General features: G+C 55.6%; 58 protein-coding genes (1 of these 58 only partly in view). 22 read left to right on the top strand and 36 right to left on the bottom strand.

Annotated features, from left to right (window positions below; translation table 11 throughout):
* Positions 1–325 precede the first annotated feature (325 nt).
* From ACOSDM_RS18600 to ACOSDM_RS18550, 11 genes are all read right to left on the bottom strand, one after another.
* On the bottom strand, positions 326–2,086 hold the full coding sequence (locus ACOSDM_RS18600; RefSeq protein ID WP_420726067.1) for a monovalent cation:proton antiporter-2 (CPA2) family protein: 1,761 nt from the start codon (positions 2,084–2,086) through the stop codon (positions 326–328).
* A gap of 109 nt (positions 2,087–2,195) precedes the next feature.
* Positions 2,196–3,287 (bottom strand): S-methyl-5-thioribose-1-phosphate isomerase, encoded by a 1,092-nt coding sequence (gene mtnA, locus ACOSDM_RS18595; RefSeq protein ID WP_420726066.1) that lies wholly within the window; start codon positions 3,285–3,287, stop codon positions 2,196–2,198.
* A gap of 13 nt (positions 3,288–3,300) precedes the next feature.
* Positions 3,301–3,732 (bottom strand): PIN domain-containing protein, encoded by a 432-nt coding sequence (locus ACOSDM_RS18590; protein WP_420726065.1) that lies wholly within the window; start codon positions 3,730–3,732, stop codon positions 3,301–3,303.
* Positions 3,729–4,028 (bottom strand): FitA-like ribbon-helix-helix domain-containing protein, encoded by a 300-nt coding sequence (locus ACOSDM_RS18585; RefSeq protein ID WP_420726064.1) that lies wholly within the window; start codon positions 4,026–4,028, stop codon positions 3,729–3,731. The genes ACOSDM_RS18590 and ACOSDM_RS18585 overlap by 4 nt, the downstream gene beginning before the upstream one ends.
* Positions 4,029–4,083: 55 nt before the next feature.
* On the bottom strand, positions 4,084–4,749 hold the full coding sequence (locus tag ACOSDM_RS18580; protein WP_420726063.1) for a class II aldolase/adducin family protein: 666 nt from the start codon (positions 4,747–4,749) through the stop codon (positions 4,084–4,086).
* Positions 4,746–6,335: a citramalate synthase gene (cimA, locus tag ACOSDM_RS18575; RefSeq protein ID WP_420726062.1), complete on the bottom strand. Its 1,590-nt coding sequence runs from the start codon at positions 6,333–6,335 to the stop codon at positions 4,746–4,748. Before cimA ends, ACOSDM_RS18580 begins: the two co-directional genes overlap by 4 nt.
* A gap of 755 nt (positions 6,336–7,090) precedes the next feature.
* The gene (locus ACOSDM_RS18570; protein ID WP_420726061.1) at positions 7,091–7,396 is read right to left on the bottom strand and encodes a GIY-YIG nuclease family protein; all 306 of its coding nucleotides are present in this window, start codon (positions 7,394–7,396) and stop codon (positions 7,091–7,093) included.
* Between the two features lie 303 nt (positions 7,397–7,699).
* Positions 7,700–9,145, bottom strand: coding sequence for a cysteine--tRNA ligase (cysS, locus tag ACOSDM_RS18565; RefSeq protein WP_420726060.1), 1,446 nt, complete (start codon positions 9,143–9,145; stop codon positions 7,700–7,702).
* A gap of 254 nt (positions 9,146–9,399) precedes the next feature.
* Positions 9,400–9,864 (bottom strand): GAF domain-containing protein, encoded by a 465-nt coding sequence (locus tag ACOSDM_RS18560; RefSeq protein WP_420726059.1) that lies wholly within the window; start codon positions 9,862–9,864, stop codon positions 9,400–9,402.
* A 3-nt stretch (positions 9,865–9,867) separates the two neighbouring features.
* The gene (locus tag ACOSDM_RS18555) at positions 9,868–10,800 is read right to left on the bottom strand and encodes a dihydrodipicolinate synthase family protein (protein WP_420726058.1); all 933 of its coding nucleotides are present in this window, start codon (positions 10,798–10,800) and stop codon (positions 9,868–9,870) included.
* Between the two features lie 178 nt (positions 10,801–10,978).
* Complete coding sequence (locus ACOSDM_RS18550) at positions 10,979–11,467, bottom strand: Lrp/AsnC family transcriptional regulator (protein WP_420726057.1); 489 nt, start codon at positions 11,465–11,467, stop codon at positions 10,979–10,981.
* Between the two features lie 148 nt (positions 11,468–11,615).
* Here ACOSDM_RS18550 and ald point away from each other — a divergent pair, with 148 nt between their 5' ends.
* Together ald and ACOSDM_RS18540 are read left to right on the top strand one after the other, a co-directional pair.
* Positions 11,616–12,743: an alanine dehydrogenase gene (gene ald, locus ACOSDM_RS18545; protein WP_420726056.1), complete on the top strand. Its 1,128-nt coding sequence runs from the start codon at positions 11,616–11,618 to the stop codon at positions 12,741–12,743.
* A gap of 72 nt (positions 12,744–12,815) precedes the next feature.
* Entirely contained in the window at positions 12,816–13,442 is a 627-nt protein-coding gene (locus ACOSDM_RS18540; protein ID WP_420726055.1) for a LysE family translocator, read from the top strand.
* 22 nt (positions 13,443–13,464) lie between these two features.
* Here ACOSDM_RS18540 and ACOSDM_RS18535 read toward each other — a convergent pair whose 3' ends face one another.
* Genes ACOSDM_RS18535 through ACOSDM_RS18525 form a run of 3 tightly spaced genes read right to left on the bottom strand, consistent with a single transcriptional unit; the run spans position 13,465 to position 16,562 of the window.
* Complete coding sequence (locus ACOSDM_RS18535; protein WP_420726054.1) at positions 13,465–13,821, bottom strand: PilZ domain-containing protein; 357 nt, start codon at positions 13,819–13,821, stop codon at positions 13,465–13,467.
* Between the two features lie 60 nt (positions 13,822–13,881).
* Positions 13,882–15,159, bottom strand: coding sequence for an NAD(P)/FAD-dependent oxidoreductase (locus ACOSDM_RS18530; RefSeq protein WP_420726053.1), 1,278 nt, complete (start codon positions 15,157–15,159; stop codon positions 13,882–13,884).
* A 17-nt stretch (positions 15,160–15,176) separates the two neighbouring features.
* Positions 15,177–16,562 (bottom strand): glutamine synthetase family protein, encoded by a 1,386-nt coding sequence (locus ACOSDM_RS18525; RefSeq protein WP_420726052.1) that lies wholly within the window; start codon positions 16,560–16,562, stop codon positions 15,177–15,179.
* Positions 16,563–16,777: 215 nt separating this feature from the next.
* Between ACOSDM_RS18525 and ACOSDM_RS18520 the strand changes: the two genes are divergently transcribed.
* The gene (locus tag ACOSDM_RS18520) at positions 16,778–18,139 is read left to right on the top strand and encodes a glutamine synthetase family protein (protein ID WP_420726051.1); all 1,362 of its coding nucleotides are present in this window, start codon (positions 16,778–16,780) and stop codon (positions 18,137–18,139) included.
* A 67-nt stretch (positions 18,140–18,206) separates the two neighbouring features.
* Here the strand turns inward: ACOSDM_RS18520 and ACOSDM_RS18515 are convergent, their stop codons facing one another.
* Positions 18,207–18,476: a hypothetical protein gene (locus ACOSDM_RS18515; protein WP_420726050.1), complete on the bottom strand. Its 270-nt coding sequence runs from the start codon at positions 18,474–18,476 to the stop codon at positions 18,207–18,209.
* A 208-nt stretch (positions 18,477–18,684) separates the two neighbouring features.
* On the opposite strand from ACOSDM_RS18515, the gene rpmE reads away from it, so the two are divergent.
* The 4 genes from rpmE to ACOSDM_RS18495 all read left to right on the top strand — a co-directional run bounded on the left by rpmE (position 18,685) and on the right by ACOSDM_RS18495 (position 22,088).
* Positions 18,685–18,909 carry a 50S ribosomal protein L31 gene (gene rpmE, locus ACOSDM_RS18510; RefSeq protein WP_420726049.1) on the top strand — a complete coding sequence of 75 codons (225 nt, stop codon included), beginning with the start codon at positions 18,685–18,687 and terminating at the stop codon, positions 18,907–18,909.
* Positions 18,910–19,149: 240 nt separating this feature from the next.
* Complete coding sequence (locus ACOSDM_RS18505; RefSeq protein WP_420726048.1) at positions 19,150–19,614, top strand: Hsp20 family protein; 465 nt, start codon at positions 19,150–19,152, stop codon at positions 19,612–19,614.
* Between the two features lie 176 nt (positions 19,615–19,790).
* Positions 19,791–20,408, top strand: a complete 618-nt coding sequence (locus tag ACOSDM_RS18500) for a glutathione S-transferase family protein (protein ID WP_420726047.1) — start codon at positions 19,791–19,793, stop codon at positions 20,406–20,408.
* Positions 20,409–20,780: 372 nt separating this feature from the next.
* Positions 20,781–22,088 carry an MFS transporter gene (locus ACOSDM_RS18495; protein WP_420726046.1) on the top strand — a complete coding sequence of 436 codons (1,308 nt, stop codon included), beginning with the start codon at positions 20,781–20,783 and terminating at the stop codon, positions 22,086–22,088.
* 83 nt (positions 22,089–22,171) lie between these two features.
* Here the strand turns inward: ACOSDM_RS18495 and rpsD are convergent, their stop codons facing one another.
* From rpsD to ACOSDM_RS18415, 16 genes are all read right to left on the bottom strand, one after another.
* Entirely contained in the window at positions 22,172–22,786 is a 615-nt protein-coding gene (rpsD, locus tag ACOSDM_RS18490; protein WP_420726045.1) for a 30S ribosomal protein S4, read from the bottom strand.
* A gap of 216 nt (positions 22,787–23,002) precedes the next feature.
* Entirely contained in the window at positions 23,003–24,340 is a 1,338-nt protein-coding gene (glmM, locus tag ACOSDM_RS18485) for a phosphoglucosamine mutase (RefSeq protein ID WP_420726044.1), read from the bottom strand.
* Positions 24,341–24,416: 76 nt separating this feature from the next.
* Complete coding sequence (locus ACOSDM_RS18480; RefSeq protein WP_420726043.1) at positions 24,417–25,616, bottom strand: DUF3095 domain-containing protein; 1,200 nt, start codon at positions 25,614–25,616, stop codon at positions 24,417–24,419.
* Positions 25,617–25,667: 51 nt separating this feature from the next.
* Entirely contained in the window at positions 25,668–27,590 is a 1,923-nt protein-coding gene (gene ftsH, locus ACOSDM_RS18475) for an ATP-dependent zinc metalloprotease FtsH (protein ID WP_420726042.1), read from the bottom strand.
* Positions 27,591–27,800: 210 nt separating this feature from the next.
* Positions 27,801–29,159: a tRNA lysidine(34) synthetase TilS gene (tilS, locus tag ACOSDM_RS18470; protein WP_420726041.1), complete on the bottom strand. Its 1,359-nt coding sequence runs from the start codon at positions 29,157–29,159 to the stop codon at positions 27,801–27,803.
* 52 nt (positions 29,160–29,211) lie between these two features.
* Positions 29,212–30,390, bottom strand: coding sequence for a tol-pal system protein YbgF (ybgF, locus tag ACOSDM_RS18465; RefSeq protein WP_420726040.1), 1,179 nt, complete (start codon positions 30,388–30,390; stop codon positions 29,212–29,214).
* 107 nt (positions 30,391–30,497) lie between these two features.
* Positions 30,498–31,022 carry a peptidoglycan-associated lipoprotein Pal gene (gene pal / locus ACOSDM_RS18460; protein ID WP_420726039.1) on the bottom strand — a complete coding sequence of 175 codons (525 nt, stop codon included), beginning with the start codon at positions 31,020–31,022 and terminating at the stop codon, positions 30,498–30,500.
* 226 nt (positions 31,023–31,248) lie between these two features.
* Positions 31,249–32,574, bottom strand: a complete 1,326-nt coding sequence (tolB, locus tag ACOSDM_RS18455) for a Tol-Pal system beta propeller repeat protein TolB (RefSeq protein ID WP_420726038.1) — start codon at positions 32,572–32,574, stop codon at positions 31,249–31,251.
* Between the two features lie 59 nt (positions 32,575–32,633).
* Positions 32,634–33,506, bottom strand: a complete 873-nt coding sequence (locus ACOSDM_RS18450; protein ID WP_420726037.1) for a hypothetical protein — start codon at positions 33,504–33,506, stop codon at positions 32,634–32,636.
* A 42-nt stretch (positions 33,507–33,548) separates the two neighbouring features.
* The gene (tolR, locus tag ACOSDM_RS18445) at positions 33,549–34,022 is read right to left on the bottom strand and encodes a protein TolR (protein ID WP_420726036.1); all 474 of its coding nucleotides are present in this window, start codon (positions 34,020–34,022) and stop codon (positions 33,549–33,551) included.
* A gap of 3 nt (positions 34,023–34,025) precedes the next feature.
* Positions 34,026–34,775 carry a protein TolQ gene (gene tolQ / locus ACOSDM_RS18440; RefSeq protein WP_420726035.1) on the bottom strand — a complete coding sequence of 250 codons (750 nt, stop codon included), beginning with the start codon at positions 34,773–34,775 and terminating at the stop codon, positions 34,026–34,028.
* A 105-nt stretch (positions 34,776–34,880) separates the two neighbouring features.
* Positions 34,881–35,309, bottom strand: coding sequence for a tol-pal system-associated acyl-CoA thioesterase (ybgC, locus tag ACOSDM_RS18435; protein ID WP_420726034.1), 429 nt, complete (start codon positions 35,307–35,309; stop codon positions 34,881–34,883).
* Complete coding sequence (gene ruvB / locus ACOSDM_RS18430; protein WP_420726033.1) at positions 35,293–36,378, bottom strand: Holliday junction branch migration DNA helicase RuvB; 1,086 nt, start codon at positions 36,376–36,378, stop codon at positions 35,293–35,295. Before ruvB ends, ybgC begins: the two co-directional genes overlap by 17 nt.
* Positions 36,375–36,992, bottom strand: a complete 618-nt coding sequence (ruvA, locus tag ACOSDM_RS18425; RefSeq protein ID WP_420726032.1) for a Holliday junction branch migration protein RuvA — start codon at positions 36,990–36,992, stop codon at positions 36,375–36,377. Before ruvA ends, ruvB begins: the two co-directional genes overlap by 4 nt.
* A gap of 11 nt (positions 36,993–37,003) precedes the next feature.
* On the bottom strand, positions 37,004–37,504 hold the full coding sequence (gene ruvC / locus ACOSDM_RS18420; protein ID WP_420726031.1) for a crossover junction endodeoxyribonuclease RuvC: 501 nt from the start codon (positions 37,502–37,504) through the stop codon (positions 37,004–37,006).
* Positions 37,505–37,571: 67 nt separating this feature from the next.
* Positions 37,572–38,324 carry a YebC/PmpR family DNA-binding transcriptional regulator gene (locus ACOSDM_RS18415; RefSeq protein WP_420726030.1) on the bottom strand — a complete coding sequence of 251 codons (753 nt, stop codon included), beginning with the start codon at positions 38,322–38,324 and terminating at the stop codon, positions 37,572–37,574.
* Positions 38,325–38,619: 295 nt separating this feature from the next.
* Between ACOSDM_RS18415 and ACOSDM_RS18410 the strand changes: the two genes are divergently transcribed.
* The 3 genes from ACOSDM_RS18410 (at position 38,620) to ACOSDM_RS18400 (ending at position 41,278) form a co-directional block, all read left to right on the top strand.
* A complete protein-coding gene (locus tag ACOSDM_RS18410; RefSeq protein ID WP_420726029.1) occupies positions 38,620–39,129 on the top strand; it encodes a response regulator in 510 nt (169 codons plus the stop codon).
* Between the two features lie 104 nt (positions 39,130–39,233).
* The gene (locus ACOSDM_RS18405) at positions 39,234–39,755 is read left to right on the top strand and encodes an Hpt domain-containing protein (protein ID WP_420726028.1); all 522 of its coding nucleotides are present in this window, start codon (positions 39,234–39,236) and stop codon (positions 39,753–39,755) included.
* Positions 39,756–39,841: 86 nt separating this feature from the next.
* The gene (locus ACOSDM_RS18400) at positions 39,842–41,278 is read left to right on the top strand and encodes a hypothetical protein (protein ID WP_420726027.1); all 1,437 of its coding nucleotides are present in this window, start codon (positions 39,842–39,844) and stop codon (positions 41,276–41,278) included.
* Positions 41,279–41,299: 21 nt separating this feature from the next.
* Here ACOSDM_RS18400 and ACOSDM_RS18395 read toward each other — a convergent pair whose 3' ends face one another.
* The 4 genes from ACOSDM_RS18395 to ACOSDM_RS18380 form a co-directional block, all read right to left on the bottom strand.
* On the bottom strand, positions 41,300–42,118 hold the full coding sequence (locus tag ACOSDM_RS18395) for a TIGR00282 family metallophosphoesterase (protein WP_420726026.1): 819 nt from the start codon (positions 42,116–42,118) through the stop codon (positions 41,300–41,302).
* Entirely contained in the window at positions 42,118–42,735 is a 618-nt protein-coding gene (locus ACOSDM_RS18390) for a 5-formyltetrahydrofolate cyclo-ligase (RefSeq protein WP_420726025.1), read from the bottom strand. The genes ACOSDM_RS18395 and ACOSDM_RS18390 overlap by 1 nt, the downstream gene beginning before the upstream one ends.
* A 249-nt stretch (positions 42,736–42,984) precedes the next feature.
* A complete protein-coding gene (locus ACOSDM_RS18385) occupies positions 42,985–43,413 on the bottom strand; it encodes a cell division protein ZapA (RefSeq protein WP_420726024.1) in 429 nt (142 codons plus the stop codon).
* 7 nt (positions 43,414–43,420) lie between these two features.
* Positions 43,421–43,699 carry a hypothetical protein gene (locus ACOSDM_RS18380; RefSeq protein WP_420726023.1) on the bottom strand — a complete coding sequence of 93 codons (279 nt, stop codon included), beginning with the start codon at positions 43,697–43,699 and terminating at the stop codon, positions 43,421–43,423.
* Between the two features lie 186 nt (positions 43,700–43,885).
* Between ACOSDM_RS18380 and tkt the strand changes: the two genes are divergently transcribed.
* The 5 genes from tkt to ACOSDM_RS18355 all read left to right on the top strand — a co-directional run bounded on the left by tkt (position 43,886) and on the right by ACOSDM_RS18355 (position 49,642).
* Entirely contained in the window at positions 43,886–45,907 is a 2,022-nt protein-coding gene (gene tkt / locus ACOSDM_RS18375; RefSeq protein WP_420726022.1) for a transketolase, read from the top strand.
* A 32-nt stretch (positions 45,908–45,939) separates the two neighbouring features.
* Positions 45,940–46,950 (top strand): type I glyceraldehyde-3-phosphate dehydrogenase, encoded by a 1,011-nt coding sequence (gene gap, locus ACOSDM_RS18370; RefSeq protein WP_420726021.1) that lies wholly within the window; start codon positions 45,940–45,942, stop codon positions 46,948–46,950.
* Between the two features lie 148 nt (positions 46,951–47,098).
* A complete protein-coding gene (locus tag ACOSDM_RS18365; protein WP_420726020.1) occupies positions 47,099–48,034 on the top strand; it encodes a DMT family transporter in 936 nt (311 codons plus the stop codon).
* 132 nt (positions 48,035–48,166) lie between these two features.
* Complete coding sequence (locus ACOSDM_RS18360; protein WP_420726019.1) at positions 48,167–49,273, top strand: hypothetical protein; 1,107 nt, start codon at positions 48,167–48,169, stop codon at positions 49,271–49,273.
* Between the two features lie 204 nt (positions 49,274–49,477).
* A complete protein-coding gene (locus ACOSDM_RS18355) occupies positions 49,478–49,642 on the top strand; it encodes a DUF3309 family protein (protein ID WP_420726018.1) in 165 nt (54 codons plus the stop codon).
* Positions 49,643–49,676: 34 nt separating this feature from the next.
* Here the strand turns inward: ACOSDM_RS18355 and ACOSDM_RS18350 are convergent, their stop codons facing one another.
* Positions 49,677–50,597: a DMT family transporter gene (locus ACOSDM_RS18350; protein ID WP_420726017.1), complete on the bottom strand. Its 921-nt coding sequence runs from the start codon at positions 50,595–50,597 to the stop codon at positions 49,677–49,679.
* Positions 50,598–50,746: 149 nt separating this feature from the next.
* Between ACOSDM_RS18350 and ACOSDM_RS18345 the strand changes: the two genes are divergently transcribed.
* The 7 genes from ACOSDM_RS18345 to ACOSDM_RS18315 form a co-directional block, all read left to right on the top strand.
* Positions 50,747–51,610 (top strand): LysR family transcriptional regulator, encoded by an 864-nt coding sequence (locus tag ACOSDM_RS18345; RefSeq protein WP_420726016.1) that lies wholly within the window; start codon positions 50,747–50,749, stop codon positions 51,608–51,610.
* Between the two features lie 144 nt (positions 51,611–51,754).
* On the top strand, positions 51,755–52,675 hold the full coding sequence (locus ACOSDM_RS18340) for a class I fructose-bisphosphate aldolase (protein WP_420726015.1): 921 nt from the start codon (positions 51,755–51,757) through the stop codon (positions 52,673–52,675).
* Positions 52,672–53,319: a thiamine phosphate synthase gene (locus ACOSDM_RS18335; protein WP_420726014.1), complete on the top strand. Its 648-nt coding sequence runs from the start codon at positions 52,672–52,674 to the stop codon at positions 53,317–53,319. The genes ACOSDM_RS18340 and ACOSDM_RS18335 overlap by 4 nt, the downstream gene beginning before the upstream one ends.
* A 6-nt stretch (positions 53,320–53,325) precedes the next feature.
* Entirely contained in the window at positions 53,326–53,904 is a 579-nt protein-coding gene (locus tag ACOSDM_RS18330) for a PAS domain-containing protein (protein WP_420726013.1), read from the top strand.
* 161 nt (positions 53,905–54,065) lie between these two features.
* Positions 54,066–54,344 (top strand): hypothetical protein, encoded by a 279-nt coding sequence (locus ACOSDM_RS18325; protein ID WP_420726012.1) that lies wholly within the window; start codon positions 54,066–54,068, stop codon positions 54,342–54,344.
* Between the two features lie 384 nt (positions 54,345–54,728).
* Positions 54,729–55,091 carry a GcrA family cell cycle regulator gene (locus tag ACOSDM_RS18320; RefSeq protein WP_420726011.1) on the top strand — a complete coding sequence of 121 codons (363 nt, stop codon included), beginning with the start codon at positions 54,729–54,731 and terminating at the stop codon, positions 55,089–55,091.
* Positions 55,092–55,262: 171 nt separating this feature from the next.
* Positions 55,263–55,564, top strand: the beginning of a protein-coding gene (locus ACOSDM_RS18315; RefSeq protein WP_420726010.1) for an AI-2E family transporter. The gene runs 790 nt beyond the window's last position; only the first 302 of its 1,092 coding nucleotides appear in the window; its start codon is at positions 55,263–55,265; its stop codon lies beyond the right edge, outside the window.

The following is a 55,564-nucleotide window of genomic DNA, read 5'->3' as shown; positions in this document are numbered from 1 at the left end:
GCGCGCGGGTCCGGCAAATCCCCGAACGTGTCTTCAAACTGCTCCATGAGGTCCTCCGCAAATGGAAAACCTCCTTAGAATCCTGTTCGCCGCCTATGGCAAATCTGCCATATGCGATTCCCCTGCCCCTTGAGGGGGGGAGGTTGGGAGGGGGGGTGTTCTCTCCTCCGTAATCCAGTCTGATGCAGGGAAAGGCCTTGCGGCCTATCACCCCCACCCCAACCCTCCCCCCTCAAGGGGGAGGGAGTAGATAAGGCCGTCCTCCCCCCTCAAGGGGGTGGGAGTATATCGAGCCGTCCCCTCAGAAAAATCGGACCAACCTGCCCTAAGACTTATCCAGCCGGAAGGTGCCGCCGTCTTCGGCGGTGGCGTAGATGCCGTCGGCTTTTTGGCGCAGCAGGCGGTCTGAATCGGCGCGGCGGAATTCTTCCAGCAGATGGGCGATTTCTTCTTTATTGATATCCAGGCGATTGAGCCCCTCTTCTGCCAATTTGACAGAGCTTTCGAAGGTATCGCGGATCAGGAAGTCCGCCCCGCTGTCCAGCAATTCCAGCGCATGCACCCGATCATGGGCGCGCGCCATGATGCGAACCGTCGGGAAGCGTTTGGCGATCACTGCAATCGACCGGGTGCAGGCGGCGGCATTGTCAATCGTGACATAGACCAGATCGGCCCGCCCGACGCCCGCTGCTGTCAGCACATCAATGCGCGTGGCATCGCCGAAATAAACCTTGGCGCCAAACCGTTTCGCCGCCTCTATGCGCTTCGGGTCCGCGTCAATGGCCGTAACCGAAATGCCCTTCATGCGAAAGATCTGACTGACAATCTGGCCCACGCGCCCAAAGCCCAGAATAACCACACTGTTGGTTTCTGTCTCATCGGGGCGCGGCAGGTGATCTGTGGAGGCCGGGGCGCGGCGCTTCATGGCCTCTTCAAAGGAAAGCCGCAGCAAGGGCGTAAAAGCCATAGACAGCGTAATCAGAGCGGAAACAAGGTCCGATTGACCATGTGACACCAGCCCAAGGGACAAGCCTTGCGCGACAATGACAAAGCCGAACTCCCCACCCTGGGGCAAAGTCACAGCGATGCGCCCGGCATCTTCCCAAGAGGATTTGAACAAGCGACACAGGATCAGAATGATCGTCCCTTTCAAGGCCATCAGCAGGATCGCCCCGCCTAGCACCAGCGGCCATTGCGCCAGGACCACCGTCCAATCAATCGTCATTCCAATGGCGATGAAGAACAATCCCAGCAACAGGCCCCGAAATGGCTGAATATCCGCTTCTATCTGATGGCGATATTCACTTTCCGCCAGCATGACTCCGGCCATAAAGGCACCCAACGCCATGGACAGCCCGCACCATTCCATCAACAGTGCCGATCCAATGACAATCAACAGCGCCGCTGCAACGAAGATTTCACTGGATTTGGTTTGGGCAATCACCCCGAAAACCGGGTTCAGCAGGAACCGCCCAGCAAGCACCAGCCCAAGAATGGCCCCAATCGCCTGAGCGGCTGGTACCCAGGACAGGTCCTCTCCAGAGGCGACATATATCCCCAAGGCCAGCAAGGGCGACAGAGCCAGAATTGGCGCGATGGCGAGGTCCTGCAACAGCAGGATGGAGAATGCGCGGGTGCCATATTGCGTGTTCAGCTCTTTGCGTTCCTGCATCAACTGTAAGGCAAAGGCCGTCGACGAAAGAGACAGGCCAAGCCCAATCAGAACCGCTGTCTGCCAGGAAACGCCGATCACCATCACGCCAAACACGCCGATCAGAAAGGCGGTCAGGCAGACCTGAGCCGTCCCCAGGCCGAATATATCCGCCTTCAGCGCCCAAAGCCTGGCCGGTTTCAATTCCAAGCCGATCAGAAATAACAGCAGAACGACGCCGAATTCAGAAAAGGCAAGAACGCTTTCTGCATTGCCGACAATCGCAAAAACATGGGGGCCGATAATCGCCCCGGCGGCCAGATAGCCCAGAACAGAGCCGAGCTTCAAACGCTTGAAAATAGGGACTGCAACTACAGCGGCGGCAAGATACAGCGCGGCATCTTGAAAAATTGTCAATTCACCGCCAGCCGCCATAGCCCCGTATGCTCACCCTTTTTGAAACCAAACCCTGTTGCCTTTTAGATGTAGCACGGTTCAATTTCACCACAAAGGTAATGTTGCACCGCGAAAAGTAAGCTATGCGCTAAGGGCGGTCGAACAAACCGTTCAAGCCTGCCTGACTGGCCGCGCAAACACCGCGTTCTGTAATCAATCCGGTGACCAATCGGGCCGGCGTGACATCAAAGGCATCGTTGCGGGCAACAACATCCTGTGGCGCGATATCGACGGTCACGATCTCCCCCGCCTCCGTGCGTCCGGTAATGCGGGTCAGTTCTGCGCCGCTGCGCTGCTCTATCGGGATTTCCGCAACGCCATCCTGAACGGTCCAGTCAATCGTGGTCGACGGCAAGGCGACATAGAAAGGCACCCCGTTATCCTGGGCCGCCAGGGCCTTCAGATAGGTGCCGATCTTGTTACAGACATCGCCCCGCGCCGTGGTGCGATCGGTCCCGACGATGCACAGATCGACAAGTCCATGCTGCATCAGATGCCCACCAACATTATCGGCAATCAGCGTATGGGCAACGCCATGGCGCCCCAACTCCCACGCTGTCAGGCTGGCCCCCTGATTGCGTGGGCGGGTTTCATCGACCCAGACATGTACCTTTATGCCCTTCTCATAGGCCATATAGATCGGGGCCGTCGCGGTGCCCCAATCCACCGTGGCCAGCCATCCGGCATTGCAATGGGTTAGAACATTGACAGCCTCGCCCGCCGGTTTCTTGGCCGCGATGTCTTCGATCAGGTGCAAACCGTGCTGACCAATGGATTTACATATCTCAACGTCCGCATCACAGATCTCCGCTGCGCGCTCCCAGGCCAACGCCGCGCGCTCTGCTGCGGGGCGATTGTCCAGCAAGGCGCGCATCTCGTCCAGCGCCCAGCGCAGATTAACCGCCGTGGGGCGGGTGCGATACAGCCGCGCATAAATTGCCTCAACCGCCGTGTCACTGGCATCTTCCTCCAGGCCCAAACAGAACCCATAGGCCGCCGTCGCCCCGATCAAGGGCGCACCCCGCACGATCATATCCTCAATAGCGAGTGCCGCCTCTTCCAGGCTGGTCAAACGTAAGGTCTCAAAACTGTGGGGCAGTTTCGTCTGGTCAATCACCGCAACAGATTTGCGCGGTTCCTCAACCCAAATGGTGCGATACGGCGTGCCGTTGATTTCCATAATGCCTCAGGTCCTATCTGATTTGAATAATGCGCATGCCGACAGGGGATTTCATCTGCAAAGCCTGATACTTGGTCCAGTCCAACGTATCACTCCACACCCTATCGGCCGTCAGAACCGGTACATTCAGCCGAAATCCAAGTGTAATACAGGCACGATCCCCTAAGGAAAGCCCAACATTCCGCGTGAACAGGGTCATGCGACCAATCTCAACCGCATCAATTGGCGCAAGATCCTGTAACTGTATTCCCAGGGCAACGGCATATCGTAATGGTTCATCCGCTTCAAAACCATTTCGCACGAACCATGCTGATGCTTCTGCCAAATTCACTAACGATAGATGCAATGGCACTTGATCGACAGTGTAAGCATGGACAATTTCAGCCCCCGCTTCGCCTTTGAAATACGCCAACAATGCGGAAGTGTCGATCACCACTCCTGTCATGACTGGAGTTTCTTTTGGCCTCTTGGCCCGGCCATTTCACGTTCCTCTAAACGATACTCTTCGCGACGCTGTTTAAGGAAATCATCAACGATGGACTCGTCCGCGCGATCCTCCAAAACAGCCCGCATCCGGGCGCGGATATCCAACAGGGAAATTTCGGCCGTCGGCGCGCCTTCAATCAATTTCGTCAAATGGTTCCGCAAGTATGATTCCATACTTTCATTCGACTGTGCCGCCCGAACACGCAGCGCCTTGTACACGTCATCTGGTACATTTCGAATATTGATTGTCGCCATGGCATCCTCCAATTCTGATAGCAATGATATCACCGCCCTCAAAAAAGGTGAAGTCTCAATCGCGGGGCTGCCTGCCATAGCTTTTAAATTTTTCCAGCACGTCAGTCATCTGTTCATCATCCAGAATGACGGGTGTGCCGCCTTGGCGGGCATGGTGATATTGTCGGGCCAGGCTTTCAACTTCAATGGCCAGCGCCAGAGCGCGGTCCAGATCTCCATCAAAGCAGATCATGCCATGATTGGCCAGCAGGCAGGCTTTTCGCCCGTCCAGCGCGGTAATCATGGTTCTGGATAAGTCTTCAGTGCCGAAGGTTGCATAGTCAGAACAGCGGATATCCACGCCCCCGGCCACAGCGACCATGTAATGGAAGGCCGGGATACCTTCACGCCTGCAGGACAAGGCGGTGCAGAATGTTGGATGGGCATGGACGATGGCTTGAGCCTCCGGCCGATTTCGATAGATATCGGCATGCATGCGCCATTCACTGGAAGGCAGCAGTTGACCAGGCGCACATACCCCATCCAATTCCTGCAGAACAATATCCATCGGCTTTAGGGCGTCATAGGCAACACCGCTGGGCGTGATCAGCATGGCATCGCCAAACCGGGCGGAGACATTGCCCGACTTGCCCTGATTAATGCCAGACGCATTCATCGCCTTGCAGGTATCAATGATCCTGCGGGACAGGGCCTGTCGTGCATTGCCTCCTGAAAGTGTCATGTAATTCCATCCCGTACCAGCTTGTACGCATACGCATCATACAGCGCGATGACGGAAGCATCGATGATGTTGGCGGAAACACCAACCGTCGACCAGCGCGCACCTTCTTCGTCTTCGCTTTCAATTGTCACGCGCGTGACGGCATCGGTTCCCGTTGATCCTTTGGGCGGCGGCAGGATGCGCACCTTGTAATCCACCAATTGCATCCCGGCGAGGTCTGGATAGATTTGAATGACAGCCTCCCGCAGAGCCGTATCAAGGGCATTGACGGGCCCATTGCCCATGGCGACGCGCATGATCTGGGTCCCCTTCAACTCCACCTGCACGGTTGCCTCAGACTCAGTGATCAGGTTTCCGACGGCATTATGGCGACGCTCGTCCATGACCCGAAAGCGGCTGATATCAAAATAATTCGGGACTTCTCCCTTTGCCGCCCGGGCCAGCAGTTCAAAACTGGCCTCCGCCCCATCATAGGCATAGCCCTGGAACTCCCGTTCCTTAACTTTTTCCAGCAGGCGGCGCAGGGCTTCTTCCCCAATCTCAACCTCAATTTCTTCCAGACGGGCCAGGATGTTGGAGCGTCCGGCCTGATCAGAAACCACGATATGGCGTTTGTTGCCGACCGTTTCCGGTGGGATATGCTCATAGGTCCGCGGATCCTTGGCAATGGCCGATACATGCAGCCCCCCTTTATGAGAAAAGGCCGCTGGCCCGACATAGGCCGCATGACGGTTCGGTGAACGATCCAATCGCCCATCCAGCAACCGGGACAGACCCGTAATCTCTGCAAGGGCATTCGGTTTAAGGCCGGTTTCAAAGCCCATTTTGAGAATCAGGCTGGGAATCAGGGAACACATATTCGCGTTTCCGCACCGCTCTCCCAGTCCATTGATGGTGCCCTGTACCTGCCGTACGCCTGCCCGCACCGCCGCCAGCGAATTGGCTACGGCATTTTCCGTATCATTATGTGCGTGTATCCCAAGATGGTCGCCCGGAATATGCTGTGTCACTTCGCGAACGATGGCGTCAACTTCGTGGGGCAGCGTGCCACCATTGGTATCGCACAGCACGATCCACCGCGCCCCGGCTTCATAAGCCGCCGTAACACAGGCCAGGGCAAAATCCTTATTGGCCTTCCAGCCATCAAAGAAATGTTCGGCGTCATACATCGCCTCCCCTTTCTTTTCCGCGGCCAGCCGGATCGAATCGGAAATCATGCGGATGTTTTCTTCCTTCTCAATCTCCAGTGCGACATCGACATGGAAGTCCCAGCTTTTCCCGACCAGGCACAATCCCGCCACATCGGCTTGCAATAACGGGGCAAGCCCGGGATCATTTTCAGCAGACCGACCGGGACGCCGGGTCATGCCAAAGGCAATCAACTTACTGTTGCTCAGGCTTGGCGGGTCCGCAAAAAAAGCATCATCCGTGGGATTGGCGCCGGGCCATCCCCCTTCAATATAATCAATACCCAGCCGATCCAACGCCTGCGCAATCGCCACCTTATCAGCGACAGAAAAGTCCACACCCTGAGTCTGCGCCCCATCGCGCAACGTCGTATCAAACAGGTATATCCGGTCAGTCATTTGCTTCTTTCATCCGTTCCAAACATCAACAATCTCATCTGCCACCCCTCAGATACCCGCTTGCGCGGGTAGGGCTCAATATCGTCACCCCGGACTTGATCCGGGGTCCAGAGCAACACGCACCTCTCTCACCCACTGCCCTGGATACCCGCCTTCGCGGGTATGACGCGGTACTTTCACCGCCACCCCTCAAAGTCTCGCCTTTGCGGGTATGGCTCAGTATCGTCACCCCGGACTTGATCCGGGGTCCAGAGCAACACGCACCCCTCTCACCCGCCGCCCCTGGATACCCGCCTTCGCGGGTATGACGCAGTATTGTCACCCCTATCCCTCAAAGTCTCGCCCTTGCGGGCGGGGCTCAATATCGTCACCCCGGACCTGATCCGGGGTCCAGAGCAACACGCACCTCTCTCACCTACCGCCCTGGATACCCGCCTTCGCGGGTATGACGCGGTACTGTCACCGCCACCCCTCAAAGTCTCGCCTTTGCGGGCGGGGCTCAATATCGTCACCCCGGACTTGATCCGGGGTCCAGAGCAACACGCACCCCTCTCACCCGCCACCCCTGGATACCCGCCTTCGCGGGTATGACGCGGTATCGTCACCGTCACCCCTCAAAGTCTCGCCTTTACGGGCGGGGCTCAGTATCGTCACCCCGGACTTGATCCGGGGTCCAGAGCAACACGCACCTCTCTCACCCACTGCCCTGGATACCCGCCTTCGCGGGTATGACGGGATAAGTGCAAAAAACCCGACTATTCAAACAGATCGTTGTATAGATCTCTCCAATTTGGGTTCTTCTCTTCTATCAGTTTTAACTTCCACTCTCGTCGCCACTTTTTTAACGCCTTTTCCCGCTGGATTGCGGAGTCCATATCTGGGCACGCTTCAAAATACACCAGTAAATGAACAGCATATTTCTTAGTGAAACCATCAAGGAGCTTTTCCCGATGTTGGGCCACTCGCTGCGGCAGATTGGATGTTACACCGACATACAAGGTTCCATTCCGACCCGATGCCATGATGTAGACAAACCCGCCCTGTGCCGCAGAAATCTTCATCCTATACTCCTTCATCCGTCACCCCGGACCTGATCCGGGGTCCAGAGCAACACGCACTCCCCTCACCCGCCGCCCCTGGATACCCGCCTTCGCGGGTATGACGCGATACTTTCAGCGCCACCCCCTCAAAGTCTCGCCTGCGCGGGTGGGGCTCAGTATCGTCACCCCGGACTTGATCCGGGGTCCAGAGCAACACGCACCTTTCTCACCCGCCGCCCCTGGATACCCGCCTTCGCGGGTATGACGCGATACTTTCAGCGCCACTCCTCAAAGTCTCGCCTGCGCGGGTATGACACTGTTTGATTAAGCCCGGCGCCATTCGGTGATGCCGCCTGGCTTGTCTTCCAGAATGACGCCCTGTGCCTGAAGGTCATCCCGGATCTGATCCGCTTTAGCGAAATCCTTTGAGGCCTTGGCTTCCTTTCGGGCCTCGATCTGTGCCTCTATGTCCGCTTCGGTCGGGCCGTCTGTTGGGGTGCCGGCCTTAAACCAGGCTTGCGGATCTTGTTCCAGCAGGCCCAGAGCATTGCCCAGTTGCAGCAATCGCGCCCGATCTTCAGGGATTGAGCGTTCACCGATATGGGCTTTTGCGTCCCGCTTCATGGATTTGTGCACAGCAACACTGAGCTGCCGAGCACTGGCAAAGAAATGTTTCAGGGCTTCTGCCGTGTTCAAATCATCGGACAGGGCCGCGACCAATCCCTGCCATTCCGGATCGTCGTCTGAAATATAGACGAACGGTTCAGACTGGGTATCGCGCAGTAATGTATAGAGACGATCCAGTTCCGCCTTAGCCTCCCGGCATTTATCCTTAGAGAAATCGAGGGGGGAGCGGTAATGGGTCTTCAACAGGACAAGGCGCAGGACCTCCCCTGGAAATTCCTCCAGCAATTCCGCGACGGTGTAGAAATTGCCCAGGCTCTTGGACATTTTCTCGCCCTCACTCATCAGATACCCATTGTGCATCCAATAGCGCGCGAAGCGGTCCTGACGGTCCGTTGGCGCATGGGCGCAGCAGCTTTGGGCGATTTCGTTCTGGTGATGGGGGAAAACCAGGTCGATGCCCCCAGCATGAATATCAAAATCCGGGCCCAGGAACTTTTCCGACATGGCGGAGCATTCAATGTGCCAGCCGGGCCGACCCTTTTCACACCACGGATTGGGCCAGCCTGGCGTATCACCATCGCTGGGCTTCCACAGTACGAAGTCCGCCGGATCGCGCTTGTAACTGGCAACCTCTACACGGGCACCCGATATCTGTTCATCCCGGTCCTTATTAGCAAATTTGCCATACTCTTCCCAGGACGGCACATCGAACAGCACATGACCATCGTCCAGCGCATAGGCATGCCCCTGGTCGATCAGTCTTTCAATCAGCGCAACCATCTCTGGAATGGTCTCTGTCGCGCGCGGCTCATGATCCGGGGGCAGGCAGTTCAGGGCTTCGCAATCCTCCCGAAAGCGTGCGACTGTGGTTTCCGTCAATTCGCGAATATCAATGCCCCGCTCCTTCGCACGCGCATTGATCTTATCGTCGATATCCGTGATGTTCCGAACATAGGTGACAATCGGATAGAGTGTGCGCAGCAACCGGGATAGGACATCGAACACGACCAGCGGGCGCGCATTGCCGATATGGATGCGGTCATAGACCGTCGGACCACAGGCATACAGGCCAACCTTGCCCGCTTCACGAGGCTCGAAAATGACCTTGGCGCGTCGGCTTGTATCGTAAATCTTTAAATCCATTGTGTTCTTCAATCCTGTTTTGTCATGACGAGGTGCCGCGGAAGGGGAGATCCTGCCGCGGGGTCTATCGTTTCACTGCCACCATTTCAAAGAGAAATCAGGTCAGCATCACCGACGACCGCCGCGCAATGCGACAGCCGCAAATAATAATGTCGATGATGATGCAAAAGACGGTCATTGTATTACAATCAATCGCTGGATTTCCTGACGCGACGCACTATACGCCCGAATGACCGGTTTGCAAGAGCCCAAGCCTATTGCGCGCGCGAGAACAGGTCGCGCATCAGTGTCTCCAGGGACGCGATATCCTCTACATCGAACGCATCGGGTTGATCGCTGTCGATATCCAAGACGGCAATCAATTCCCCTTTCGCGTTCCAAACCGGCAGAACCAATTCAGACTGTGTGGAAGAGGCACAGGCGATATGATCCGGAAAAGCGTCTACATCGGGTACCATCTGAACCTGCCCTGTGGTGGCACAGGCGCCACAGACCCCCCTGGAGAAAGGAATCACCAGACAGCCATGTCCGCCCTGATAGGGACCGATCTTCAGCATGTTATCGCCAACATTGCGATAGAATCCAACCCAGTCAAAACGATCATCGGCGTGGTATAATTCGCACACGGTCGTCGCCATCAATGAGATCATATCCGTTTCCCCATCTGCAATGGCAAGGACCCGTGCATTCAAATCCTTATAACGCCCTTCAACAGCCATAATTCACCCCAAACTGCCTTGAAAATCGATGCTGAAATCAACCGCTGTCAGATCCGCAACCAGACGCCCTGTCGCATCTGTGTCCAACCCCACCAATGGCGGCCTGACAACGCTCCATATATCGTTATGGGAATAATGGGCAACGGCTGCTTTCACACCCGTGATCAATCCATGATTCTGAAAGACTGTGCGAACTTTTCGCATTTTATCATTTGCGGTGTCCAGCGTGTCCTTATCCCCGGCGTGATAGGCATCAATCACGGTTCGAATGCCGGTCGGATTCACATTGGCGGTCGCACTGATGCACCCTGCCGCCCCATTGTCGAATCCATCCAACAGGAACAGTTCCGATCCCGGAAAAACATCAAAGTCAGGCACATTGTCCAGGATCGCCTTGGTGTTTTTCCAATCACCGGAGCTATCTTTCAAGCCTACCACACTATTGGGAAATGCCTGAACCAATCGTTGGATCAACGGCACGGACCAGCCCACCATCGCGAAGGGCGGAATATGATACAGATAGATTTTCAGTCGATCATCGGCGACCAGACGGATCACTTCGGACACATAGGCAAAAAGCCCGTCATCGGTCGCCGCGCGATAGAAAAACGGGGGCAGCAACAATACACCCCCTGCCCCCAATTCCACCGCTTGTTTGGTCAGGGCAACAGTATCCATCAGAGAACAGGTTCCGGTTCCCGGCATCAATTTTTCAGCAGGCACGCCAACTTTCACCAAAGCCTCAGTTTGCTTCATGCGCTCCGTCAGGGCGATGCTGTTGGCCTCACTGGTCGTGCCAAAAATCGCCAACCCGTCCAGCCCATTGGCCAATTGCCATTTGCACAAGGCCTGAAAACGGATGGTATCAACACTGCCATCTGCAGCAACAGGGGAAATGGTTGGCGACAAAACACCAGAAAACGGTCCGCGAGGCATAGCAAACTCCTAAAGGCAGGAACAAAATGAACAGATATCGCAGCGGTACAGCGATCATATGGCTTGATCAAGCATCCTGTCTAAAGACACCAGCCGAAAGTGACCGGTGCATCGCCTTGCGCCGCAATTTATCATCCATGCGACCCCATGCCCACTGCACCCTTCCGACCCATATTCATCATTCAACAGCATTCGGCAGGGGCGGCGATTTGCGGACAATCCGACGCAGCGCCATATTGGACTGAATGCGCGTAACATGCGGCAACCTGGACAGATGCGCCTTATGAATCCGCTCGAAATCCCGCATATCGCGCACGACAAGCCGCACCAGATAATCAGACTCCCCTGCCATCAAATGGCATTCCACCACTTCCGGGATTTCCACCACGGCGCATTCAAAGGCATTCAATGCAGTCTCGCTTTGGCTATCCAGCGCGATCTGCACCACCACGCCCGCTTCATAACCCAATGCGTCTTCATTCAACAGCGCGGTATATTGCTGAATGACCCCATTTTCTTCCAGCCGGGTCAACCGGCGCTGACAGGTCGACGCAACAACATGCAGCCGATCTGCCAGGTCGGAAATGGTGATACGGGCATTTTCCTGCATCGCGGCCAGAATGGCGATATCTACGGCGTCCAGCTTCATTTTCGAATAATCCTGCATTTTAATTCATTATTCTGCATAAATTATGCAAAAGCATCGTAAAATTCCAACGTGTTCGCAAGTACATTTCCATCGAACAAGCGTAGGATCACGCATCAAAATCAGCGGGACCTGCCACAATCCCGATAAGACCGAAGGGGAAACAATCATGCGCATTGGTGTGCCAAAGGAAATCAAGAATAACGAGTTTCGCGTTGGGCTGGTCCCGTTTGCGGTTCGGGAACTGTGTCATAACGGACATGACGTCGTTGTGGAAACCCAAGCCGGAGAAGGCATCGGGGTCAGCGATAAGGACTATCAGGCAGCCGGCGCGAAAATCCTTGGCAGCGCAGAGGACGTCTTCAAGTCAGCCGAAATGATTGTGAAGGTCAAAGAACCCCAAGCCACCGAATGCAAGATGCTGCGGGAAGATCAATTGCTGTTCACCTATTTGCATCTGGCCCCCGATCTGCCGCAAACCAAGGGATTGATGGAGTCCGGCTGTATCGCGATCGCCTATGAAACCGTGACCAGCCCGCGCGGCGGCCTCCCCCTTTTGGCCCCGATGAGCGAAGTCGCCGGGCGCATGGCCGCCCAGGCTGGCGCGCATTGCCTGGAAAAGGCGCAAGGCGGGCGCGGTGTTCTGATGGGCGGCGTGCCGGGCGTTCTGCCAGCCAAAGTTCTGGTCATTGGCGGCGGTGTTTCTGGAACCAATGCGGCGCGGGTCGCGCTTGGCATGGGGGCAGAGGTGACGATCCTGGAGCGGAACATTGCCCGCATCACACAACTGGATGATGAGTTTCGAGGAACCGGCCTGAAGACCTTATATTCAACCGTCGATGCCATTGAACGCAGCGTGCAGGATTCTGACTTGGTCATCGGCGCGGTTCTGGTGCCCGGCGCGGCTGCACCAAAATTGATCACCCGCGCGATGCTGCAAACCATGCTGGACGGATCTGTCGTCGTCGATATCGCCATTGATCAGGGCGGTTGCCTGGAAACATCCCGCCCCACCACCCATGCCGACCCGATCTTTATCGAAGAAGGTGTCGTGCATTATTGTGTGGCTAATATGCCAGGCGCCGTGGCGCGGACATCCACTTTTGCCCTTAACAATGCAACCCTGCCCTTCACGCTGGCGCTGGCCAATCATGGCTATCGCAGTGCCCTGGCCCATGACACGCATCTGCGCCAGGGTCTGAATGTTCATAAGGGTCACATCACCTATAAGGCGGTTGCAGAGGCTCATGATCTGCCCTTCACTGCGCCCGAAGAAGCGCTGGGTATTCCGTACTGAGGATAGACCTGAACAAGACCTGTGAAAAAGTTGCGATTGTGAACCGGGCGGGCGTCCAACAGGATTGACGCCATGATGGATGATATAAACCTGCCTTTGATACTGGGTGCAGCCCTACTGGCGGCTGGCAGTCCAGGTCCTGCGACCCTGACGATTGCCGGGACGTCTATGGCGTCCGGCCGGGGGCTGGGCCTTGCTGTTGCCTCTGGCATTACAGCAGGGTCGTGGATGTGGTCCATCATGGCAGCGGCCGGGCTGGGCGCAATCATGCAAGCCAATGCCTGGGCCTTTGAGGTGCTGCGATATTTCGGGGCGGGCTATCTTTTGTTTCTGTCCGCGAAATCCGGAATCTCAGCCTGGCGTGGGGCAAAGACCCAGACAACCGCAATGACGATTACATCAAAGCGTGCGGCCTTCGGGAAGGGTTTGGCCCTTCACCTGACCAATCCAAAGGCAATACTGTTCTTCGGGTCACTGTTTGCCATCGGTGTGCCCGCCAATGCCACCCCCAGTTCTCTGGCCGTTATCATCGTCGCCGTTGGACTGCAAAGCATGATCATCTTTCATGGCTATGCCCTGCTCTTCTCCCGCCCCGCACTGGTCGCGGTCTATACGAAGATGCGGCGCTGGTTTGAAGCTGGATTTGCACTGGCATTCGGGGCTGCGGGTCTGAAGATTCTAACGACCAGACTAGGCTAAAAGTTGAACTGCCGACAGGTCGCTACTCCGCCGTTTTTTCGCCCTGCCCGACGGTTTGCGTCATGATGATGGATTGCAGGGGTTCAAAATGTTCCGGCTTCACCTTAATGAAGGCAACACACAGAACCATCCCTTCTTGATCTCCCCCAACAATTCGACAGGGGATTTCAATTTCCGGCAGGTTATCAGGCGCGAGCACCGCCATCAGTTCATCACCAATTTCCAGCCCTTCAGCATCCGGATAAAAGCCGAATCCCCCCAGGCTTAAATCAGTCAAACGGCCGCCAATGCCCCCCAATTCAGCAGGCAGGCGCACTTTGACACGCCGCTCCTTACGGCGATCGCCGGGTTTAATGATACTCATCAATCGGCTGAACATAACGGTTTCCTTGCATCTTCCTGCCTGAAGAATTCTGTGCAGGAATCGTGCCGGAACACCTTACGCCAAAGCATCCTTGATGCGATACCAAAACATTCCCAATGTCAGCAGTGGGGTGCGGAATTTACCACCGGGAAAGATTGGATGTTTGAATCTGCTCATGACATCAAATTGTTCCGCCTGACCACGGATCGCCTGCGCCAATATCTTGCCACACATATTGCTCAATGCCAGCCCGTGTCCGGAATATCCCTGACTGAAATAGGTGCGGGACCCAATGCGACCGACATGCGGCATCCGGTCTACGGTAATCCCGATATAGCCGCCCCAGACATGCTCGATCTTAATATCTTCCAACTGCGGAAAGACATGCAGCATACGCGGGCGGACAAATCCCCCCAGGTCATTGGGCTCAAGCCCCGAATAGGTCGCGCGCCCGCCAAACAGCATACGCTTGTCACCGCTCAATCGAAAATAATCGACGATAAAGCTGCAATTGGTGACGGCTTCATCGCCCGAAATCAGGCCCTTCGCGCGATTTTCCCCCAAAGGTTCCGTTGCGATGATGTAACTGCCGACCGGCATCAGGCGTCGAAACAGATAGGGCTGTGTTTCGCGCAGATAGGCATTTCCTGCCAGGACCATGTAATCGGCGCGAACAACGCCCTTTTCTGTGTGAATGGCCGGGTTATCGTCCGTATCCAAACGGATAGCGCGGCTGTGTTCATAGATTTTCACCCCAGCCTTCAGGGCAGCCTGTGCCAATCCCAGACAGTAATTCAGCGGATGTACATGGCCGCCACCAGGCTCCCACAACGCGGCCTTGTATCGCTCTGACCCGATTTTATCGCGCAGGTCAGCGCCTTCCAGAAGTTTGGACCCGGTATAGCCATACTGGTCCCATTCCGCCTGGGTTTCTTTTAAATCTTCTACATGGCTGGCTTTTTCACCGGCATGCATATATCCCCATTTCAAATCACAATCGATGCCGTATTTCTTGATCCGCTCCCCAACCAGTTTCGGGGCGGCGTCGGCGATATCCCACGCGGCACGCGCCGTTTCTTCGCCAAACCGGTTGCGGATCGTCGCCATGGATTTGTTATAAGCCGTACAGATCTGTCCGCCATTCCGACCGGATGCGCCAAAGCCGACGGTTTCAGCCTCCACGATCACAACGGACAAGCCCGCCTCGGCCAGTTCCAGTGCGGCGGACAATCCCGTATAGCCCGCCCCCAGAACGGCAACATCGGCTTTAATCTCCCCCTCTAATTGCGGGTGAGATGGCGCGGCATGGGCTGTCGCGCGATAATAGGACCGGGTATCGTCAAATTTTGCCATGTGCTTAGACCTAACTATTAAACAGTGCGAAGGTACCACTCGTAATCCAGTGGGGGAATTTGCGCCTGAAACGCATCATTTTCAAAGCTTCGGGCGGCGGCGAACATTTCACAGTAATGGGCACCCAGATATTTCGGCAGCACCTTGCTTTCCGAGAATGTCTGCAACGCCTGCCACCAGCGTAACGGCAGATCCGTTACCGGCTTGTCATAGGCATTGTTGCGTTCAATCGGGCCCGGATCGATCTTGTTGGTCAGCCCGTGATGGATACCTGCCAGAACGGTCGCCATCGTCAAATAGGGATTGGCATCCGCCCCTGCAATGCGGTGCTCGACCCGCATCCCCTTTGCATCCGCGCGGGGAATGCGCAGTGATACCGTGCGATTATCAACCCCCCAGGCGGTATTGATGGGGGCATAGGAATTTGCCTGAAAGCGCCGATACGAGTTTGCATTCGGGGCAAAGACCGCCATGCCATCAGCCGTCGTCTTCGCCAGTCCCCCGATTGCGTGGCGCAACGCCTTAGACGCTGGAAGGCCGATTTCAGGATCCATGGGACCCGCAAAAATGTTGTTACCGTTCTTGTCCAGCAGGCTGATATGGATGTGCATGCCACATCCCGCCAATTCCGAAAACGGCTTAGCCATGAAGGTCGCGATCATACCATGCTTGCGCGCAACGCCCTTGATGATGCGTTTTAATAATACAGCATCGTCACAGGCCTTAATCGGATCATCCACATGGTGCAGATTGATTTCATACTGCCCCGGCCCGTATTCTGCCGTGGCGGTATCGGCCGGCACATCCTGCGCCACACAGGCGTCTTCCACATCGGTCAGGAAGTCTTCGAATTCATATAATTCATCAATGCCATAGACCTGAGTGGTGGTCTGACGCTGGCCCGTGGTTGGCGATGTCGCCATTTCCGGACAGCCCTTAGCGTCCAGTTTTCCATCCAACAGATAAAATTCCAATTCGATAGCGGTCACGGGCGTATACCCCATATCCACCAAAGGCTGGGCTGCACGCGCCAGAATGTATCGCGGATCTGCAAAGTACGGATCGCCGTCCTGCGTGACCATCGACGCGATCACCTGTCCGGTTGGCGCATTGGCCCAGGGCACGGGTTTCAACGTGCCCGCCACGCCAAGACAGTTACAATCGGGGTCCCCATCCCGTGTGCCATATTCAATGGTTTCGCAATTGCGCCCGGTGGAATCCAGCAGATAAGTAGATCCAGGAAGAGCAATCCCACCCTCATACAATTTGTCGATCGCTTCCACGCCGATGCGTTTGCCACGCAGGATACCACACATATCCGGCACGATCATATCGACCCCTTTCAAGCCGGGATTCGCTTCGACAAAGGCGTCCACTTCCTGTTTGCTGAGCCAACTGGTCATTTTAATATCTGCTTTCATATATCGCTTGGTTACGCGTGAAACCTTGTGGATAAGAATTGATTAGCGCTTGCGGATAGCCAGAAGTATAAGGCATAAAAAATGTGATCACAATCGCAGCGCCATGCTTTTTTCATCCAGTAAGGCGTGTGATTCACACCGAATCAGGGACGGATGTGTTTTTGTGGTAACTATTAATCTCTAGAAAACTGATCCGTATGGATAGTGAGGCTAACGTGACCAATTTAAGTGAATGGCTAAAATCGCGAAATGTGGACGAGGTTGAATGTCTTCTGCCCGACATGTCCGGCATCGCGCGGGGCAAAATTCTGCCCTCAAACAAGTTTCTGAAAAGCCTGGAAGACCGCAGCCTGCGTGTTCCAGAATGTCTTTTCATTCAGACTGTCACCGGTGAATTTGTGCTGGATACCGAAGCCGTTGCAGACACCAATCGTGACATTGCAATGGTCCCCGATAACAACACCATTCGCATCGTGCCCTGGTATCCTGACCCTGTCGCCCAAGTGATTTGCGACGCCTATCATCTGGATGGCTCACCGGTCAGTTTCTCACCGCGTTTTGTGCTGAAGAATATCCTGGAACTTTTTGCCAAAAAGGGCCTTCAGCCAATCGTTGCGCCGGAGTTAGAATTCTATTTTGTGAAAAAGAACCTGGATCCTGACTATCCCCTGGAACCCCCCATTGGGGCGTCGGGCCGCCAGGAATCTGGTCGCCAAGCCTATGGTATCGAAGCCGCCAACGAGTTCGATCCCATCGTCGAAGACATTTATGATTTCTGCGAGGCTGCGGAACTGGATGTCGACACCATGGCGCATGAGGCTGGGGCCGCGCAGATGGAAATCAACTTCAATCACGGCAATCCATTGGAATTGGCGGATCAGGTCTTTCTGTTCAAACGCTTGGTCCGACAAGCCGCCCTGCGTCACGACATCTACGCGACCTTCATGGCAAAGCCGCACCAGAATCAGCCCGGTTCCTCCATGCATATCCACCAGTCATTGGTCGATATGTATACGGGCAAGAATGTCTTCTCCACAAAGACCGGAAAAGATTCGAAGACACTGCTGCATTACATTGGGGGGCTCCAGCGCTATCTGCCGGCCGCAATGCCCTTGATGGCACCCAATGTGAACAGCTATCGCCGTATCGCGCGCTATTCCGATGCGCCGATCAATGTGCATTGGGGGCATGACAACCGCACCTGCGGCCTGCGCATTCCAGACTCTTCGCCCGAATCACGACGGATCGAAAATCGGCTGGCTGGGTCGGATGCAAATCCCTATCTGGCCATGGCGGCGACCCTGGCCTGCGGATATTTGGGAATTAAGGAGAAGATTGAGCCATCCAATCCGGTGGAAGGCGATGCCTATCGTTTTGCTTTTGCGCTGCCGCGCCATCAGGGGGATGCCCTGCAAAAGCTGAACTACTCAAAGCCTTTGAAAGAAACCCTTGGCGAGCATTTCGCCCGCGCCTATATGGACGTCAAAAACCATGAATACGATTTGTATCAACGGGTTATCAGCTCGTGGGAACGCGAAAACCTGTTACTAAACGTCTGATCATCACCCCCGCCCTTTATTAACCCCACCCCCGCGCAATCCCCTGCGGGGGTGGCAATTTTTGTAATCAGGTCCCAATGCGAGGAGGCCCCCCCTGGGAAGCCTGACTGGGGCCAAAGGCCTTGTCCAAGATATGTGTCGATGATTCAGCCAGTTTGATCGCCTCTGACAGATGCTCCAGCACTTTGATATTGTTGGAAAGAACCAGCTGAGCTTCCGGGCGGGTATCATCTGTGATCTTCGTGCATCGGAGCAGAACATCCTTGCGAACAATCCGCAGCAGATCTTCCAACCGATGCCCGTCAGGCTTTTCTTCGGAGACAAGGAAATGCGTCATAGGTTCTACTCCTTTAACAGATGTGATAAGAAGGCGCTGCCCCTTCCACACAGTCTAGCGCCGAACCGCAGACCGCGTCGATGGGCAATTCGACAGAAATCATTTGCATTGCCGGGAGTCGAAGGGTAAAAGCCGCGCCTGATACGAACTTTTTTCAGAGGGTTTTCGCGCCGTGGCGCGTCCTCAACGGCTTTGGAGCTTACGCGCGATGAAACAGGATATCCATCCAGACTACCACACCATCACCGTCATCATGACCGATGGAACGACCTATAAGACGCGCTCTACCTGGGGCAAGGAAGGCGACGAAATGCGCCTGGACATCGACCCGACCGGCCACCCGGCCTGGACTGGCGGTACCGGCAAGCTGATGGCGTCGGGTCAGTTGGATCGCTTCAACAAGCGCTTTGCGAATTTCGGCCTGAAATCCTAATCACGTTTTCTTTGGGTCAGACGATATTGGGGCGATCTTCGGGTCGCCCCAATTTTTTTAACCCTCCCCCTCTTGAACGCCTAAAATCGTCACCCCAAATTTAACCTGTCGAGAGGCAGTCCTGTCGAACGCCCGATTGGGGTTCACAAACAGGCGCAGCCTTAAGACAGCATAGCGGACCGTCGCCTGATCTGGGGCGGTTCTAACATCACTCTCGCTCTAACTTGAGGAGACTTAGACATGCGTGCATTCGATATGACCCCGCTGTTGCGGACCACTGTTGGTTTTGACCGTCTGGCCCGGACGATGGATTCCCTGGCCAGCGAACAGGTTCCAACCTATCCCCCTTACAACATCGAAAAGCTGGACGACGACGCCTATGCCATTTCCATGGCCGTGGCAGGCTTTTCGGAAGACGACCTGGACATCACCGTTCAGGAAAACACGCTGACCGTGACCGGCAAGATCGCCCAGAGCGATGAAACCGTGGAGCGTCACTTCCTGCATCGCGGCATAGCAGAGCGTGCGTTTGAGCGTCGCTTCAGCCTTGCCGACCATATCAAAGTGGCCGAAGCGAAACTGGAACACGGCCTGCTGCACATCGCCCTGAAACGCGAAGTGCCGGAAGAAGCAAAGCCGCGCACGGTGAGCATCACCACGACGGCAAAACCCAAGCAAAAGGCGCTGGAAAAGAAAGCCGCCTAAGGCTTGATCGCACAGCGTAATCGTTGACGTGAGCAGAGGCGCATCGGGGAAAGCCCCGATGCGCTTTCGTCTGTATGCAGCGTAAGAAATTCTTGCCCAAAGGCCGCGCAAATCGCGCTTGCCCAATAGACGGGGTTTGGCAAACTGCCGGTCCATCAACCATGGGAGACTGCGATATGGACGGCCTGACCCTGTATGATCATCCTGAAAGCGGAAACGGCCATAAGGTTCGACTGTTGTTGAGCCTGCTGAATATCGACTACACACTGGTGTTCAAGGACATCCATAAGGGTGAGACGCGCACCGCGGAGTTTCTGGCGTTGAACCCGGCTGGGCGCATCCCTGTCTTACAATTGGCTGATAATCGGACCTTGCCGGAATCGAATGCCATTCTTTGGTATCTGGCGGAAGGAACGGATTTTATTCCCACAGATCGATGGGAACGCGCGCGGGTGCTGGCTTGGATGATGTTTGAGCAATATCAGCATGAACCCACCGTCGCCGTGGCACGATTCTGGTGTCATCATTTGGAAATGACACAAGAGCGAAAGGCTCAACTGGCAGAGAAACATGTCAAAGGATATGAAGCTTTAGCAGCCCTGGACACCCAGCTTCTAAGATCCGACTGGCTTGTTGGATCCAACCCTTCCATCGCCGATATCGCGCTGTATTCCTATACCAGCGTCGCACAGGAAGGCGGGTTTGATCTGTCAAAGTTCACCAATATCCAACTATGGCTCGACCGCATCGCCGCCCTACCCGGCTTCATCCCCATGGAGCCATGGACCGAGTAAATAGGCGCAATGTCTGGCCCACACCCGCCATACCCGCGCAAGGGGGGTATCCAGGGCCACAAGCACCAATCGCACCCGCCGCCCTGGACCCCGGATCAGGTCCGGGGTGACGACAACCAATGCCGCTCCCTCAGCGTCCTTCGCGCCCTCTCTGCGTCCTTTGCGTTAAATCTTTTTAAAACGAGCAGACGGGGGTCCTGGGCCAATTGCGCAACCGGATCAGGGCCCAGAGTAACGACACACGCTCAAACTGAACCTAAACCGCGATGAGTCTCACAGGGGACAGTTTTGTCCGCTTTACCATACGCCGGGTAAGGAATAAGACGTCAATCTAGATATTCGTTCTTAGACGTCACAGAACCCGTTGGTCATATGAGCCCGATCCTCGCCGTAGGCGCGATCATCAATGCCGTTGTCCTGCTGCAATGCGGGATGGGTCTTTTAAGCGCCCTGTTGCCTTTGCGCATGCAGGAGGCTGGTTTCTCTTCCTCTGAAATCGGGGTCATGTCTGCCGGGTTTTCAGGCGGTTTCCTGTTGGGCTGTATCCTGGCCCCCACCTTAATCCGCCGGATCGGTCATATCCGTGCCTTTTCAGCCCTGGCAACCGTCCTGTCCACGCTGACCCTGGCGCTGGCAATCGACACAGACCTGTATCTGTGGACCGGTGCACGCCTGCTGTCTGGCATCTGTTACGCCGGCTTGCTGACCACGTCGGATAGCTGGATATCGGGGGAGACGGATCGATCCGTGCGCGGGCGGGTGATGAGCGTCTATATGATCTGTTACAAGGTCGCCCAGGCTGGCGGTCCTTTAATGCTGACCGTCGCCACCATTTCGGGCAATTGGCATTTCATGCTGGTCAGTGCCTTTTTCTCGTTGTCGCTGTTGCCGGTCGCCCTGCGTCATGGCGGCAACCCGACACCGCCCAGTGATGACCGAATGGGGATCGTGCAGGTCTATAGGAAGACCCCGCTGGCGATTGTCGGCTGTCTGTGTATCGCCACATCCAACAGCGCCCTTGGGAACCTGATCGGCCTGTATGGCCTGGCGGAGGGATTGGATGTCAACGGGGCGGTTGTCTTAAGTTCCGTGCTGCAATTCGGTGCGCTGTTCCTGCAATGGCCTTTGGGATGGACGTCGGATCGGATTGACCGACGGCTGGTGATGATTTTCGGCATCGCCACCATGGCGGTGGTCTCTGCCGTATTGATTGCCCTGCCCGCTCTTCCGCTGTGGGGATACGCCTTCTTTGTGCTGTTGATCGGGGGGCTGGGCTTTTCGATCTATCCCATCATCGTCGCCCATGCGGGAGACTTTGTGGAGCAGAAGCAGATGGTGCCGCTGTGTGCGACCCTGATGCTGTCTTTCGCCTTTGGCATGACATTGGGCCCCCTGACGGGCAGTACAGCGATGGAATGGCTGGGGCCGGATGGGTTGCTGTATCACACCATCCTGTTCAACGGCATTTTCGTAGGCTTTGCGATCTATCGCATGACCCAGCGCAGTGCTCCCGCGCCGACCGGTGCCTATGTCAACGTCCCGGCCAGCTCTGTCGCAATCTCCCAGCTAAACCCCCGCTCCGCCGGGCCGGAGATCGAAGAAAGCCTGGAAGCCGTCTTCGGCCACGATGATGAGGCGGACGGCGAAGAGATCCCGCACTATAAGCCCAGCGGGAAGTAACTCACTAGGACCACTCAAGGCATACAGAAAAAGGCCCCGCCAGTTGGCAGGGCCTTTCTGAAATCTTGCAGTCCAAACGCGGATTAACGTGAATAGAACTCGACGACCAGGTTTGGTTCCATCTTCGCCGGATAGGGAATTTCTTCCAGTTTCGGCGTGCGGATGATGTTGGCGGTCAGTTTGTTGTGGTCAACTTCCAGATATTCGGGAATGTCACGCTCGGCGCTCTGGATGGCTTCCAGGACCAGCGGCATTTCGCGGGATTTCTGGCGGACTTCGATCTTGTCGCCAATCTTCACGGTATAGGAAGAAACCGTCATGCGGCGACCGTTGACCAGAACGTGGCCATGGCTGACGAACTGACGCGCGGCAAATACGGTGGGTACGAATTTCGCGCGGTAAACGATGGCATCCAGGCGGTGTTCCAACAGACCCACCAGGTTTTCACCGGTGTCGCCTTTCACACGCTGGGCTTCTTCGTAATATTTCCGGAAGCGCTTCTCGCCGATATTGCCGTAATAGCCTTTCAGCTTCTGTTTCGCCATCAACTGGATACCGAAATCAGAGGGCTTGCGGCGGCGCTGGCCGTGCTGACCCGGAGGGGTCTCGCGCTTGTTGAACGGGCTCTTGGGGCGACCCCAGAGGTTGACGCCAAGGCGTCGGTCAATCTTGTGTTTCGCATTAATACGCTTAGACATAATCTATTCTCCCGTTGGTTCACGGTGTTGTTCCAAATTGTTCCGGTAGTCCATCCCGGCCTGATGCCCAAAAGCCTCAGTCGGGTGGCGGGATCATCCATATGCGGAAACTTTGTTCCAACACCACGGGCCATCCACATTCCCAGAAAGCGAGCGGACTTATAAGGATTTATGACGCCCTGTCAAACCCCAGGGCAAACCCCAGGACAGATTTCTCTAGGCGACCGCCTCGATCGCGTCAGAAATATGGGCAATCACACTGTCGATCAGGCCCGGATCATCGGCTTCCGCCATCACACGGATCACCGGTTCTGTGCCAGACGGGCGGATTACCAGACGGCCAGACCCGTTCAATTGCGCCTCCCCCAGGGCAATTGCTTTCTTTACCGCTGCGGATTCCAGCGGTTTTCCACCAGAATACCGGACATTGTGCAGGCGTTGAGGAACAGGCGTGAAGACCTTGCCAACCTGGCTCATGGGCGCATCGTTACGCACTGCGACGGCCAGCACCTGCAGCGCGGCGATCAGGCCATCGCCCGTGGTCGCATAATCACTCATGACGATATGGCCGGACTGTTCCCCACCCAGATTACAGCCCTGATTGCGCATCGCATCGACGACATAGCGATCCCCAACCTTGGTGCGAACCAGACCGATTCCCTGATCGGCCAAATACCGTTCCATCCCCAGATTGGACATGACCGTCGCGACAACATCGCCCCGCAGACGACCCGCCTTGGCCCAGGAATTGGCAATCAGCGCCATCAACTGGTCGCCATCGACAACATGCCCGGTCTCATCACAGACGATAAGGCGGTCGGCATCGCCATCCAGCGCCAGACCGATATCGGCCCCATGGGCGCTGACGGCCTCGCACATGGCGGCCGGATCGGTGGCACCACAGAAGGCATTGATATTCTTGCCATTGGGGGCAACCGCGATGGGCACAACCGTCGCCCCCAATTCACGCAGCACGATGGGGGCAACCTTATAGGCAGCACCATGGGCGCAATCGACCACGATCTTCAGGGATTCCAGGCTCAAATCTTCCGGGAAGGTGCGCTTCACCGCCTCGATATAGCGGCCCGGCGCATCATCGATCCGGGTTGCACGGCCAATGTCTTCCGGTGCCGCACGCTCAGACACGCCCTCATCCATCAGACGCTCTATTTCCAGTTCGGTCTCATCCGACAGCTTGTATCCGTCCGGCCCGAACAGTTTGATGCCATTATCGCGATAGGGATTGTGAGAGGCGGAGATCATCACCCCGACATCGGCCCGCATGGAGCGTGTCAGCATCGCCACGGCCGGTGTTGGTAGTGGCCCGAACAGCATGACATCCATGCCCATGGCACTAAACCCGGCAACCAGCGCGCTTTCCAGCATATAGCCAGACAGGCGCGTATCCTTACCGATCACCACCCGGTGGCGATGCCCGCCACGATGAAAATGAGCTCCTGCAGCCAGGGCAAGGCGCAGAACGGTATCGACCTCAATCGGGGCCTGATTGGCGGTTCCGCGAATCCCATCCGTGCCAAAATAACGCCGCGTCATAGTCCCTCGCATATAAAAGAATGTCCGTATTTATGCGGCGGAGTCGCCCAATAGACAAGGATTGCGGCTGACGGCCCTATCCCGCCTTCAACTGCTGTTTGAATTGGACGCTAGCTTTTGTGAAGCCGCCATCGCCGCCATCGATGAAATGCAGATGTTCGCTCTGTTCCAGGTTGAACACCAGGCAGGTCATCAGAGCGGTGTCTGATTTATGCAGGCCATAGGCGATGGCGCCGGCCTGACGTTCCTTCGTCAGCAGATCCTCAATCGCCTGTATCTGCGTCTGGCTACAGTCCAAAACAAATCGCAGGACATCGTCAAACCGCCGATAGTCGGAATTTGCCCGTACTTCCTCACGATAGGTCGGCGCATTATAATCGCCGACCGCCAGATTACACCGTTCCAGAATGTATTGAATAAAGCTCTGATACAGCAGAAACATCAAACGACGGGCAAAGGATTGGGCCCCCCGGGTCAATTGGGCCTCCATCCGCAGACCTTGCGGAATCCATTTGAACCGCATTGTATCTGCAGTCACCGGGCTGGCGGATTTCAAATCCCCCCCCAGAATTTCACTTATTTTCGCCAAAACCCGATCATATATCTTTCGGCGCTGCGCCCCGCTTTCGGAAGTCGCATAAAGCATCAGGCTTAATACCTGTCCATTGCGGGATTTCAGGGGCTCCCAACGACAGGACAATCCTGTCATATCTGCTTCCCCCTCATCTCCATCGGACACAAAGAGATACCCGTTTTCTCCAAGATCATCACTTTTGATCAGAGAATCAGCCAAAAAAATGCCGCCGCCGCCAAACAAGGCCAGTTCATTGCCCGGGCTGAGACGCAGTTTGGACACAGTGACATCGCGGCCCTGGGCACGAATTTCCTTTACGGAAACAGACCCGATGCGCAAATCAAAGCCAAACTCCCTTTGTGCCATCAAGGCGGAAGCCATCAGCGCCTTGCGCACGCAAGAAAGCAAGATATCCGGTACCAGGAGGGTCGCGCCATCCCCACCGAAACTATAGGGAATTTCCGTGGTCTCGCCCGCAGCTTTCCGAACCGCATTCAAAGATGCCGTTATACAAGCCGTGCCAACAATATTGACATGCTTATAGCGACCTTCCGCCACGGCACGGGTTGAATTCCGAATATCGGCAATGATGACATGCCAATCCTCCGGCACGGATCGAAACAATGTCTCGTCCGTGAAGGCGCCAAATTCTTCGAAATATGGTAGGTCTGGATAGAATGTATCGTCAGATTGGTTCGGCATGGTCAAACCAAGATCAATGTGGGGACCATACCCACATTGATCAGGCTCCAACTATTCCGCAGGACCCGGCTCTGGATCCGCAGATGCGGATGGCGAGAGAGGTTTACCCGTGGTCGGCACAGAGGCACGTCCCCCACTTTTCGGGCTTGGCTCATCATCTTCCGGACGTTCAATCGACTCGCCACGCAACAGCTTGTGGACATCCGCCCCAGACAGGGTTTCATATTCCAACAGGGCCTTTGCGATCGTGTGCAATTCATCCTGATTTTTACGCAGAACGTCGTAACACAGGGTTTCCGCTTCTTCGCAGATGCGACGCACTTCTTCGTCAATCAGTTGAGCGGTTTTCTCTGAGATATTCTGGGTCTTCGCAACGGAATGCCCCAGGAAGACTTCTTCCTGATTATCTGAATAGCGCAGACGCCCCAGCTTGTCCGACATGCCAAATTCGGTGACCATGCGCCGTGCCAGACCGGTTGCCTGTTGCAGATCGTTGGACGCCCCAGTGGTAACATTTTCCGGACCGAAAATGATATCTTCTGCCGCGCGCCCGCCATACATCATGGCCAGCTTGGCATGCATTTCCAGCTTCTTATAGCCCAGACGGTCCCGCTCTGGCAGGTTCATCGTCACGCCCAACGCCCGGCCACGCGGGATGATGGTGACCTTGTGCAGCGGATCATTACCCGCGACATGAATGCCAACCAGGGCATGGCCGGCCTCGTGATAGGCCGTCAGCGTTTTTTCTTCCTCAGACATCACCATAGACCGGCGTTCAGAGCCCATCATGACCTTGTCCTTGGCGTCTTCCAATTCCTGCATCGACACAACGCGACGATTGCGACGCGCGGCCAACAGGGCCGCCTCGTTCACCAGATTGGCCAGATCAGCACCAGAGAAACCGGGCGTACCGCGTGCAATAACCTTAGCATCAACATCGGGTGCCATCGGCACCTTGCGCAGATGCACTTTAAGAATCTTCTCCCGACCCAGAATATCCGGGTTCGGGACCACAACCTGACGGTCAAACCGACCAGGGCGCAGCAAAGCGGGGTCCAACACATCTGGACGGTTCGTTGCGGCGATCAGGATCACACCTTCATTGGCCTCAAAGCCGTCCATCTCAACCAGCAACTGGTTAAGGGTCTGTTCGCGCTCGTCATTACCGCCACCCAGGCCGGCACCACGATGGCGACCCACCGCATCAATTTCATCGATGAAGATGATGCAGGGTGCGTTTTTCTTGCCCTGTTCGAACATGTCCCGGACGCGGCTGGCGCCAACGCCGACGAACATCTCAACGAAATCAGAACCAGAAATGGTGAAGAACGGCACATTGGCCTCACCCGCGACAGCCCGCGCCGTCAGTGTCTTACCCGTGCCGGGAGGACCGACCAGCAGCACGCCTTTAGGAATTTTACCCCCAAGGCGCTGAAATTTCTGGGGATCGCGCAGGAACTCGACAACTTCCTGCAATTCCTGCTTGGCTTCATCAATACCGGCGACGTCCTCAAACAGGACCCGACCGTGCTTTTCGGTCAGCAGCTTCGCCTTGGACTTACCAAAGCCCATAGCCTTGCCACCACCGCCCTGCATCTGGCGGAAGATGAAGAACCAGAACCCGATCAGTAGCAGGATTGGCAGTGCATTCAACAGGATCGAAGTCAGAGAAATGCTGTTATCCGGGGGAATGGCTTCAACACGCACACCGCGGCTGGTCAGCGTAGAGACCAGGTTTGGATCATCCGGCGCATAGGTTTTAAAATCCTGACCGGAGGTGTATTTACCCGTGATTTCCTGACCATTCATCCGCACGCTTTGCACGGAACCGGAATCGACCTGCTTCAAGAATTCAGAATATGCGGTGCTTTCCGCCTGAACCTGATTGCGTCCGCTATCAAACTGATTGATCAGGAACAGCAATAAAACAATGATGACAATCCAGAGCGCCAGATTCTTGCCGAAAAAGTTCACGGTTGCAGTCGTCCTTCCGTCGAGGCTGCCAAACAGCGGCCCCTTTTGCCATAAATGCGGGATTGAGCACCGCGTATTTCCTCATTAAAGCGAGAAAACACCGTTCCGTCCAGCAGAGTTGCTCCCAGACACGCGCTCAATTGTCATTGTGATGTTACATAGGACGTCACGCAGCATTTGAAAAGGGCGGGCCCGGTCTAAATCGCCCAATCAGTGTGAAAAGCTGAACCGCTGCCTAAATGCCTCACCCCAGGCCGGCGATACCGACCGATAGCCAATCGTACCAATGGGATAGTCTTGGGCCGCAGACTCACCTGTCGTCAGCCCCAGATGGGGAATGGCGGCCAGGTCTGCGCTATGCCGAAGCGCCGGCAGGGTCACCCGGACGGCGCCGGGCAAGGCCGCCAAAGCCTGTGGCGCACGCTCCCGCGCCCAGGCCAGACCATCCCGTCCAAGCGGGCCAATGGTGAAACCAGGGTCGGCAACTGCCTGCGGCGCGAACCGGCAGTCGTAGCGATTATCCCACAAAGTCCGGTTGGCAATTGCAAGATCACCGGTCATGCCCGCAGCTTCACGACAGAACAGCACATGGTCTCGCCACGGCATAATCTGGACGCCAGAGACGGTGCGCCCCCCTTGCAACCCCGTCAAAGCCATGGGGTCCTGAGCCAATGCGCGGTGCAGGGCAATGACATGTTCTTCCCGGGGCGGATAGTCATTGCCCCCCAGAATGCGCAGCATATGGGACAGACAGCGCAAGGCAATCTCTTCGGGAAGGTCGCATAAGGTTGCCGCATTGCATGTCGCGAAGCCCGCAGGATCACAGACCACATGATCGTTCAAAAACTGATCCCGGGCCTCGGTCAGCGCCGCACCTGCCCTGGCCATACGCTCCGCCGTTTTTCCCAATCGCTCAGGCGTCAGACCTTCCGCAGCCAGACTTTCCTGCATTTGGCGCATTCGAACACGGGCGAACGCCCGATCGCCATTGGATGGATCTTTCACGATGGGCAGGCCCGATGCCTGTGCGGTCGCCAGCAATCGTGCCTTGGGAAAGGACAACAGCGGACGCAGCAATGTCATGCCATCGCGCTGAGTTACCGGTGCCATCGCCGCAAGCCCATCAACGCCGCTGCCCCGCGCCAATCGCAACAGGACCGTTTCCGCCTGATCATCCTGATGATGCGCCAGAAAAATATGCTTGTATGCCTGGTCGCTCGCCTGAACCCAATCGGTCAGCAACCGAAAGCGAATCTGCCGCGCCGCCGCCTGAATGTCGCGAACCGGTTTGCGTCCTTCATGACGTAAGACAGAGGTTACAACACCATATTCATTCAGGGCGCGCGCAACCCCCTGCGCTTCCGCGCCAGCCTCAGCCCGTAAGCCATGATCGACACAGACTGCCCGGGCGCGCATCCCCTGAGTCTGAGCCCATTGATCCGCCAGAAAAACCAGCGCGATGCTGTCTGGCCCGCCGGAGCAGGCCACCAGCGGCGGCGCTGTTCCCGGATAGGCCAAACTGATCAATTGGTTCGAAAATTCTTGATTTGTGATCGGTGTTACAGGCATCGGGATCCTTCCCCGCAGCAAACCTGTCTGCTGCTGTTCCAGTAATCCTGGATCAGCACCCATATTGCGCGGAACGGTCTTCCGCCAGTTTCAGAACTGCGCGCCGCGCATCCGGATAATCAGACTTCAAGGTCTGGAAGGCGGTGCAGGCTTCAGACTTATTGCCCAGGGCAAACAGGGACATACCCAGTTTCAACAAGCTGTCGGGCGCTTTGTTGCTTTTTGGGTGTTTGGAATAGACATCCACAAAGGAAAAGGCTGCATCACGATAGTTATCGCGCACGTAATAGGTTTCGCCCAACCAATAAATCGCGGAACTGACCAGCGGTGAGTCCGAATGTTTGTCCAGGAAGACCTTCAGCGCAGACTCCGCCCCCGCATAATCTCCCTGCCGCATCAGACCCAGGCTGTAATCATACAGGGCTTGCGGTTCCGTTGGCAGCGACGCGGTATCCGCCTGGCTGACGGTGGAAAGATCGCTGCCCGCAACCGGCCCGGAACTGGGGGCGGCTTGCGGGACACTGGGCGTTGTTGTGTTGGATCCCGATGCAGACATCGGGCTGGACCCTTGGGTCGCGGAGGCAGAGGCTTGCCCCCCGATCACATTACCCTGCCCGTCTACAATCAATGTGCCCAATGTGCCTGGTTTGCCCGCAGTCGCGTTTCCAGAGGTCGAGCCGGGGCCTTGTGACCCTTCCGAAGAGATTACGGTTGTCGATGACTGCCCCGGTACGGGAATAATTTGTTGCGGTTGATTTGACGACGCAGCCGCATTGCCGCTCAAGGAACCGGTCTGTTGGGGTGCATTGGGATTGCCCCCTTCCAGCTTTGTAAGGCGATAGTCGATATCCGCCAGGGCGGTATCAAGACGCTGATCCAATTGGCGCAGTTTAAACTCGGTTTCCTCCAGCTTGCCGGTGGATACGCGCAACTGCCGCTCCATTTCCTGTAGCTTGATCTGGATCTGCGCCGCTGCGTCAGAGGGCAAACCCGCCCCCGCACTGGACGCGGTATCCTCGCTGAGTGTCGGAACCGGCCCGGACTTGCCATTGTAGACATAGCGCTGAAGTGTCGCCAAATCCCGCTTCAGGTTCTGCAATTCACGCGCGACATCCTGGGCCTGAGCCGGCACGGAGGCCAAGCCAGCAACAGCCAGAACAAGGCCCACAACAACGGCCAGCGCCTGACGGGTTACGGACAACGGCAGAATACGAAGATTTGTCTTTTTCATGATCTAACTCTTGCGCTTACATCGTGGCAAAATTTTGGCAGCACCAAAAAAATAGGCGGCCGTCAGGGATTTCCAGACGACCGCCTAAAACACTTCTACGCGATGGGTTAGCTGTTATAGCCACCCGTCAAAACAGTCACTGCACGGCGGTTCTGAGCCCAAGCGGCCTCATTCGAACCGGTAGCAACCGGGCGGCTTTCGCCAAACGCCAAGGTCTGAATGCGGCTGGCTGAAACACCCTTTGCGATCAAATAATCGCGGGCAGCAGCAGCGCGGCGTGCGCTCAGAGCCAAGTTGTAATCATCCGTCCCACGCTCATCAGCATGACCTTCGATCGTCACGACCACAGCCGGGAACGCGGCAAGCCATTTGGCCTGTGCATCCAAAGCTGCCTGTGCTTGATCAGAAAGATCCGAGCGGTCTGTTGCGAAGAACACGCGGTCGCCAGCAACCTGCATGAACTGCTCAATAGAACCTGCAACCGGACCAGCAGGTGCCGGAGGAGGAGGTGGTGGCGCGACGGCCTGTGTTTGTGTTCCAGTGTTCTCGGTCATCGCAGCTTCGTCGCCGGATGAAGAGCATGCCGACACCAAGGCAACGGCTGCCAGCAAGGCAATAACTTGTAAGCGCATTGAGGTACCCCCTACGCAGTCGCCTCAAAATAGGGCGACGTGTAAATCTCGTGTCACTCCGACGCGGGACGAGGATGCGAACCACCCTAATCCTTCGGCGGTGCAATAATAAACATGCCTTTACACGCTTTTCAACTGAATCTGCGCCGATACGGGACATCTACCTCAATATTTATCAATTATTTGACCCGAGTAGTGGCAGATATGCGATATCACAGCCCCAACTTTACCGATTAAGGGGGGACCACGCCGGATCAGCGGCGTAGCCTGGAGTTGGAATTCGTCTTTCGTTATAGCCGGTTATGTCGATGGAATAGAGATAGGATTCACCCTTGTCCCCACGCGTCTCGCGATAAAACATCAGAACACGGCCATTCGGGGACCAGGTTGGACCCTCATTGTGATAGCCATTGACCAACAGGCGCTCGCCGGTTCCATCGGGTCGCATGACGCCGATATAGAACTCTCCCTTATAGATTTTCGTAAAGGCGATCAAATCGCCGCGTGGCGACCATACCGGTGTCGCATAGTGACCATCCCCGAAACTGATACGCTGGACGTCAGACCCGTCTGCATTCATCACATAAATCTGTTGCACACCACCACGATCCGATTCAAAAACCACCCGCGAGCCATCGGGAGAATAGCTGGGAGAGGTGTCGATCCCTGGTTCATTGGTCAAGCGGGATGATTGCCTTGTCCGCAGATCCATCGAATAAATCTCAGAATTTCCGTTCTGTTCGAACGTCATCACGACCCGGTTTCCATCGGGCGAGAAACGCGGCGAAAATGTCATGCCATCGAAAGAGCCCAAAAGTTCGCGACGGGCTGTTTCCAGATTGAATAAATACACACGGCGCATGTTGTTAAAGAAATCCAGATAAACGATTTCCTTACGCGCAGGCGAAAACCGGGGCTTTTCAACAATGCTGCTGCCATCGGTCAGATAGCGATGGTTGGCGCTGTCCTGATCCATGATCGCCAATCGGTACGTCCGATTGTCCTTTGGCCCGCTTTTGGCGACATAGACGATCTGGCTGTCAAAGTACCCATCTTCCCCGGTAATCCGCTTATAGATCGCGTCCGCAACCACATGGGCAACACGGCGCCAGGTATTTGAATCCGCAGAATAGCGACGCCCCAGCATATGTTCTGCCGCAAAGACGTCCCATAACCGGAATTCCACCGTGACACGGCCATCCTGTTCAACGGAAATCTTACCGCTGACCAGGGCCTGGGCGTCAATCTTGCGCCAGGATTCAAACCGGGGGCGCACAGCCAGGCTTTGAGAATCCTGATTGAATGCCGCGCGATCCACAGCGCGGAAAAGCCCGGAATTTACCAGGTCATTCTGAATCACATCGGCAATATTTCGGCCCAATTCTGATTCAGCGGCGCTGAGACCAAAGAATTCAGGAATGGCAATGGGCAAAGGCTCAACATTGCCCCGTGTAATGTCGATGCGAACCTCAGCCCGGGCGCCCGGAGACGCCGCACCAAGGGTTACAACACAGAGCAACAGGATCGTCGAAAATGCGATAACGCGTTTCATCTTAAGCCTCGCTTGCATTCAGTCGGTTTGGTCCTAATGACCGGTTCATTCCCAAAATCCTAAAACACCATGTCTCTTGGCGAGAAGGTCAGGATGATCTTATTCCATTCGGCATATTTGCCGTCAGGTAACTTCAGCGGCGAACACAATTGCACGGCCCGCAAGACGCTTTCACCATATTGTTGCGTCGCAGAGGATGACAGTTCCGTCACCCGCGCACTGTTCACAGACTTGTTCTGATTCATCTCTATTTCCACCACGGCCAGCATATCTTTCACATTCGCGGCCCCAACCGGAGGATTCCAGCAGCGCACGATCTGATCCCGCACGATGGCCAATTCAGAATCCGTCATGCCTTGTGAGGATAACCGACTGGACGCCTGAGCACTGGGCTGTGGGCGTTGCCCCAGGGCAGCGGCAACGGCTTCGTTCAGCGTCGTGACTTCTTTCTTTTCTTCCGGCTTGGGCGGTGGCGGTGGCGCATCCTTCACATCCGCCAAGGTATTCAGCACGGAAGAGGCAAAATCCTTCTTAGGCTCCTCGGGCTTTTTAGGCTCCTTGGGCTTTTTGGGCGGCTGAAACACGGGGGGCGCGGTCGCAGCCTTTGGCGGCTCCGGCTTCGGTTCCGGCGGCTTAGGCTCTGGCGGAGGTGGGGGGGGCGGCGGCGGCGGCGTTGGCTCCGGCGGTGGTGGCGGCGGAGCAGGCGCAGGATCCGGCTTGGGTTCCTCTGGCTTGGGCTCTTCCGGTTTTTCTTCCGGTTTCGGCGTTTCCGCTGGCGTCTGTAATTGCGCCAATTCCTCTTCAGAGACGACCTCGAAGCTTTGCTGTCCGCCCAATTCAACCAACTCGCGACTGCTATCGGGCCAATCAATCAAGGCCGCGACGACAATCGCGATATGAAACAGTATTGAAAAGATGAAGGGGCCGCGCATAGGTCTCTACTTGGGTCCTCTAACCGCGTTCACGCCGTTGGGTCATTTGGGGGATGCCGCCGGGGGTGCATCCCCCGTTTGTGAAGGCAGACGCGCCAGAAGGGCGACCTTCTTAAATCCAGCCGCGCTGATCTTGCCCATCACTTCCAAGACACGGCCATAGGCGATCTGCTCATCCCCGCGCACGAAAATCCGAATATCCGGATTGGCCCCATGACTGGCGACCAGTGTCGCCACCAGACGGGGCAGATCTGTAGGTTCTTCATCCAGGAACACATCGCCATCGCGATTGACCGTGACAACAAGCGGCTCATCGCTGTCATTCAGACTAGCCGCCTCAGTCTTGGGCAGATCAACCGGAACCCCGACTGACAGCAATGGGGCTGTGACCATAAACACAATCAACAGCACCAGCATGACATCGACAAATGGAGTCACATTGATTTCCGACACAGGCTTATAGCGCTTGCTGCGCAAACCCGGTCGAATGCCGTCGGATCCTAGCTGCATTCCCATGATTCAGGTCCTGTCATCCAATTGCCGTGAGATGATGGCGCCAAACTCACCGGCAAAGCTTTCCAGCCGCCCGGCATAGCGTCCAAGATCCGCAGACAATTTGTTGTATGCCAATGTCGCTGGTATGGCCGCGACAAGCCCCAATGCCGTGGCAAACAGGGCCTCTGCAATCCCAGGCGCAACGACGGCCAAGCTTGTCTGGTTCGTTGCAGCGATGGAGGCAAAGGAATTCATGATTCCCCATACCGTCCCGAAAAGCCCCACAAAGGGTGCCGCTGATCCGACAGAAGCCAGGAACGGCAAATATCGCTCCAGCTTGTCGATCTCCCGGTTCATGGATAGCTGCATCACCCGTTCAATGCGTTGTTGCAGACCCAATGACGCCCCTGATGTGGCGCGCCCGGCAGAGCGTTCCCATTCCCGCATCGCAGAGGAAAAGACCGACGACATCGGATCGGCCGGATATTGACCGATGCGCCCATAAAGTTCCTCCAGCGATCCACCGGACCAGAAGGCATCTTCAAAGCGCGACGCCAGACGGCGCATCTTGCGCAGGCGCATCGACTTTTCAAAGATGATGGCCCAGGTCCAGACCGAGGCAAGGATCAACAGTACCATCACGATTTTCACGACAATATCCGCCTGAAGAAACAGGGAGATAATTGATAATTCCCCACCATGCGCCATCATCTGACCGGAAATCACTGTATCCATGAGGCCGGTTGTCAGGCCGTCCCCCGTTTGCTGTTCCATAGTCTGCCCTTTTCTCTTCCTAATCAGGTCCGATTACCGGACCAACCGCCCCAAATCTTTGATTTGATTTACCAAACACACAGTAACAATTCCTGCCGACACGTATCACGTTGGCATCAATCCCCAACCATCCAAGGCCACCCGGACCGATTGAGGCAGGCGCACGGGCCGACCGGATCCATCCACGCATCCCAAGGTGACGGTTAAATCACACAAGATCGTGGCATTTCTAAGGACACGTTGTGCCATTTCAAAGCGCGCACCAGACACGGCCAGCAAATCAGATTCGACGCTTAATGCATCATCCAACTTTGCGGGTTTTCGATAATCCACAACACAGCGCCGCACCACAAAACCCACGCCATCACTTGCCTGCAAATCGCGATGACCAAATCCCAAATCCCGCAGGAATTCGGTACGCCCCCGCTCTGCAAATTTCAGATAATTTGCGTAATAGACGATCCCGCCAGCATCCGTATCTTCATAATAGACGCGAATGTCTGTTACATGGGGCGCATTAAGACGGGTCATCATCCCCCCCGGGCTGTGCCGTCGCCTTTTGCAGAAGATCCAGTTGCGCAGCCGTTGTCGCTGGCATGTCCAGACCGATATAGGACCAGCCCTGGCGGGCAAGCATACGACCGCGCGGCGTGCGCTGAACCAATCCTTGTTGGATAAGGAAAGGTTCCACCACTTCCTCCAACACATCGCGTTCATTACCCAAAGCCGCCGCCAGGGTTTCCGCCCCGACAGGCCCGCCGCCATAGTTTTCCGCGATACAGGTCAAATACCGGCGGTCCATCGCGTCCAACCCGCGCGCATCCACCTCCAACCGCAACAGGGCGGCATCTGCGGATTTCGCGGTGATCGCGGAATTTCCGTCGACAGAGGCAAAATCCCGCACCCGACGCAGCAACCGATTGGCAACCCGCGGCGTGCCCCGGCTGCGGCGGGCGACTTCGCGCGCACCATCATCCGTGACATCCATCGACAGAACCCGCGCCGCACGGCGCACAATTTCGGTCAATTCATCTTCAGTATAGAAATTCATATGCAGCGGAATGCCAAACCGTTCCCGCAACGGCGTTGTGATCAATCCGGCCCTTGTCGTTGCGGCAACCAGCGTAAATGGCTGCAGATCAATTCGAACGGAGCGCGCCGACGGGCCATCCCCAATGATCAGATCCAGTTGAAAATCCTCCATCGCGGGATACAGGATTTCCTCAACCGCGGGGGACAGACGATGAATCTCGTCAATGAACAGGACATCGCGGGGCTGTAGATTGGTCAACAACGCCGCCAGATCGCCTGCTTTGGCGATCACAGGACCAGATGTCGCACGGAAACCAACCCCCAATTCACGGCTGACGATCTGGGCCAGCGTTGTCTTGCCCAAACCGGGCGGGCCATAAAACAGGACATGGTCCATTGCCTCGCCCCGTCCCCGCGCCGCCTCCACGAAGATGCTCAAATTCTGCTTCACCGCGCCCTGCCCGACAAATTCGGACAAGGTTAAGGGGCGCACCGTGCTGTCGCGCTGATCTTCGGTCCCCGCCTCGGGGCTGACAACACGGTCAGGCGAATAGTGTGTGGGATCACTCATTTACTGAGCTCCCTCAATGCCAGTCGGATCAGGCCGCCAACGTCATTGGCCTCCCCATTGCGGGTGGCCTTGGCAACGGCGGTGAAGGCGTCGCTGCGGCCATAGCCCAGATTGACCAGGGCAGAAACCGCATCTTCCGCTATGCCCGCATCGGCGTTGTGCGACTCTCCGGCTTTGCCGCCTTGTGCTGCTGTGTTGGGGCCCAGTGCCATACCGCCGACCTTGTCTTTCAGTTCAGAAACGATGCGCTGGGCCAGTTTCGGACCAACGCCATTGGCACGCACGACAGCAGCCTTATCCTGGGCCGCAACCGCCTGGGTCAGCAATTCCGGTGTCAGTACACTTAATATGGCCAGGGCGACGCGCGCCCCCACCCCTTGCACTGTGGTCAACAGACGGAACCAGTCCCGTTCTGATTTTTCCAGGAACCCATAAAGATGAATGTGGTCTTCCCGCACATGGGTTTCGATCTCAAACCGCAATGCCTCGCCCCGCCCAGGCAAGGCACTCAGCGTGCGCCCCGAGCAATAGATCAAATAGCCTACGCCACCGACATCCAGAATAACGGTATCCTCGCCCACTTCGTCTAATGTGCCTGTTAAGCGTGCGAACACCGATTATCCCCTTATCCAACGCGCCCGGCGGCCCATTGCCGCCCGGTATCGGCATGATGTCCATGACAGATCGCCACAGCCAGGGCATCTGCTGCATCTTCGCCGGACGGATCACAGCCCGGCAACAGCATGCGCACCATGACACCGATCTGATCCTTGCTGGCCCCACCCGTGCCTACGACCGCCTGTTTCACAGTCTTGGCAGCGTATTCAGCAACGGGTAACCCAAACAAGGCTGGGACCAATAGTACAACGCCCCTTGCATGCCCCAGCTTCAGGGTTGTACCCGGATTCTTGTTCAGGAAAGTTTCTTCAACTCCTGCCTCATCGGGCGTCCATTCCCGAATGACCTGGCCGATGCCGTCATGCAAGGCCTTAAGCCGTTGAGCCATTGAAACATCAGCAGGCGGATGGATTGTGCCACAGGCCACAAACTGCAAATGCCCGGCCTTGCTGTCCACAATGCCCCAGCCCGTATGCCGAAGCCCCGGATCGAGGCCTAGAATGCGCATTGCGTTAATCGCTCCTACCAAACTGCTGTTCGGACGGTCATCCTATGCCTTCGGCCAATCACCCCCATCAATCGGACAGGGACGCCATCGTCTCGTCAGAGACATCATAATTGGCATAGACATTCTGAACGTCGTCATTGTCATCCAAGTTGTCCAGCAGTTTAAACAGTGATTCTGCTGTGTCGCCTTCAACAAAAATCAATGTCTGTGGCTTCCAGATCATTTTTGATTCTTCAGGCTCTCCAAACCGCGCCTCCAGCGCCTTGGATACCTCATTTAAATCTTCAATCTCACAGACAATCTCGTGACCGCTATCGGAACTGACAACATCCTGTGCACCGGCTTCCAGCGCAGCCTCAAAAACCGTATCGGCATCTCCGGCATCTGCGCTCAAAACCACTTGGCCCACGCGATCAAACATGAAGGACACCGCCCCGGTTTCCCCCAGATTACCGCCACTCTTGTTGAAGATGGAGCGGATATCGGCCGCAGAGCGATTGCGGTTGTCGGTCAGCACATCAACAATGACCGCCACCCCGCCAGGACCATAGCCTTCATAGCGGATTTCTTCGTAATCGGTGCCTTCACCGCCGCCCAAACCCTTTGTAATCGCGCGTTCTATGTTATCTTTGGGCATAGACTGCGTCTTGGCGGTCTGGATCGCCAGGCGCAGGCGTGAATTTGTATCCGGGTCGCCATTGCCGCCCATTTTGGCCGCGACCATGATTTCCTTGCCCAATTTCGCGAAAAGCTGAGCACGTTTGCGATCCTGCGCGCCTTTGCGATACATAATGTTTTTAAATTTTGAATGACCGGCCATGCTTCCACCATACTATACAATGGGTCACCTTCGATGAGGAGGCAGAACCCTGTTTATCCAAGGATGCGCAGTTCCAGATAATCGCCGTCACAGGCGACCCGGAACTTTGCGCCTGTGATTAGGCGTTTCCAACGGATTTTGCAATCCCGGCCACACGGGACGCAGTGCCCGACCCCAATCTTCATCGTCCACGCGATGTTCCCATAGGCCAACCGAAAGCAATTATTTAAGTCTATTTGAAATATTCAAATTGTGTATAATGATAACGGAAAGTTAATTCTGTGAATGGAAAATTATGCCGTTAAATCTTAGTCGACTGAAAGTCCTGATCGCCGAAGACAATTCCCATATGCGGGTGATGGTTCGGGAGATTCTGATCCAATTCGGGGTCAGCACAATACAGGAATGCAAGGATGGTTCCGACGCCCTGGCCCTTTTAAAGAATTGGCAACCAGACATTATCTTCATGGATTGGATGATGGAGCCAATGGATGGTCTGGAATTCACCCGTGCGGTTCGAATGGATCCCACCAGCCCCAATCCCTTTATCCCGATTATCATGTTGACCGGCCACACGGAAATGCACCGTATTGTCGAAGCCAGAGATGCTGGGGTTACCGAGTTTCTGGCGAAACCCGTTACCGCGAACGGCGTATATGCCCGCATCAAGTCGGTTGTTGAAAACCCCAGGCCGTTTATCAAGACAGATCGGTATCTGGGGCCCAGTCGACGGCGGCGTCAGCAAGATATTGGCGGTGCGAATCGACGCAAGGGATCGCCACAGGATAGCACCCTGGCGATCTAGGGCGCATTCCTCGAAAACCAAAGAATTTACGGTAAGCTGGTTGCAGAATCCCGCGAAATAGTCACATTTAGACGTGTTCAAGAATATTGGAGAATGGGTTTCGTATGACCACCAGTGACAAGTCAGGCGATGATAATGATGATAAAGATGCAGTCGAAATCATAAAACCACCGCATCCGATCAAAGATAAAGTGTCTGGCAGCGGCGGTCCCACCCCGGAAATGTTGGCCAAGGCACAGGCCGCGATAGCTAAAATGTCTGATGACTATCCAGGCTGGGCAATGGAAGATGTTCAGAACCTGGAAAAGCTGATCCTGGATGCCAAACCAGGGGTCGGGAATGGACGCGAGCAGATGAGCGATGCGTTTAAGCTGGCCCACGACATGCGGGGCCAGGGCGGCAGCTTCGGCTTTCCGTTGATGACCCGGATTGCCAATTCCTTCTGCCGATTTGTTGAAGGCCTGACATCAGTCGATCAGGGCGCCCTTGATATCTGTATGGCCCATGTGAATGCCATGCGCGCCATTCTGCAAAACAATGTCCGGGGCACAGGCGGCCCCCTTGGCGCACAAATCGCCGACAGTTTGGAACTGGCTGTGCAAAAATACATGGACAAGCATAAATAGAAATTTAAAAAATTTATTCTAATAATTTAATCCGCGTGCCATAAGCTTTAAGCAGCGTCGCCCTGCATGTGCCAAAGGTGTTTAACATGAAAAATTTTGTGATTTTCGTTTTGTCGCTGATCATTCTCGTTGGCGGCGCAGCCGCAGCCTACCCGCTGTACACAAACTATGTCGAAGACCAGATCGCCAATTGGGTCACGGTGGAAAATGCGCGACATCCAGATGCGACATTCTCGTATCAGACTTTGGAAGCAAGACCGCTGACATCTGAAATCATCATACATGGCCTATCCTTCGATACCAAAGATGAAACCACCACGATACAGCGCGCTGAGGTTACAGTTGACAGTTTCCTGCTGCTCACACGGGTCAATTCTGTAAAACAGGCACAGTTTCTGAACATTTCATCGATCTCGAAGACCGAGACGATCACAACATCGGCAGGCATTATTACCCTATCCAATTTGACTGGAAATTTGACCGATTTCGCTTTCAGCACACCAGACGATATCGACATTTTTAATCAGGTTTCAGCCGACACCCTGTTGATGGAAGCGGTGACACTGAAAGATACAGAGGAAGGCATTGATATTCCCATTGCTCAGATTCAGCTTTCGGACATTCACAACGGCATGATTGGAGAGACCGCACTCAGGGATCTCTCAATAGCGGTTGACGGCGCCACAGTGACGATCGGCGAAATCCTATTGAATGGCCTGAATGCTGGTGAAACCATGAAACTGACGCAACGAATGGAACAGGACGGGCGTTGGGAGCCATCCGCCAGGGACGTCATCAAAGCCCTGCATCTGCAGCGTATTGAAGTGTCTGACCTGATCGCCACACCTGACGGACAGCCACAAATGGGTCTCGGCGGTTTTACGATCTCTGATATCGTCTATAGCGACGGCATACCAACCGCCCTGACCGCCACGTATGACAATCTAAACACACCGATTACGGACGATATCCGGCGGGATCTGTTGAACGGCGTCGGATCGCAAATTCATGTGGACCTGCCAGACAACGTCATAAGCAAAGGCAGCTTTTCATATGCTTTGGATACACAACAGGATCGCCTGAGCCTGTCAAATTCGTCCTATGATTCATGGCTTGAAACACAGATTGATGTGGAATTCGATATCCGCAATGTTGTCAGTGTCTTTAATGCACTGAAAGAGGATCAGACCCCAAATGAGAATGATACCATGCGGGTTGAAGTAGGGGGGATGTCGATCCGGGCAGAAAACAAGACGCCATGGGAGGCCCCAAAGATTTTGGATGGTAAGCCAACGCTGAGGCTGTTCCTGTTGAATACTCTAAAGTCCTTTAACCTGTCTCCAAAATTGGATACTGCGATTGGTCAACCGCTTCAGAAATTCCTCCGTCAGGGTGGTGTTCTAGAGATTTCGACCAACCCGACGCGACGGCTCACTTTGCTGGAATTCATGTTCATGCATTCTGCAACGCCGGAGCAGATTGTGGACTCTGTTGGTTTTTCAGCAACCCATAACCCGAATTAACGGATCCTACGAAACGGCGCTTCAGCCTGGCCAGGTGGGACTGAGTTTGCCGCCGATGCGTATTGGCTGAACGCGTTTGGCAAGGCCGGTCTTTGGATCGGTTTCGATGACCGTTCCGCACAGGGTGGCCTCCCCTTCGGCGGGTTGCATACGGGGCTTAGGCAGGCGGTTCAGGAAACGGTCCAGCGACCCTTCCTTCTGCATGCCAATGACGCTGTCGTAATCGCCGCACATGCCCGCATCGGTCTGATAGCCGGTGCCATGTTCCAGAATATGCGCATCGCCGGTTGGAACATGGGTATGAGTGCCCACAACCAGACTGGCGCGGCCATCACAGAAATGGCCAATGCCATATTTCTCTGACGTTGCCTCCCCATGCATATCAACCAGCACACAGTCAAATCCTGCGGCCGCCGGGTCGCCTTCGGGCAAGGCTTTTTCCAGCGCATCGAAGGGATTATCCAGCAGTTCCATGAACAGACGGCACATCACATTGATGACCAGAACACGATGTTTCCCGTCGCGACTGTCAAACAGGCTGACCCCCTTGCCCGGCGTGCCGGCAGGAAAGTTTGCAGGGCGCAACAGGCGCGGTTCTTCATCGATGTAAGACAGGATTTCGGGGCGATCCCAACTGTGATTGCCCCCTGTGACGACATCGACGCCCGCATCGAACAGGTCCTCACAGATTTTCGGCGAAATACCAAAACCGTGGGCCGCATTCTCCCCATTGGCGACGACGAAATCCAACCCCAATTGGTCGCGCAGGCGTGGCACTTCCGCCACGACAACATCGCGCCCCGCCTTACCGACAATATCCCCCAGAAACATCAACTTCATCAGACTGCGCCTTCTCTATCGGGCTGAAATCCGCCTGATTCAGTGAGTATCCAATCCAATGGCTGGTCAAACGGACCGCGCAGCACCGCATCGACCTGTTGCCCGGAATAGGCAACTCCGACCGCCAGGACGGGCTTGGTCTTGCGCAGCATCTCCAGCGTGCGATCATAAAATCCACCGCCATAGCCCAGACGATATCCCGCACGGTCAAACGACAGCAGGGGCACGATCAGAATATCGGGCTGCACCTCTGCGGCAGTCGTGGCCGGGGCGCGGGTACCAAAAGATTCTTCGATCAATGCATCGCCCTGTTGCCACAATCTGAATACAAGCGGGGTTCTGGGTGCAATGACACAGGGTAGGCAGATCTGACATCCGCGCCCGGCCATTGCGCTTAACGTTGGTGCCACATCCACTTCGCTGCCGATTGACAGAAAACCGGAGATAATTGTGCCCGCAGGTGGGGAGATAAAATTTTGAAAGTGATCGGCCAGTCTTTGGCCCGCATCCGGCCCGGCATCGGCTTTTGCCACTTTCCGTGCGGCCATGGCCTGCTTTCGCGCCAGAACCTTTGCCGCGACCAGTTCTTCCGTCTCAACAAGTGCCGGTCGGGCCATCAGAATGCCAATCCAATTCCATAAAATGCGGCAGTCAAGCAATCCGCGATAGATACAGGTAAACCGAAACAGGTGGGCGCGTCCGCGGCCGCCGTGGCCGACTCTTTGTTCCTCTGGAGCCTACAAGTGTAGGTGGGCGCCGCAATACTGAGACCAAGATCCCAGCAGAGGCAGCTCCCAAGAGGAGATTATAGCCCCCGGGACACAATATCGACTCCACGCGCGGTACAGAGCGCGCCCGTGTGATATTTAGGCTTCTTGCAGCCGCGCGGCAATAGCGTCGATACGTTTTGTTGCCGCCGCCGCTTGTGCTTCAAGCGCTTCAGTCAACGATGCTATGCGCGCTTCAGCTGCTTTGACACGTTCTTCTGCCGCGCTTGCGCGTTCTTCTGCCTGGGCTAGCGCTGCTGAAAGATCGGGCGATGCCGTCTCAGACTGTGGTGCAGGGGCATCGGTTTTAGCCTTGGCCAGTTCCGATTCAACATCATTCAGGCGATCAACCAGGGACAGGCCGGATATGACCAACAATCTGGAATCGCCAATCTGGCCCATCGCGCCTGCAATACCGCGCACTTCTTTGTCCAATTGTGTCGCCAGTTCCATCAGGCGCGGCTCTTGACCATCCTCACATCCAACAACATGGGGGCGGCCATTAATTGTGATCGTTACCTGTGCCATTTTTTGCTTATCCCGCCTTTGGCTCAATGCCGGCCAACAGATCATCCACCTGCCCGACCGCATGATCGACTTTTTTCAACGCCGCCGCCCGTCTGGCATTCGCCTGGTTCAAGGCCCCCCGCAAATGCTCAATTTCCGCCTGGGCATCCGCCAGTTCCGCGCGCAAGGCGGCAATCTGTGCGTCATCCCCACTCTCTCCCGTTGGGCTGGCCGGACGAGATTCCAAAGCCTTTTCAAGGCGCTGCAAGGCAGACTCCAAGGAAGCCGGAAGAAGCGTATCACTCATAAAAATAACCTTTGTTCAAACCTGCACGGTCGCTGTTGGACCCTAGGCTATCTCTTAGCAGACCGTCAACTGCGCCGCAAAGGCGGTTTGATGCAGATTTCCGGCACGAATCGGTTGACCCGATGGGCCGGTCTGGGCATGTTGCCGCCGCTTCCCGCCCCTCATGCTAGGACACGAGCACGCGATATGCCAACAGCACAAAATACGACCGCCGCCCAGAAGACCAAACAGACCCCGACAATCTCCCCCATGGCCAATGCCATCCGGGCGCTTGCGATGGACAGTGTAGAGCGCGCAAATTCTGGCCATCCCGGAATGCCGATGGGCATGGCAGATGTTGCAACGGTGCTGTTCAGCAAATTCCTGAAATTTGATCCCAAGGCACCCAACTGGCCCGACCGGGATCGTTTCGTCCTGTCGGCCGGGCATGGATCCATGCTGCTGTATGCGCTGCTGTATCTGACCGGCTATGAGGATATGAGCCTGGACGATCTGAAGAACTTCCGCCAGCTGGGTGCCAAGACCGCCGGTCACCCGGAATATGGTCACGCATCTGGTATTGAAACCACCACCGGGCCTCTGGGCCAGGGTCTGGCCAATGCCGTTGGCATGGCGATGGCAGAAAAGCTGACTGCGGCACAATATGGCTCTGACCTGGTGGATCATTACACCTATGCCATCGCTGGCGACGGATGCCTGATGGAAGGGATCAGCCACGAAGCGATATCGCTGGCCGGGCATCTGAAATTGTCCAAACTGATCGTCCTGTTCGATGACAATGGCATTTCCATTGATGGTCCGACGTCTCTATCGGTTTCTGACGATCAGGCGGCACGCTTCAAGGCCAGCGGATGGGATGTACGCAGCGTCGATGGTCATGACGCAGCCGCCGTGGAAAAGGCCATCCGCGCTGCCAAGCGATCCAACAAACCCTCGCTGATCGCCTGTAAAACGACAATTGGCTATGGTGCACCGAAAAAGGCTGGCACGGCAGGCAGCCACGGTGCCCCGCTGGGCAAGGATGAAATCACCGGAACCCGCGCCGCGCTGGGCTGGGACCACGCGCCTTATGACATTCCAGACGATATTCTGAAGGAATGGCGCAAGATTGGCGCACGGGGCGCGAAAGCCCGCAAAGCCTGGGATGCGACCCTTGGAAAGACAGATGCTGCCAAACGCAAGACCTTCCTGCGGGCCATGGCAGGCGACCTGCCCGATGGCTGGGAAGTGGCCCTGACCAAATACAAAAAGAAACTGTCTGAAGACGCGCCAAAACTGGCGACGCGTGCCTCCTCTCAGAAGGCATTGGAAGTCCTGACCGCCAGCATTCCTGAAATGGTCGGCGGTTCCGCGGACCTGACCGGGTCGAACAATACCAAGACCCCGGCGACGACACCAGTTTCGGCAGACGACTTCTCCGGTCGCTATATCTATTATGGTGTGCGCGAACATGCCATGGCGGCCATCATGAACGGCATGGCGCTGCATGGGGGCATCATTCCCTATGGCGGCACCTTCATGGTCTTTACTGATTATTGCCGCCCGTCAATCCGCCTGTCCGCCCTGATGGGCCTGCGGGTCGTCTATGTCATGACCCATGATTCCATCGGCCTGGGTGAGGATGGACCGACACACCAGCCGGTCGAACATCTGGCCGCGCTGCGTGCAATCCCGAATTTGAATGTCTTTCGCCCCTGTGATGCGGTGGAAACAGCCGAGTGCTGGGCCCTGGCGCTGAACACGAAGAAGAGCCCGTCGATCCTGGCGCTGACCCGTCAGGGATTACCGACAATCCGCACCCTGCCGCAGGATGAAAATCTATGTGCCCGTGGCGGATATGTGATGTTCGAAGCCGCCTGTGGCCCCCGTCAGGTAACCCTGATCGCCACCGGGTCCGAAGTTGAAATCGCGATAGCCGCGCGGGATGCGCTGGAAGCCAAAGGGATCGGGGCCGCCGTTGTCTCCATGCCCTGTTTTGAACTGTTCGATGCGCAGGACCAGAGCTATCGCGACAGTGTGTTGGGCTATGGCGCGGTCCGCATCGGCATCGAAGCGGCAATCCGTCAGGGCTGGGACAAGTATCTGGGCATCGATGGTGTTTTTGTCGGGATGACAGGCTTCGGGGCTTCCGGTCCGGCAGAAGAGTTGTATCAGCATTTTGGGATAACCGCAGATGCGGTGGTAACAGCGGCGTTACAGCGGCTGTAAGGAAACGCACATCAAAAAGAAGGAGTTTCAGTATGGCTGTTCGGGTTGCGATTAACGGGTTCGGTCGGATTGGCCGTTTGGTTCTGCGGGCGGCAATGGAAGCCGGGCGCAAGGATATCGAATTTGTTGCGATCAATGATCTAGGCTCCGTCAAAGCCAACGCGCAATTGCTGAAATATGACAGCGTTCATGGCCCCTTCCCCGGCACAATCACCACCGGGGACGATTGGATGGATTTGGGCATGGGCAAGATTAAGGTAACGTCGATCCGCAACCCGGCTGAATTGCCCTGGAAAGAATTGAACATCGATGTCGCCCTGGAATGCACCGGGATTTTCGCCTCAAAAGACGCGGCGTCCGCCCATCTGACCGCAGGCGCAAAGCGGGTTCTGGTTTCCGCCCCCTGCACCGATGCCGATGCAACCATCGTCTATGGCGTGAATGACGGGACCCTGAAGGCGTCTGACACGGTAATCTCGAACGCATCCTGCACGACAAACTGCCTGGTGCCGGTGGCCGCCGTGTTGAACAAGGCTGTCGGGATTGAGCGTGGCTTCATGTCAACCATCCACGCCTTCACGGGTGATCAGCGCACGGTTGATACCCTGCACAGCGATCCACGTCGGGCCCGCGCCGCCAGCCTGTCCATGATCCCGACCTCGACCGGGGCCGCAAAGGCTGTCGGCCTGGTTCTGCCGGAATTGAAAGGGAAATTGGATGGGACCTCCATCCGCGTGCCGACCGCCAATGTCTCGCTGATCGACCTGAAATTCGATGCGACGAACAAGACGGATGCCGAAAGCATCAATGCTGCCATCATCGCCGCTGCGTCAGAAGGCCCCCTGAAAGGCATTCTGGCCACCAATGATGAGCCGCTGGTATCCACAGACTTCAATCACAACAAGGCCAGTTCCATTTTCGACCTGACGCAAACCCAGGTCGTTGATGGGACCTTGGTTCGTATCTTAAGCTGGTACGACAATGAATGGGGCTTTTCCAACCGCATGTCCGACACGGCAGTTGCGATTGGCAAACTGGGTTAAGACCCAATTCTTGAATGGATATAAAGCAGCCTCGCCCCTGGCGGGGCTGTTTTTTTATTAATACGGGGGTGAATTCAATCGCAAGAAACGGGTGGTGCACAGCCTGCTTCCAATGAAATATTGCGTCACCCACACAAAGGAAGAACCAATGCCCCCTGCACCACAACGCCCCACCATGACATTGATGGAATGGTTGATGATCATCACGCTTTCCATCATCTGGGGCGGGGCGTTCTTCTTTGGCGAAGTGGCCGTGCGGGAATTGCCGACCTTCACCGTTGTCGTATGCCGCGTCGGTTTGGCCGCTGTCATCCTGTATATGGTGATGACCGTTCGCGGCCTTCGCATGCCAACCAGTCCGGCACTCTGGGGCGCGTTCTTTCTGATGGGCCTGATGAACAACGCGATCCCGTTTTCCCTGATCGTGTGGGGCCAAAGCCATATCGCATCGGGTCTGGCATCAATCCTGAATGCAACCACACCGCTGTTTTCCGTGATTGTCGCACATCTGTTTACTCAGGACGAACGGATCACCCCTGCCCGGTTGGGAGGTGTTGTTGTTGGTTTTCTGGGGGTGATCCTGATGATCGGAGGCGACGTCCTGAACCAGATTGGTGTTGATATCGCAGCCCAACTGGCCTGTCTGGGCGCGGCGCTGTCCTATGCCTTTGCAGGCGTGTTTGGGCGACGGTTTCGGCGCATGGGGATATCCCCGCTTGCCACGGCCACAGGACAGGTCACGGCATCCAGTTGCATCCTGATCCCATTGATGATGGTGATCGACAAGCCCTGGACGCTGGCAATGCCGTCGGCAGGCGTTGTCTTCTCGCTGATCGGTCTTGCGGCCCTGTGCACGGCGGTCGCCTATATTCTGTATTTCCGCGTGCTGGCCACAGCCGGGGCGACCAACCTGATGCTGGTGACGTTTCTGATCCCCGTGACCGCGATCCTGCTGGGCATTCTGTTCCTGGGGGAACGGCTGGAGGGCGCACATATCATAGGCATGGCGATGATCAGCCTGGGCCTGGCTGCCATTGACGGCCGGGTGCTGCGATGGCGCATAATACCCCGCCCTGCGGCATAGGCCTTGCATGACCAGATTTAAATCCAGATGACAGTTCCGACTCGCCGTGCTATTATCATGCTATCTGGATCAGTAGAATACTGACTTCGATACGGGCATCGCCTGCCCACAGAAAGTAAAGAGGCCACCGGAATGAGTATCTTTGACGTATTAAGATCATCTATCAGCGGGACGTTCTCTGGAGCGTCTGGCGCGTCAATGATTCTGGCTGGCAGTTCTGGAAAAAAAGCTGGCACCGGTGGTGATCCCGCCCAAAAGATTCAACAAATCCTGGATTCTGCAAAATTGGACGCTAACCGCCAGCAGATCATGTCTGCTGCGTCGCTGCGCATTCGCGGTATCGCACAAGGCCTGGTGGAGCCTAAAGAAATCTGGGAAAAGACCGCCGGGTTCCTGACCCTGACGGGCCAACCCTTTACCTATTCCGTGGACCAGTCCGGCCAGGTAGAGGTTCAGCCTCAATCAACCGACGACCTGTCCTTCGTGACACCAGGCCAGCGCACCTTCATGCGAAAAGCACTTGAACGCCTGGACGAGGTTCGGATCGCGGTCGATACGGTGAATACAAAGGCAAATCTGCGCAATGAGCTTTCAGGTGCGGTCAGTCGTATCAAGGAGTTGCAACAGTTTTCGCCCCCTCAGGAACAGTGGGAACGCGACTACAATCTGTACAGAAAGCTGGGGCAGCCTGTAATGATTGGATTGACCGCAGGCGGGGAATTAAAAGCCATCGATCAGTTGAATTCAAATTTCGACTATGTGGAAGATCCGACCAAGCGCGAGATCCTGCAAAATGCCAGCCGTGACTTGAAAAACATCCTGTCTGGCGCAAAAAGCGCCACGGAAAACTGGCATTATGCTGCGCTGGGCAACAAAGTGGAAGGCGACGATTATTATCTGGACGTCGACCAAAACAACGAAGTCGTGGTGCGCCGCAACACAGATCGTCGCAGCGTATCGACAACCCAGCCGGCCTATCAGCAAAGCGGGGCGGCCGATTATCACATCATCCCGGAATTCCTGAAGGCCACGCGCGAAGATCAGAATATCTTTAAGGCGGATTGGGAACGTCAGGCGGCTGAACACATTCAGAATAAAACGCCATTCCATCTGGAAATTGTTGGTGGCTTTGTGACGGTGCGCGCCACGGACTACACCTCTGCCCGTCGCCAGGATTTGCTCGATTTCACCAGTGGCCGCACAAAAGTCGCCCAGGCGACAATCAATCTCCTAACGTAACGCCAACGGTATGAGAAACCGTATATCTGCGTTAGTGCGTGATATTTTCAAGTTCTAAAAAAATCGATCACTGCCAATTCGTTGGCAGCGAGAACTGTGGGCGGGCACCAATATCTGCCGCATGCAGTTCCGTAATTTTAACATTCCGACAAGAATGTCCTGTAATCCTGACTACGACCTTGTCGGATTTTTGGAGGGTATCATATGTCTTTGGGTACGATTCTAATCATCCTGCTTATAATTTTCCTGCTTGGCGGTTTCAGTGGACGCTTTGGTGGCTATGGCTATGGTTTTGGTCATGGCGGCATCGGCGTTTTGGGCGTCGTTCTGATTGTCCTTGTTGTCTTGATGTTAACGGGCCGACTCTAGATTCCCTGATAAGATGACATGTCCAAGGCATCCCTTAAGGATTGGGGTGCCTTGGATGTGCCTTCACATACAGCACGATTGCTGCGCCCAGAAGGATCAATGCCATTCCGGCAAAACTTTGCATCGTCGGTATCTCGGCAAAGAAGAAATAGCCGATCAATCCCGAGAATATCAGTCCTGCATAGTGAATCGGTGCCAAAAAGCTTGCCTCTTGCAAGGCATAGGCGCGGACATTGGCCAATTGACCCAACGCCCCCAGTGGTCCCATGAACAGGATCGGCCAATAATCCCCGATAGACAGTGGAAACTCAAAATTCAGGGCAACGATAAAGGCGATCAGGGCTGAAATGCCATTAAGATGCAACACAATCGACAGGGCGGACTCACGGGTTGCCAGATACCGATACGTGATGCTTTCAAATGCAATGAATACTGCAGCGGCCAGGGCCGCCAAGGCCCCCAGTGTCCCGGCAGAGGCTGTTATCGCTCCAACGGATGGATCAATAATCACAATCGCGCCCGCCAGGGACACAGCGACCGCCACGGCGCGACGCGGGCCGATCTTTTCTTTCAAGATCAGTGACGCCAATACCAGACAAATCGCCCCATCGGTCATAGACACACTGATCGCGGTCGCCATCGGAACCACCTGCACCGCGTAGAACAGAAAGAAGGCGGCCCCCAGCCCTGCCCCGGCGCGCGCTAAATGCCCCAACAGCCCGGATTGTCGAATTCTACCATGCTGCCTGCGATAGCAAATTCCCACCGGCAGAATCATCAGGAAGCCCCCAAAATACCGGATAAACACAATCCAGGCGATGGCAGGGGCCGACTCCGCCAACCTGGGAAAGGCAAAGACCAGAGAAAACAATACGCCACTGAGCAACGCCCACAAATATGCCCGTATATGAGGCGGCAGCATCCAGCCCGGTGCCCCCTGATTTACCTGTACCATCCATCATGATCCTTTCGCCTTTTCGATGGCGCACTATGGACATTCAGAAATGTCTTGGGATCCTCATGATTGAATGAATGATATTCAAAAATGAATGGTGCGGTCGCCGTGGTCTTTGATAGAATGACGTCATGGTGGCGATGTATAAAATGTCATGGGATGACATCCGCGTTTTTCTGGCTGTGGCGAGAGAAGGGTCTTTGTCCCAAGCCGCGCGCAGTCTTGCCATCAGCCAGCCCACCGCTGGGCGTCGTATAAAAGCCCTGGAATCTGCCCTGAATACCCGTCTGTTTGACCGCCTGCCGGAAGGTTTTTTTCTTACGCGGGCGGGTACGGACCTGTTGCCGGTTGCAGAATCAACAGAGCGGGAGGCCAGAGCCTTTCTGCGCCAAAGCGCGGCGCTGGATACAGGAATGACCGGGCGCGTGCGGATTTCCTGTGATCTGTCGATCGGTCATGTGCTGGCCCGTCGCATGCCAGATTTGCAGTCAGCGTTACCCCATGCAGAATTTTCCCTGGATGCCTCACAAAACTCCGCAGATCTTATGCGAATGGAGGCAGACCTGTTGATCAGGCAATGCCTGCCCGACAGTGCAAATCTGTTGTCCAAGGGACTGGGCACAGCCACTTATGCTGTATACAGCACGGCGCAATATGAGGCGGACCTGTCTAAAGGAAATGGTCCCATTCGCTGGATTGCCCCCGATGCGGGCCAAACAAATTTCAGCCTGAATCGGCGCTGGATTGAGGACAAAAGCAAATCTGTGCCACATTATCTGGCGGGCAATGAACTTTCTGCCATGACGATATGTGAAGCGGGGAGTGGACGAACGGTGCTGCCAGATTTTCTGGGGTATCAAAATCCGAATCTGGTCAGACTTGAGGACTCACTTCCAGACCTTGCCCAGAAACATTGGCTGTTGATGCATCGCGATATGGCGAAAACACCGCTGATCCGCGCCGCGATTGAGGCCATAACGCAGATTTTCAAATCTGCACCTGGCTTCAGATAATCAAAAGGCGCTCAATTCCGGGTCCTCGGTGCCAGAAGCGTTGCATATCAGGCCTCTTGCGTGTATTTGCCTATCCCGACTTCTAAGCACAACCCGCGCCAGCTTATTTGCCAATCTGCGCCAAAGATCAAAAGGGTCGGAACCATGAAAATCACCCCAAAAGTTAAGAAAATCCTGTCCTATTACGAAAGCGACACGCCGGGCACGAAGCGCAATATCGCCTCGATCCTGATGCAGGGTCGGTTGGCCGGGACCGGCAAGATGGTGATCCTGCCTGTTGATCAGGGGTTTGAGCATGGCCCGGCGCGATCCTTTGCGCCAAATCCGGCGGCTTATGACCCGCACTATCATTATCAGTTGGCCGTTGACGCAGGCCTGAACGCCTATGCCGCGCCCCTGGGACAGTTGGAAGCTGGTGCTGATACCTTTGCCGGCCAAATCCCAACCATCCTGAAGGTCAACAGCTCTAACAGCTGGGCAACGACCAAGGATCAGGCGATTACTGCATCGGTGGGCGATGCCCTGAAGCTGGGCTGCGCCGCCATCGGCTTTACGATTTATCCCTGCTCTGACTATGCCAATGAGCTGATCGAAGAGATTCGCGAAATGGCGGAAGAGGCCAAATCCGTTGGCCTGGCCGTCGTAATCTGGTCCTATCCGCGCGGCGGGGATTTGTCGAAAGAGGGCGAGACTGCGATGGATGTCTGTGCCTATGCCGCCCATCTGGCCGCACAACTGGGTGCTCATATCATCAAGGTGAAACCGCCCACGGCACATCTGGAACAGGCCGACGCCAAGAAGGTTTATGAAGCCCAGAAGATTGACATTTCCACCCTGGCGAAACGGGTTGAACATGTGATGCAATCGTCCTTCAATGGCCGACGCATTGTCGTCTTCTCCGGCGGGGCCGCGAAGGGTCTGGATGGGCTGTACGAAGAAATCCGCGGTCTGCGCGACGGGGGGGCCAATGGCTCCATCATCGGGCGCAATACGTTCCAGCGCCCCCGCGCAGAAGCTCTGGCGATGCTGGACCAGATCATCAAGATCTATCAAGGAAAAGCATGACCGACCCGGTTGCGCCTCAGCTGTATCTGGTCAGCCCACCCCGATTTGAACCGGAAGCGTTTGCCGCCCAGGTTCGGGCGGCATTGCAGGGCGGGCCGGTGGCCTGTCTTCAGTTGTGGATGCCTGATGCGACAGAGGATGAAATCCGCACTGCAGCGACTCTGGTCCTGGCGGAGGTCAAATCTCATGACACGGCCTTTCTGTTAAATGGGAATGCCAAACTGGCAGCGTATCTGGGATGCGATGGTGTGCATCTGGACACGCCCGATGTGAAATCCGTCAAGGCGGCGAAAAAGATCCTGGGCGATGATGCCATTGTCGGGGTTAGTTGCGGAACGTCGCGCCATACCAGTATGGATGTGGCCGAAGCGGGCGCGGATTATGTGTCCTTCGGGCCAATCTTTGACACTGGCACGAAGGATCTGCCAGCCGCTGCTGGTGCCTTGGACACCTTGACCTGGTGGGCAGAGATGATGGAAGTTCCTTGCGTGGCGGTTGGTGGCCTGACGCCCCAGAATCTGGCATCTGTTTTGGAAACGCGTTGTGAATTTATCTGTGCTGTATCGGCCGTCTGGTCCCATCCCAATGGTCCGGATGCCGCCGTCAAAGCCTTCCATAAAGCCCTTGAAGCATCGGAGTTGTAAGGCGAAATGCAGGGTCTGTTTCCGAACTGGAAAACCGCATTCGACGGAGTAAAGGCCGAACTGTCGAATGAACAATGCATCCTTTTACTCTCCCATTGGGGCAGCCTGTGGCAGGACGAGACTCCGAGGATTCCAGACCGCAGAGCGGTCGATCCTATCGCCTTTACCACGGCCCTGCCGCATGTGTTCCTGATTGAAGCAGAGCCGGCAACAGACCGCCTGCGCTATCGACTGGCAGGCGAAGAAATTAACAGCCGCTATCAAAATGGGATTATCGGAAAGTATCTGGACGAGATAACGCCCGCAGAAGCACTCCCGCGGGTAAATGTCTATTTCCGGGCTTGTATCGAGCGTCCGTCTCTGGTGCTGTTGAAAGGCATTCTGTTTGGCGAACGCCCTCAGCCTGCGATGGGCGAGCGGCTTCTAATGCCGCTGCAGGATCACAGCAACAATCGGCTGGGTCTTATCGGCATAACACTTCAGAAATTCAGCTTCCCTGATATTCAGACCGCGCGCCGCCAAACGCCGCGCATGCTTCATGTCTATCCCCTGGACGGCAGCCCTGCTGAAATCACGGAATATTAAAAGAGACCCCGTGATTTCTAATCGGTGACATCAGCGCCCCCCGATAGATATCAAGACTCATCGCATTCATATATTCTTATCTTGTTCTGATTTTCTCTTGATGCTACAAAAGATCATTAAGAGAACAAATAATGGTATTTAATCGAACAAATGAGTGTGTAATGGGCCGTATCAAAGAAAACGATCTGCGCCGACAAGAATCTCACCGTGTCCAAACCGTTCTCGGGGATCTGACCCAAGACGCGATTGATATCTTCTGTTGGTGCAATCGTTGTGGCCACAATGCGGTTGTCGCAACGGCGGTTCTGGTTGCGCGGTTTGGCCCAACCATTCCGGTGCCGGAGATCGGGGCCCGGCTTCGCTGCTCCGGCTGTGGCAGCAAAGATATCGCCACACGACCAAACTGGCCTTCTCTGGGACAGGTTGCCCGTCATAGTTGAATTGATGGGAACACAAGATATTGTGTCCTCAATTTCGACCCGATTCGCTGCGGAAACGTGAAAATAACGGCGATTCTAACCGACATGAGTCCACGATTCTGAGCATAATCGACCAAATTTTCGCCCCTTGAAGACTTGACCTTCCCATAGAATCGCCACGCTCCGCAGAGAATCTCACTCGAATCGTTTTTTCTTCTTGAGACTCAAAAAATAGCCGTATATTGTGCTGGCAAGCAAATAGACCACAATATCTATTGGTTTAGCGGACGGGGGAAGATTCCGTGCGCGCGGGAGAGCTACGCCGAATTCGGCCAGCATCACGACCAACGGCCAGGCGAGACGCCCTACGGGGGGAGGTCCGGCGAAAACACGAAGAGGTGCACCATGGAATGGACAGATGATCGCGTCACCCTCCTCAAGGGAATGTGGACGAATGGATACACCGCACGCCAAATCGCTGAGAAACTTGGCGGTGTTACGCGCAATGCGGTAATCGGAAAAGCGCACCGTCTGGGTCTGTCATCCAGGCCGCAACAGGTGAAACGACACACCCCGCTGCCGATTCCCAATGTTGTAGAGCGTCACTGCCAATGGCCGATTGGTCATCCAGGCACAGACGAATTCCACTTCTGTGGCAAAAGCGCAGTGCCGGGCAAGCCATATTGCCAGGCGCATTGCGGGGTCGCGTATCGCCGCAAGGATGATAGCGCATCCAGCAACAATTCTGCGGCCACAACGTCCGCATAGCAGACACCCTGGTCGACCGGATGCACAGAGTTGATCCGTGTATCCGGTCCCACAGGGAGCGCGCCATGCGCGCGCATATGCTAGTCAGATGACTTAGTGTTTTGTTTAAACCAAACTGTACCGTCGAAAATGAGTCTGTTTACGTAAAATTTGCTCTAGGAAAAGGCTGCGATGTCGGAAGAGCCCCCTGCCCCAAGCGGACCCCGGACAAATTTCAGGGTCATCACTGTTTTCGCGGCCTTTTCCATTGTCGCCCTGTTCATTTATCTGATGGTCGTTGCAGAAGCGATCCTGCTTCCCTTTGTCATCGCAGTTTTCGTCGTAATCTTATTGGATTCCCTTGCGATCCGGTTGACCAAAACATCCTTTTTCGGTCGCCATCTTCCGACCTGGGCAGGCATGACGATTTCCATTCTTGTTTTCATCGCCGGTTTCATCTTCCTGGCGAATTTGATTCGCAGCAATATTGCCGA

The organism is Hwanghaeella sp. LZ110 (assembly GCF_048892525.1).
Lineage (GTDB): Bacteria > Pseudomonadota > Alphaproteobacteria > UBA8366 > Aestuariispiraceae > Pacificispira.
Note: the sequence above shows the minus strand (reverse complement) of the source record. Positions and strands in the feature narration are given on the sequence as shown.

Excerpts from the sequence above, each read along its gene's own strand:
- ACOSDM_RS18415 (WP_420726030.1), bottom strand. The coding sequence starts at position 38,324 with ATGGCCGGTCATTCAAAATTTAAAAACATTATGTATCGCAAAGGCGCG.
- tolQ (WP_420726035.1), bottom strand. The coding sequence starts at position 34,775 with ATGGAACAGCAAACGGGGGACGGCCTGACAACCGGCCTCATGGATACA.
- ruvB (WP_420726033.1), bottom strand. The coding sequence starts at position 36,378 with ATGAGTGATCCCACACACTATTCGCCTGACCGTGTTGTCAGCCCCGAG.
- ACOSDM_RS18530 (WP_420726053.1), bottom strand. The coding sequence starts at position 15,159 with ATGGCAAAATTTGACGATACCCGGTCCTATTATCGCGCGACAGCCCAT.
- ACOSDM_RS18580 (WP_420726063.1), bottom strand. The coding sequence starts at position 4,749 with ATGACACTTTCAGGAGGCAATGCACGACAGGCCCTGTCCCGCAGGATC.
- ACOSDM_RS18390 (WP_420726025.1), bottom strand. The coding sequence starts at position 42,735 with ATGGCCCGACCGGCACTTGTTGAGACGGAAGAACTGGTCGCGGCAAAG.
- ACOSDM_RS18560 (WP_420726059.1), bottom strand. The coding sequence starts at position 9,864 with ATGGCTGTTGAAGGGCGTTATAAGGATTTGAATGCACGGGTCCTTGCC.
- rpmE (WP_420726049.1), top strand. The coding sequence starts at position 18,685 with ATGAAACAGGATATCCATCCAGACTACCACACCATCACCGTCATCATG.
- ACOSDM_RS18380 (WP_420726023.1), bottom strand. The coding sequence starts at position 43,699 with ATGAGTGATACGCTTCTTCCGGCTTCCTTGGAGTCTGCCTTGCAGCGC.
- mtnA (WP_420726066.1), bottom strand. The coding sequence starts at position 3,287 with ATGGAAATCAACGGCACGCCGTATCGCACCATTTGGGTTGAGGAACCG.
- ACOSDM_RS18505 (WP_420726048.1), top strand. The coding sequence starts at position 19,150 with ATGCGTGCATTCGATATGACCCCGCTGTTGCGGACCACTGTTGGTTTT.
- rpsD (WP_420726045.1), bottom strand. The coding sequence starts at position 22,786 with ATGTCTAAGCGTATTAATGCGAAACACAAGATTGACCGACGCCTTGGC.
- ACOSDM_RS18590 (WP_420726065.1), bottom strand. The coding sequence starts at position 3,732 with ATGACAGGAGTGGTGATCGACACTTCCGCATTGTTGGCGTATTTCAAA.
- pal (WP_420726039.1), bottom strand. The coding sequence starts at position 31,022 with ATGCGCTTACAAGTTATTGCCTTGCTGGCAGCCGTTGCCTTGGTGTCG.
- ACOSDM_RS18495 (WP_420726046.1), top strand. The coding sequence starts at position 20,781 with ATGAGCCCGATCCTCGCCGTAGGCGCGATCATCAATGCCGTTGTCCTG.
- ACOSDM_RS18515 (WP_420726050.1), bottom strand. The coding sequence starts at position 18,476 with ATGACGCATTTCCTTGTCTCCGAAGAAAAGCCTGACGGGCATCGGTTG.
- ACOSDM_RS18395 (WP_420726026.1), bottom strand. The coding sequence starts at position 42,118 with ATGAAGTTGATGTTTCTGGGGGATATTGTCGGTAAGGCGGGGCGCGAT.
- ACOSDM_RS18325 (WP_420726012.1), top strand. The coding sequence starts at position 54,066 with ATGGGCCGTATCAAAGAAAACGATCTGCGCCGACAAGAATCTCACCGT.
- ACOSDM_RS18350 (WP_420726017.1), bottom strand. The coding sequence starts at position 50,597 with ATGGTACAGGTAAATCAGGGGGCACCGGGCTGGATGCTGCCGCCTCAT.
- ACOSDM_RS18535 (WP_420726054.1), bottom strand. The coding sequence starts at position 13,821 with ATGTTCAGCCGATTGATGAGTATCATTAAACCCGGCGATCGCCGTAAG.
- ACOSDM_RS18450 (WP_420726037.1), bottom strand. The coding sequence starts at position 33,506 with ATGCGCGGCCCCTTCATCTTTTCAATACTGTTTCATATCGCGATTGTC.
- ybgC (WP_420726034.1), bottom strand. The coding sequence starts at position 35,309 with ATGATGACCCGTCTTAATGCGCCCCATGTAACAGACATTCGCGTCTAT.
- ACOSDM_RS18345 (WP_420726016.1), top strand. The coding sequence starts at position 50,747 with ATGTCATGGGATGACATCCGCGTTTTTCTGGCTGTGGCGAGAGAAGGG.
- ACOSDM_RS18330 (WP_420726013.1), top strand. The coding sequence starts at position 53,326 with ATGCAGGGTCTGTTTCCGAACTGGAAAACCGCATTCGACGGAGTAAAG.
- ACOSDM_RS18360 (WP_420726019.1), top strand. The coding sequence starts at position 48,167 with ATGAGTATCTTTGACGTATTAAGATCATCTATCAGCGGGACGTTCTCT.
- cimA (WP_420726062.1), bottom strand. The coding sequence starts at position 6,335 with ATGACTGACCGGATATACCTGTTTGATACGACGTTGCGCGATGGGGCG.
- ACOSDM_RS18585 (WP_420726064.1), bottom strand. The coding sequence starts at position 4,028 with ATGGCGACAATCAATATTCGAAATGTACCAGATGACGTGTACAAGGCG.
- ald (WP_420726056.1), top strand. The coding sequence starts at position 11,616 with ATGCGCATTGGTGTGCCAAAGGAAATCAAGAATAACGAGTTTCGCGTT.
- ACOSDM_RS18525 (WP_420726052.1), bottom strand. The coding sequence starts at position 16,562 with ATGACCAGTTGGCTCAGCAAACAGGAAGTGGACGCCTTTGTCGAAGCG.
- ACOSDM_RS18520 (WP_420726051.1), top strand. The coding sequence starts at position 16,778 with ATGGATAGTGAGGCTAACGTGACCAATTTAAGTGAATGGCTAAAATCG.
- ACOSDM_RS18405 (WP_420726028.1), top strand. The coding sequence starts at position 39,234 with ATGACCACCAGTGACAAGTCAGGCGATGATAATGATGATAAAGATGCA.
- ACOSDM_RS18570 (WP_420726061.1), bottom strand. The coding sequence starts at position 7,396 with ATGAAGATTTCTGCGGCACAGGGCGGGTTTGTCTACATCATGGCATCG.
- ACOSDM_RS18385 (WP_420726024.1), bottom strand. The coding sequence starts at position 43,413 with ATGGCACAGGTAACGATCACAATTAATGGCCGCCCCCATGTTGTTGGA.
- ACOSDM_RS18320 (WP_420726011.1), top strand. The coding sequence starts at position 54,729 with ATGGAATGGACAGATGATCGCGTCACCCTCCTCAAGGGAATGTGGACG.
- tilS (WP_420726041.1), bottom strand. The coding sequence starts at position 29,159 with ATGCCTGTAACACCGATCACAAATCAAGAATTTTCGAACCAATTGATC.
- ybgF (WP_420726040.1), bottom strand. The coding sequence starts at position 30,390 with ATGAAAAAGACAAATCTTCGTATTCTGCCGTTGTCCGTAACCCGTCAG.
- ruvC (WP_420726031.1), bottom strand. The coding sequence starts at position 37,504 with ATGCGCATTCTAGGCCTCGATCCGGGGCTTCGGCATACGGGCTGGGGC.
- gap (WP_420726021.1), top strand. The coding sequence starts at position 45,940 with ATGGCTGTTCGGGTTGCGATTAACGGGTTCGGTCGGATTGGCCGTTTG.
- ACOSDM_RS18410 (WP_420726029.1), top strand. The coding sequence starts at position 38,620 with ATGCCGTTAAATCTTAGTCGACTGAAAGTCCTGATCGCCGAAGACAAT.
- ACOSDM_RS18400 (WP_420726027.1), top strand. The coding sequence starts at position 39,842 with ATGAAAAATTTTGTGATTTTCGTTTTGTCGCTGATCATTCTCGTTGGC.
- ACOSDM_RS18340 (WP_420726015.1), top strand. The coding sequence starts at position 51,755 with ATGAAAATCACCCCAAAAGTTAAGAAAATCCTGTCCTATTACGAAAGC.
- glmM (WP_420726044.1), bottom strand. The coding sequence starts at position 24,340 with ATGACGCGGCGTTATTTTGGCACGGATGGGATTCGCGGAACCGCCAAT.
- ACOSDM_RS18600 (WP_420726067.1), bottom strand. The coding sequence starts at position 2,086 with ATGGCGGCTGGCGGTGAATTGACAATTTTTCAAGATGCCGCGCTGTAT.
- cysS (WP_420726060.1), bottom strand. The coding sequence starts at position 9,145 with ATGGATTTAAAGATTTACGATACAAGCCGACGCGCCAAGGTCATTTTC.
- ACOSDM_RS18500 (WP_420726047.1), top strand. The coding sequence starts at position 19,791 with ATGGACGGCCTGACCCTGTATGATCATCCTGAAAGCGGAAACGGCCAT.
- ACOSDM_RS18480 (WP_420726043.1), bottom strand. The coding sequence starts at position 25,616 with ATGCCGAACCAATCTGACGATACATTCTATCCAGACCTACCATATTTC.
- ACOSDM_RS18335 (WP_420726014.1), top strand. The coding sequence starts at position 52,672 with ATGACCGACCCGGTTGCGCCTCAGCTGTATCTGGTCAGCCCACCCCGA.
- tolB (WP_420726038.1), bottom strand. The coding sequence starts at position 32,574 with ATGAAACGCGTTATCGCATTTTCGACGATCCTGTTGCTCTGTGTTGTA.
- ACOSDM_RS18555 (WP_420726058.1), bottom strand. The coding sequence starts at position 10,800 with ATGCCTCGCGGACCGTTTTCTGGTGTTTTGTCGCCAACCATTTCCCCT.
- ACOSDM_RS18540 (WP_420726055.1), top strand. The coding sequence starts at position 12,816 with ATGATGGATGATATAAACCTGCCTTTGATACTGGGTGCAGCCCTACTG.
- tolR (WP_420726036.1), bottom strand. The coding sequence starts at position 34,022 with ATGGGAATGCAGCTAGGATCCGACGGCATTCGACCGGGTTTGCGCAGC.
- tkt (WP_420726022.1), top strand. The coding sequence starts at position 43,886 with ATGCCAACAGCACAAAATACGACCGCCGCCCAGAAGACCAAACAGACC.
- ACOSDM_RS18365 (WP_420726020.1), top strand. The coding sequence starts at position 47,099 with ATGCCCCCTGCACCACAACGCCCCACCATGACATTGATGGAATGGTTG.
- ACOSDM_RS18550 (WP_420726057.1), bottom strand. The coding sequence starts at position 11,467 with ATGCAGGATTATTCGAAAATGAAGCTGGACGCCGTAGATATCGCCATT.
- ACOSDM_RS18355 (WP_420726018.1), top strand. The coding sequence starts at position 49,478 with ATGTCTTTGGGTACGATTCTAATCATCCTGCTTATAATTTTCCTGCTT.